Genomic DNA, 57,305 nt, shown 5'->3' on the forward strand with positions numbered 1-57,305 from the left:
TTCGGTGGAGCGGTAGTTCAGTCGGTTAGAATACCTGCCTGTCACGCAGGGGGTCGCGGGTTCGAGTCCCGTCCGTTCCGCCACTTATTAAGACATTAAGCCTGCCTACCCGGCAGGCTTAATGGCAAAAGACTTTAGGGGCGTAGCTCAGTTGGTAGAGCACCGGTCTCCAAAACCGGGTGTCGCGAGTTCGAGTCTCTCCGCCCCTGCCATATATAATCCTTTGCTTCGGCAAAGGATTTTTTTTTGCCTGAAAGACGCCGAGTCCCCTCATCAGACGTTGCAGCCAGCATTTCTGCTGGCGCATGCATCAATCCATAATGTTGATTTTTAGAAGATCTTTTATCTGCGATTGCTTATCGCTGTTCTGGAGCCAGATGGCATACAGCGGTCTGGAAAGCGTGGTGGAGTCCACAACGGTATGCAACCCGGGTTTCGTGTCTGCCCAGCGAACAGGTAACCAGGTGCACCCCTTCAGCAAGGAGAGCTGCTGACAGGCGATCTCCGCAGAGCTGGTTGTTAACTGTGGCACATCATCCGGAGCAATCAATCCCGCCTCGTGTTGCTGGAAATCTGGCCCCCACTCCAGACGCAGATAGGTCAGGTCGGCTTTCATCATTGAAGGCTCGGAGGCATAAAGCGCAAGGCCAAACTGGCCAACAATCTGGCTGCTAAATTCGTCCATTTTGGGGGCTTCGGTCGTGATCAGAAGATCCAGCTGGCGCTCGTGCAGTTGCTTAACGAGCGACTGACGTTGCGCAATCCGCGCTTCAAATTGCAAATGGTTGTGGGAAGGGTAGAGCCGGGTCAGCCACTGACTGAGCATACATTCCCACAACGATGCGCTGGCCCCAATGGAGAACTCGTTATGCCTCGAGGTGTGCGCAACCTCTTTACGTGCCGCCTGCCAGGTGTTCATCAGGGTCTCTGCATACGGCAGAAGTTTTTCACCGGCTGGCGTGAGGCGTATGTTGTTGCGGTGGCGGGTAAAAAGGTTCACACCCAGTTGATTTTCCAGCTGTCGAATACGAAAACTGACCGCTGACTGCGTCAGGTAAAGGGCTTCCGCTGCTCGCCCAAAGTGGCGCGTCCTGCTCACTTCCAGGAAAGTTTTTAGCAATTCCGTATCCACATCTTTCTCCGCAAAATAATTTGTCGTTATGATTTAAATGTTTTGTTTTACACTCTGTCAAGCGTAACTAATACTCCGCGCCATAAATAGCTCGGCCAAAGAATTAGGAGCGTGTAGGATGGCGGAAAGCTTTACGACGACTAATCGTTTTTTCGACAATAAAAATTATCCACGCGGGTTCTCTCGTCACGGCGATTTCACCATCAAAGAGGCGCAGATGCTTGAGCGTCATGGTTATGCCTTTAACGAGCTGGATCTGGGTAAACGTGAGCCTGCAACTGAAGACGAAAAACAGTTTGTCGCAGTCTGCCGTGGCGAGCGTGAGCCACAGTCTGAAGCAGAACGTGTATGGATCAAGTATATGGCACGCATTAAGCGTCCAAAGCGTTTCCATACGCTGTCTGGCGGTAAGCCGCAGATGGAAGGTGCTGAAGACTACACTGAGTCTGACGACTAACAAGAAAAGGGGCTGTGGCCCCTTTTTTTATGCCAGTAACTTTTGCAGGTGCAGGAGCAAGCGATCGATCGCACGATAGCTTAACGCTTCCTGCAGATGCCGCCTCTCAATGTCAGGGCACTTTTCCACATCGGCGATGGTGCGGGCGACTTTTATAAGACGCTGCCATGCGCGAATGGAAAGCCCAAAGCGCGTCAATGTATCCTCCAGCCAGCATGAATCTTCAGTCTTAAGAGGACAAAACTGCCGAATCTCAGCGTTATCCAGACGGGCATTCAGCTTATGTTGACGCATATACTGCCGGGCCTGCGCGGCGATAACCCGCTCGCGAACCTCCACCGTACTCTCTCCTCTGGCGCTGCTCTGGCTGAGCAGGCCGGGAGGCGGCAAGGGGATTTCCAGCGACAAATCGAAACGATCCAGGAAAGGACCAGATAACTTCCCCAGGTAGCGCAGCGTCTGTTCAGGCGTGGAGCGATTGTGGTTGCCCTGATAATGGCCCGATGGGCTGGGGTTCATTGCCGCTACCAGCTGGAACCGCGCGGGATAGCTTATTTTGGCGCGTGTACGGGAGATGTGGATCTCACCCGATTCGATGGGCTCCCTCAGCGCATCCAGAACGCGGCGTTCAAATTCAGGCAGTTCATCCAGAAACAGGATGCCGTTGTGCGCCAGAGAGATCTCTCCCGGCCCTGGTATGGAGCCACCGCCGACCATGGCCGCCAGTGAGGCACTGTGGTGCGGAGAGCGAAACGGGCGACGTCGCCACTGTTTTTGCAATGACGCTGAACTCACCAGACTAAATATCGCCGCGCTTTCCAGCGCTTCATGGTTATTAAGTGGAGGCAGTAAACCATTCAACCTGCTCGCCAGCATCGTTTTTCCTGTACCCGGTGGGCCAATCAACAACAGGTTATGTCCGCCGGCAGCGGTGATCTCCAGCGCCCGCTTCCCCTGCTCCTGGCCGTAAATATCGCTCAGATCGTCCGGGCTTTCTGCCAGGGGATCGCCTGATTCTTCCGGCTCTGACAGCACATGTTGCCCCTCAAGATACGCGCACACTTCCTGTAAATGCCCGGCTAGCAGACATCCTCTCTCGGCTATCAGGCTCACTTCTGCACCATTTTCATTGGCAACAATGATTTGTCGACCTGCGCGAATGGCCTCCAGCGCACCCGAGATGGCACCAGGAACGCCCCTCAGCGCGCCTGTGAGCGCCAGTTCACCGATGAACTCATATGCGCCTAGTCTGCTGCTGTTAAGCTGCTCAGAGGCGGCGAGGAGCGCTATAGCGATAGGTAAATCATATCGCCCTCCCTCTTTAGGCAAGTCTGCAGGCGCAAGGTTGATGGTGATTTTCTTTGCCGGAAAGGTATAACCGCTATTAATAATCGCACTGCGCACCCGATCTCTGGCTTCCTTTACCGTGGTCTCCGGCAATCCAACCAGCGTCAGCCCGGGCAGCCCGTTGCTGAGATGAACTTCTACCGAAATAAGCGGTGCTTTTACTCCAATGGCCGCTCGGGTATAAACAACTGACAGTGACATAAGCACCTCCTCAGGAGATGACTATGCCCGTGACCGATATGCATGTTTAGCAACATTTAGCGGATTTACGCATCCTCTTCCGAGGTTTTAACGTCAAGATGTAACCTTTTCTTTTCTGTGGAACCCTGCTCGCAAAAAATGAACAGGCGACTTACCGTTCTGTCCGTGCTGAAAAAATGAAAAATATTCACTATCTAATTTATTTATATAAAACAATACGTTAAGAAAATATGATTCGCAGGCTAACGAAGCCAGCCATAAATAAATCTTGTGTTTGATTTAAAAACTGTGATACCTCTTTAGGTATTCCTTCGAACAAGATGCAAAAAGAACTGAAAATGACAGCCCTTCTACGAGTGATTAGCCTGGTCGTGATTAGCGTGGTGGTGATTATTATCCCACCGTGCGGGGCTGCACTTGGACGAGGAAAGGCTTAGAAATCAAGCCTTAACGAACTAAGACCCCCGCACCGAAAGGTCCGGGGGTTTTTTTATGACTAAAAAACTTACACGAGGAGCAGAGAATGACTAATAGCACAAAATTCTGTTTCTCCCGATTTATGACGGGGAACTAACTATGAATGGTGCACAGTGGGTAGTACATGCGTTGCGCGCACAGGGAGTCGACACTGTCTTCGGTTATCCGGGGGGCGCAATAATGCCGATTTACGATGCATTGTATGACGGCGGCGTGGAACACCTCTTGTGCCGACACGAGCAGGGCGCTGCGATGGCCGCCATTGGCTATGCACGTGCCACCGGTAAAACCGGTGTCTGCATGGCAACCTCAGGGCCGGGCGCCACAAACCTGATCACCGGCCTGGCGGATGCACTGCTTGATTCCGTTCCCGTTGTCGCCATCACCGGTCAGGTGGCCTCACCCCTCATTGGTACTGATGCCTTCCAGGAAGTGGACGTGCTCGGCTTGTCACTGGCCTGCACTAAACACAGCTTCCTCGTTCAGTCTCTGGAAGAGCTGCCGCGTGTGATGGCAGAGGCGTTTGAGGTGGCAAACTCTGGTCGTCCTGGACCGGTTCTGGTTGATATCCCGAAAGATATCCAGGTTGCTCTCGGCGATCTGGAACCGCACTTCTCCACCGTTGAAAGCGACGATGCATTCCCGCACGCCGCGGTGGAAGAGGCGCGGCAGATGATTGCCCACGCTAAACAACCGATGTTGTACGTAGGGGGTGGGGTTGGTATGGCACAGGCCGTTCCCGCCCTGCGCGAATTCATCGCGGTTACGCAAATGCCCGCCACCTGTACGTTGAAAGGTCTTGGCGCGGTAGATGCTGACTATCCTTACTATCTGGGCATGCTGGGGATGCACGGTACCAAAGCGGCGAACCTGGCCGTGCAGGCGTGTGACTTGCTGATCGCCGTAGGTGCCCGTTTTGATGATCGTGTCACCGGCAAGCTAAATACCTTCGCGCCGAATGCCAACGTGATCCACATGGATATCGACCCGGCGGAGATGAACAAACTGCGTCAGGCGCATGTGGCCCTGCAGGGCAATCTCAACGCGTTATTACCGGCTTTACAGCAGCCTCTGAAAATCGACGCATGGCGTCAGCACACCGCCGAAATGCGCGTTGAACATACCTGGCGTTACGACCATCCTGGTGACGCCATCTATGCGCCACTGCTGTTAAAGCAATTGTCCGACCGTAAACCGGCAGACTGTGTGGTCACGACGGATGTAGGCCAACACCAGATGTGGTCAGCACAGCACATGACTTACTCGCGCCCGGAAAACTTCATTACCTCCAGCGGCTTAGGGACGATGGGCTTCGGTCTCCCTGCCGCGGTAGGGGCGCAGGTTGCCCGCCCGAACGATACGGTTATCTGTATCTCCGGTGACGGCTCTTTCATGATGAACGTTCAGGAGCTGGGCACCGTTAAGCGCAAGCAGTTACCGTTGAAAATCGTCTTGCTCGATAACCAGCGTTTAGGAATGGTTCGTCAGTGGCAACAGCTGTTTTTCCAGGAACGCTACAGTGAGACTACCCTGACGGATAACCCTGATTTCCTCATTCTGGCCAGCGCCTTTGGTATCCCTGGCCAGCACATCACCCGTAAAGACCAGGTTGAAGCGGCACTCGACACCATGCTGTCAAGCGAAGGGCCGTACCTGCTTCATGTCTCAATCGACGAGCTTGAGAATGTCTGGCCGTTGGTACCGCCAGGTGCCAGTAACTCACAAATGCTGGAGAAATTATCATGATGCAACATCAGGTCGCCGTGCAGGCTCGCTTCAATCCAGAGACATTAGAACGCGTTTTGCGTGTGGTGCGTCACCGTGGCTTTCAGATTTGCTCTATGAATATGGAGACGGCCACTGATGCTCAAAATATCAGTATCGAATTAACCGTTGCCAGCCCGCGGTCGGTCGACTTACTGTTTAGTCAGTTAACAAAACTGGTAGACGTTGCACATGTTGCCATCTGCCAGAGTACAACCACATCACAACAGATCCGTGCTTAAGCGCGACAGGAAGAGAAAATGACGACAAAAAAAGCTGATTACATTTGGTTCAATGGTGAGATGGTTCGCTGGGAGGACGCGAAAGTCCACGTTATGTCCCACGCGCTGCATTACGGTACCTCTGTCTTCGAAGGCATCCGTTGCTACGACTCACACAAAGGGCCAGTGGTGTTCCGTCATCGCGAACACATGCAGCGTCTGCATGACTCAGCCAAAATTTATCGTTTCCCGGTTTCTCAGAGCGTGGATGAGCTGATGGAAGCCTGCCGCGACGTGATTCGTAAGAACAACCTCACCAGTGCCTATATTCGTCCGCTGGTGTTTGTAGGTGATGTGGGCATGGGCGTGAACCCGCCAGCCGGTTATACCACCGATGTGATCATTGCTGCGTTCCCATGGGGTGCTTATCTGGGGGCTGAAGCCCTGGAGCAGGGGATCGACGCAATGGTTTCTTCCTGGAACCGCGTGGCACCAAACACGATCCCGACGGCGGCAAAAGCGGGCGGTAACTACCTCTCCTCACTGCTGGTCGGAAGCGAAGCGCGCCGTCACGGTTATCAGGAAGGTATCGCGCTGGACGTGAATGGCTATATCTCTGAAGGTGCAGGTGAAAACCTGTTCGAAGTGAAAGACGGCATCCTGTTTACGCCGCCATTTACCTCTTCCGCTCTGCCGGGCATTACCCGTGACGCCATCATCAAGCTGGCAAAAGATTTGGGTATCGAAGTCCGTGAGCAGGTCCTGTCCCGCGAATCCCTGTACCTGGCCGATGAAGTGTTCATGTCCGGTACCGCGGCGGAAATTACGCCGGTTCGTAGCGTAGACGGTATTCAGGTTGGTGCTGGCCGCTGTGGTCCGGTCACCAAACGTATTCAGCAAGCCTTCTTTGGCCTCTTCACCGGTGAAACGGAAGATAAATACGGCTGGCTGGATCAGGTTAATCAATAAGCATAAATATGGGACGGCACGCACCGTCCCATTCAATAGTCAGACGGGAGTAAATAAAGCATGCCTAAGTATCGTTCCGCCACCACCACTCATGGCCGTAACATGGCGGGTGCCCGCGCACTGTGGCGCGCCACCGGGATGACCGACGCCGATTTCGGTAAGCCTATTATCGCCGTGGTGAACTCCTTCACCCAGTTTGTGCCGGGCCACGTGCACCTGCGCGATCTCGGCAAACTCGTTGCCGAGCAAATCGAAGCCTCCGGCGGTGTGGCGAAAGAGTTCAACACCATTGCGGTGGATGACGGTATCGCGATGGGTCACGGGGGTATGCTCTATTCACTGCCGTCGCGTGAGCTGATCGCCGACTCGGTGGAGTATATGGTGAACGCCCATTGCGCGGATGCCATGGTTTGTATCTCCAACTGCGACAAAATTACCCCAGGGATGCTGATGGCTTCCCTGCGTCTGAACATTCCGGTGATCTTCGTCTCCGGCGGTCCAATGGAAGCGGGTAAAACCAAGCTTTCCGATAAAATCATCAAGCTCGACCTGGTCGATGCGATGATTCAGGGCGCGGATCCAAAAGTTTCTGATGAGCAAAGCGATCAGGTTGAACGTTCTGCGTGCCCAACCTGTGGCTCCTGCTCAGGTATGTTCACCGCGAACTCCATGAACTGTCTGACCGAAGCGCTGGGTCTGTCTCAGCCGGGCAACGGCTCGCTGCTGGCGACCCACGCCGACCGTAAACAGCTGTTCCTCAATGCCGGTAAACGCATCGTTGAGCTGACCAAACGCTACTATGAGCAAGATGATGAAAGCGCGCTGCCGCGTAATATCGCCAGCAAAGCCGCGTTTGAAAATGCCATGACGCTGGATATCGCCATGGGCGGTTCCACCAACACCGTTCTCCACCTGCTGGCCGCTGCGCAGGAAGCTGAAATCGACTTCACCATGAGCGATATCGACAAGCTGTCCCGCAAAGTACCGCAGCTCTGTAAAGTTGCGCCGAGTACCCAGAAATACCACATGGAAGATGTCCACCGTGCGGGTGGCGTACTGGGTATTCTCGGTGAACTGGATCGCGCCGGGCTGCTGAACCGCAACGTCAAAAACGTGCTCGGCCTGACGCTGCCGGAGTCGCTGGACAAATACGACGTCATGCTCACGAAAGACGATGCGGTGAAAAAGATGTTCCGCGCTGGCCCGGCAGGTATTCGTACCACCCAGGCCTTCTCACAGGATTGCCGCTGGGACACGCTGGATGACGATCGTGCAGAAGGCTGTATTCGCTCACTGGAACATGCCTACAGCAAGGACGGCGGTCTGGCCGTGCTCTACGGTAACTTTGCAGAAAACGGCTGTATTGTAAAAACCGCAGGCGTGGATGACAGTATTCTCAAATTCACCGGCCCGGCAAAAGTGTACGAAAGCCAGGACGACGCGGTAGAGGCTATTCTCGGTGGCAAAGTGGTGGAAGGCGACGTGGTTGTCATTCGCTACGAAGGGCCGAAAGGCGGGCCGGGTATGCAGGAGATGCTCTATCCCACCACCTTCCTGAAATCCATGGGCCTCGGTAAAGCCTGTGCGCTGATCACCGACGGACGTTTTTCTGGCGGTACGTCTGGTCTCTCCATTGGCCACGTGTCACCGGAAGCGGCAAGCGGCGGCAACATCGCGATTATTGAGGATGGCGATCTGATCGAAATTGATATCCCGAATCGCGGTATTCAGTTGAAACTGAGCGACCAGGAGATTGCGGCGCGTCGTGAAGCCCAGGAAGCTCGCGGTGACAAAGCCTGGACGCCAAAAGATCGCCAGCGCGACGTCTCCTTCGCCCTGCGCGCCTATGCGAGCCTTGCCACCAGTGCAGATAAAGGCGCGGTGCGCGACAAATCGAAACTTGGGGGCTAATGATGGCCGAGTCGCAACCGTTATCCGCCGCCCCTGAGGGGGCGGAATACCTCAGGGCGGTGCTACGTGCACCGGTCTATGAAGCCGTACAGGTCACGCCGCTGCAGAAGATGGAAAAACTCTCCTCGCGCCTCGACAACGTGATTCTGGTGAAACGCGAAGACCGCCAGCCGGTACACAGCTTCAAGCTGCGTGGCGCCTACGCGATGATGGCCGGGTTGACCGACGAGCAAAAAGCGCGGGGGGTGATTACCGCCTCTGCGGGCAACCACGCGCAGGGCGTCGCGTTCTCCTCTGCGCGCCTGGGGCTGAAAGCGCTGATTGTTATGCCGGTTGCTACTGCCGATATCAAAGTGGATGCCGTACGCGGTTTCGGCGGTGAAGTGTTGCTCCACGGCGCAAACTTTGACGAAGCCAAAGCCAAAGCGATAGAGCTGGCGCAGCAACAGGGGTTTACCTGGGTGCCGCCGTTCGATCATCCGATGGTCATTGCCGGACAGGGGACGCTGGCGCTTGAGCTGCTGCAGCAGGATGCGCATCTCGACCGCGTCTTCGTGCCGGTTGGCGGTGGTGGCCTCGCGGCGGGGGTAGCGGTGCTGATCAAACAGCTGATGCCGCAAATCAAAGTGATTGCCGTTGAGGCGGAAGACTCGGCCTGTCTGAAAGCGGCGCTGGATGCCGGTCATCCGGTGGACTTACCACGCGTCGGGCTGTTTGCTGAAGGCGTGGCGGTGAAACGCATTGGCGATGAAACCTTCCGTCTTTGCCAGGAGTATCTCGACGATATTATCACCGTCGACAGCGACGCCATCTGCGCCGCAATGAAAGATCTGTTCGAAGATGTGCGTGCGGTAGCGGAACCTTCCGGCGCGCTGGCGCTGGCGGGGATGAAGAAATATATCGCGCAGCACAACATCCGCGGCGAGCGTCTGGCGCATGTCCTTTCTGGTGCCAACGTGAACTTCCACGGTCTGCGCTATGTTTCCGAACGCTGCGAGCTGGGTGAGCAACGCGAAGCGCTGCTGGCGGTTACCATCCCGGAAGAGAAGGGCAGCTTCCTGAAGTTTTGTCAGCTGCTGGGCGGCCGTTCAGTCACGGAGTTTAACTACCGTTTTGCCGACGCCCGAGATGCCTGCATTTTTGTCGGCGTACGGTTAAGCCGTGGTCTGGAAGAGCGTAAAGAGATCCTCCACCTGCTCCACGAAGGTGGCTACAGCGTCGTGGATCTCTCCGACGATGAGATGGCGAAACTGCACGTGCGTTATATGGTGGGCGGGCGTCCGTCGAAGCCGCTGCAGGAACGTCTCTACAGCTTCGAGTTCCCGGAGTCACCGGGCGCGTTGCTCAAGTTCCTGCATACGCTGGGCACGCACTGGAACATCTCTCTGTTCCACTACCGCAGCCACGGTACCGATTATGGACGCGTGCTGGCCGCCTTCGAACTGGGCGAGCACGAGCCTGATTTCGAAACGCGGCTGAACGAGCTGGGCTATGAGTGTCACGATGAAACCCATAACCCGGCGTTCAGGTTCTTCCTGGCGGGCTAGTGGTTAGGCAGTATCTGCCAGAAGGCATCAATAAGCGGCTCCTGCAGCCGCTTTTTTTGTGCGCATACGCCAAGCTCAAACGGCGTTTTTTCGTCGCTGCGCTCCAGAATCATCACGCGATTACGCACCGGTTCCGGGCTGTTCTCCAGGACCACTTCCGGCAGCAGTGCCACGCCGCAGCCCAGCGCCACCATTGACACCATCGCCTCATGCCCGCCAACCGTCGCGTAAATCGACGGGTTGCTGATCTTCTGGCGACGAAACCAGAGCTCAATACGTCGGCGCACCGGCCCCTGATCGGCCATGATAAAAGGCACCGTGGACCAGTCCGGTTTTTCCACCGACACCTGATTACGCACCGGGCAGGGTAACGCGGGGGCAATCAACACGACCGCCAGGTTCTCCAGCATTGAGAACGCGACAGCGCCTGGCAGGGTTTCGGGTTTCCCGGCAATGGCGAGATCCGCCTCGCCTGTCACCACTTTTTCCATTGCGTCGGCGGCATCACCGGTGGTGAGTTTAATTTCCACCGACGGTTGTTCTGCGCGAAAACGGTCAAGAATCGGCGGCAGATGGCTATAGGCCGCGGTCACGGAGCAGAAAATATGCAGCTCGCCGGACAGCGATGGCCCTTTCTGGTCAATGGTGTGTCGCAGCTGTTGATACTGCAGCAGCGTTTGTTGGGCAAAGACCCGTAACTCCTCACCGGCTTCCGTCAGGGTGACGGTGCGGTTGTCGCGTACAAACAGGGGCTGACCGAGGTCTTCCTCAAGGCGCTGGATCTGGCGCGAAAGCGTGGAGGGACTGACGTGCATCGCCCGGGCGCTGCGCCCAAAGTGACGGCTTTCCGCCAGATGCAGGAACATTTTCAGATCGCGTAAATCCACTGATTTCACTCCCCTTTTTACATTGCAAATATTGCAACGTGACGTTGTGAATATATCAATTTCCGCAATAAATTTCCTGTCATATAGTAAGTTCATTCTCGCAAAAGCGAACCGAACAATAAGCACAACAACACAACATCACGGAGTCCATTATGGCTAACTACTTTAATACACTGAATTTGCGCCAGCAGCTGGCGCAGCTGGGCAAATGCCGCTTTATGGCGCGCGACGAATTTGCCGATGGCGCGAGCTACCTTCAGGGTAAAAAAGTGGTCATCGTCGGCTGCGGCGCCCAGGGTCTCAACCAGGGCCTGAACATGCGTGACTCCGGTCTGGATATCTCCTACGCCCTGCGTAAAGAAGCGATTGCTGAGAAGCGTGCGTCCTGGCGCAAAGCGACCGAAAACGGTTTTAAAGTTGGTACCTACGAAGAACTTATCCCTCAGGCAGACCTGGTGGTTAACCTGACGCCAGACAAACAGCACTCTGACGTTGTGCGTTCCGTGCAGCCGCTGATGAAAGACGGGGCGGCGTTGGGTTACTCCCACGGCTTTAACATCGTTGAAGTCGGCGAGCAGATCCGTAAAGACATCACCGTTGTGATGGTGGCACCGAAGTGCCCGGGTACAGAAGTACGTGAAGAGTACAAACGTGGCTTCGGCGTGCCAACGCTTATCGCCGTTCACCCGGAAAACGATCCGAAAGGTGAAGGTATGGCGATCGCCAAAGCATGGGCTGCAGCAACGGGTGGCCACCGTGCGGGCGTTCTGGAATCGTCTTTCGTCGCGGAAGTTAAATCTGACCTGATGGGTGAGCAAACCATCCTGTGCGGTATGCTGCAGGCGGGCTCTCTGCTGTGCTTCGACAAGCTGGTGGAGGAGGGTACAGACCCGGCATACGCAGAAAAACTGATTCAGTTCGGCTGGGAAACGATCACCGAAGCGCTAAAGCAGGGCGGTATCACGCTGATGATGGACCGTCTGTCCAACCCGGCGAAACTGCGTGCTTACGCGCTGTCTGAACAGCTGAAAACGATCATGGCACCGCTGTTCCAGAAACATATGGACGACATTATCTCCGGCGAGTTCTCTTCCGGCATGATGGCGGACTGGGCTAACGACGATAAGAAACTGCTGACCTGGCGTGAAGAGACCGGTAAAACCGCTTTTGAAACCGCCCCACAGTTTGAAGGTAAAATCGGCGAGCAGGAGTACTTCGATAAAGGCGTTCTGATGATTGCGATGGTGAAAGCTGGCGTTGAGCTGGCGTTCGAAACCATGGTGGATTCCGGCATCATCGAAGAGTCTGCCTACTATGAATCACTGCACGAGCTGCCGCTGATAGCGAACACCATCGCCCGTAAGCGTCTGTACGAAATGAACGTGGTTATCTCTGATACCGCCGAGTACGGTAACTACCTGTTCTCTTACGCTTGCGTACCGCTGCTGAAAGAGTTCATGACGACCCTGCAGCCGGGCGATCTGGGCAAAGCGATTGCGGAAGGTGCAGTGGATAACGCGCAGCTGCGTGATGTAAACGAAGCCATTCGCGGCCATGAAATCGAGAAAGTGGGCCAGAAACTGCGTGGCTACATGACCGATATGAAACGTATCGCGGTAGCAGGTTAATACCCGGGCGGGCTGATGCCCTGACCTGACGAAACGTACAAGGCCTTCTCTCAGAGAAGGCCTTGCTGTTATTTGCGGTACAGAACCTTAATAACATGGTAGCCAAACTGCGTGTGCAGTGGGCCTGTGGGTTCCAGCACCGGGCAGGAAAAGACCACTTTATCGAACGCCGGAACCATTTGACCCTGACGGAATTCACCTAAATCACCGCCGCGTTTACCTGACGGACAAATAGAGTGTTTCTTCGCCAGCTTGCCGAAGTCGGCGCCGTTTTTGATCTGCTCGAGAAGATCCAGAGCCAGTTTTTCTTCTTTTACAAGGATATGCAGTGCTGCCGCGGTTTTTGCCATGATCGTGCCTTGAGTGGTATGGATTAGGCTCGCTATACTACCACGCTGTTATTCTCCCCTCCTGACTTTCATTGAGTGATCATTTATGCGTTTAAACCCCGGACAACAACAAGCCGTCGAATTTGTCACTGGACCCTGTCTGGTGCTGGCGGGCGCGGGATCCGGCAAAACGCGCGTCATCACCAATAAGATTGCCCACCTGATCCGCGGCTGCGGGTATCAGGCTCGCCACATCGCGGCGGTGACGTTTACTAACAAAGCAGCGCGCGAGATGAAAGAGCGTGTCGGCCAGACGCTGGGGCGTAAAGAGGCGCGCGGTCTGATGATTTCCACCTTCCATACGCTGGGGCTGGATATCATCAAACGTGAATACGCCGCGCTGGGGATGAAATCCAACTTCTCACTGTTCGACGATACCGACCAGGTGGCCCTGCTCAAGGAGCTCACCGAGGGGCTGATCGAAGATGATAAGGTTCTGCTGCAACAGCTGATCTCAACGATCTCCAACTGGAAAAACGATCTGATGACCCCGGCCCAGGCCGCGGCGATCGCCAAAGGCGAGCGGGATCGGATCTTCGCCCACTGCTACGGTCTGTACGATGCGCATATGAAAGCCTGTAACGTGCTGGATTTCGACGACCTGATCCTGCTTCCCACGCTACTGCTGCAGCGTAATGAAGAGGTGCGTGAGCGCTGGCAGAATAAAATCCGCTACCTGCTGGTGGATGAGTATCAGGACACCAATACCAGCCAGTATGAACTGGTGAAGCTGCTGGTGGGACAGCGCGCGCGTTTCACGGTGGTCGGTGATGACGATCAGTCCATTTACTCCTGGCGCGGTGCGCGTCCGCAAAACCTGGTCCTGCTGAGTAAAGATTTCCCGGCGCTGCAGGTGATCAAACTGGAGCAGAACTACCGTTCCTCCGGGCGTATCCTTAAAGCCGCGAATATCCTGATCGCCAACAACCCGCACGTGTTCGAAAAACGCCTGTTCTCCGAACTGGGTTACGGTACAGAGCTAAAAGTGCTCAGCGCCAACAATGAAGAGCACGAAGCGGAGCGGGTCACAGGCGAACTCATCGCCCACCACTTCGTCAATAAAACCGAATACAAAGATTACGCGATCCTCTATCGCGGCAACCACCAGTCACGCGTCTTTGAAAAGATGCTGATGCAAAACCGCATCCCGTACAAAATTTCAGGCGGAACCTCCTTCTTCTCGCGGCCCGAAATCAAAGATCTTCTGGCCTACCTGCGTGTGCTCACTAACCCGGATGATGACAGCGCGTTTCTGCGTATCGTGAATACCCCGAAACGAGAAATTGGCCCGGCGACGCTACAAAAGCTTGGCGAGTGGGCGATGACGCGTAATAAGAGTCTCTTTACCGCCAGCTTCGATATGGGGCTGAGTCAGACGCTCACCGGACGCGGCTACGATTCATTAACCCGCTTTACACACTGGCTTGGTGAAGTGCAGCGGCTGGCAGAGCGCGAACCTATCGCCGCCGTGCGCGACCTTATCCACGGTATCGACTACGAGTCCTGGCTGTATGAAACCTCCGCCAGTCCGAAAGCGGCCGAGATGCGCATGAAAAACGTTAACCAGCTGTTCAGCTGGATGACTGAAATGCTGGAAGGTTCGGAGATTGATGAACCGATGACCCTGACGCAGGTGGTTACCCGCTTTACCCTGCGCGATATGATGGAGCGCGGCGAGAGCGAAGAAGAGGCCGATCAGGTTCAACTGATGACGCTGCATGCGTCAAAAGGTCTGGAATTCCCGTATGTCTATCTGGTTGGCATGGAAGAGGGGTTACTGCCGCACCAGAGCAGCATTGATGAAGATAACGTCGATGAGGAGCGCCGTCTGGCCTATGTTGGCATCACGCGCGCTCAGAAAGAGCTGACCTTCACGCTGTGCAAAGAGCGTAGACAATATGGTGAACTGGTGCGCCCGGAGCCGAGCCGTTTCCTGCTGGAACTTCCGCAGGACGACCTCATCTGGGAGCAGGAGCGTAAAGTGATTACGGCTGAAGAGCGGATGCATAAGGGGCAGGCGAACGTCGCTAACATCCGCGCCATGCTGGCGAAAGCCAAAGAGAAGGGGTAGGTTGTTACACGCCCGGCAAGCGTAGCGTTACCGGGCATGTCCGCCCTGTTATTTCACCTCAAGCACCCAGTGTACGTAGCTCTGCCACTGACACTCCTGCTCGACCATCTCCGCCCCAAGCGGATGATTATCCAGCCAGTTTTCCGGCAACGTCAGCGACAGTTTTTCGTCATCCGCCACCAGATTGAGTGCCGGCAGAAAATCATCGCGGCGGCGGCTGGCAAACAGAATAGCCAGACGCAGCAGGCGGCACATATGCTCGGCTACGCGCGGCGGTACGGCATTTTGCTGATGCAAAGAGGAGAGGTCAACGGCATTGGTCTGGTTCAGCAGCAGCGTTGCCAGCAACTTTTTCTGCGCAGGGGTATAGCCAGGTAAATCGAGGTTACGTACCAGATAAGCGGCATGAGCCGGGGCCTGTTTAAAATCAATGCTCAGCCCGATTTCATGTAGTGCACAGGCACTTAGCAGCAGATCACGACTCAAAGGGTCCAGATCCCAGGCGTTAGCCACATGATCGGCGAAGCGTGACGCCAGCTGTGCCACGCGACCTGCCTGATCGATATCAACCAGGAAACGACGCTGCACGTTTCGCAGGGTACGGCTGCGAATGTCCTGATCGACCGACAGGTGCAACATCCCGTAGACCAGACCTTCACGCAGCGCGCCACCCGCCAGCGTCATACATTTGATGTTCAGCTCGGTGAAAATGGCGATCAGGATCGCGAGCCCGCTCGGGAATACCAGCGCGCGTTCAAGCGTCAGGCCTTCAATTTCCAGCTCTTCCAGACGCCCGCACTGAATGGCCCGCTGTTTAAGCTGCTGAAGCTTGGCAAGCGTGATCCGCTCATCCATGCCCTGCGCCATCATAATTTCCTGCAATGCCTGCACGGTACCGGAGGCCCCCACGCAGACTTTCCAGCCGTGGTAGCGCAGTTCGTCCATCACCGGGCGTAACACCTCGCGTGCGGCAGTTTCCGCCTCGTCGAAGTTCTCCTGACCCAGATTGCGGTCAGTAAAGTAGCGCTCAAGCCAGGTTACGCAACCCATCGACAGGCTGAATAGCGACGTTGCCTGCGCACCGGTGCCGGTCACGAGTTCGGTACTGGCGCCCCCGATATCCACAACCAGACGACGATCGTCGCCTCCCGTGGTGTGCGCAACGCCCTGATAAATCAGGCGCGCTTCTTCTTCACCGCTGATAACCTGCACCGGACAACCGAGAATTTCCTGCGCTTTGGCAATAAAATCCACGGCGTTAACCGCCAGGCGGAGTGTTGCAGTGGCGACGACGGTGATTTGGGAATGCGGGATATCCTGCAGACGCTCTGCAAAGAGTCGCAGGCACTGCCAGCCACGTTCCATGGCTTCAGGAGAGAGGTGATTATCGCTGCTCAGGCCCGCCGCGAGGCGGACCTTGCGCTTAATGCGCGTCAGCGTTTGTATGCTTCCCGCCACCTCGCGCACAACCAGCATATGAAAACTATTCGAACCGAGATCAATTGCCGCATAAAGCGAGGTGGAGCTGAGCATAATTTTTTAACCTGAGCGACGACGATTACGCGGCGCGCCAGATCGACGCGGGCCATTGCCGGAGCGGGCGCGGGTAAGGCGCTTAGCCGGCGGCAGTTCGCTTAATAGCGCATCCGGGTTGTACTTACTCACCGGAATAGAATGGCCGATGTACGTCTCAATCGCCGGCAGGTTCAGCGCATACTCTTCACACGCGAGGCTGATAGAGTGGCCGCTTGCACCCGCACGACCGGTACGACCGATACGGTGTACATAGTCTTCGCAGTCATCCGGCAGGTCATAGTTAAAGACGTGCGTAACGGCTGGAATGTGCAGGCCGCGCGCTGCGACGTCGGTGGCGACCAGAATATCGAGATCGCCACGGGTGAATTCTTCAAGAATACGCAGGCGTTTTTTCTGCGCAACATCGCCCGTCAGCAGGCCAACACGGTGACCGTCTGCCGCCAGATGGCCCCAGATATCTTCACAGCGGTGCTTGGTGTTCGCGAAGATAATGGCGCGGTCTGGCCACTCTTCTTCGATCAGCGTTTGCAGCAAACGCATTTTCTCTTCATTGGAAGGATAGAAGAGTTCTTCTTTGATACGGTGGCCGGTTTTCTGCTCGGGTTCCACTTCCACATATTCGGCGTTGTTCATCTGCTCGAATGCCAGTTCGCGTACGCGATACGACAGGGTCGCAGAGAACAGCATGTTGAGGCGCTGATTCGCGGGTGGCATGCGGCGGAACAGCCAGCGGATATCTTTAATGAAGCCCAGATCGTACATACGATCAGCTTCATCCAGCACCACAACCTGGATGGCACCAAGGTTAATGTGGTTCTGTTTTGCGTAGTCGATAAGACGGCCGGTGGTACCGATCAGGATATCCACACCGCTTTCCAGCACTTTCAGCTGCTTATCGTAACCATCGCCGCCATAAGCCAGGCCGATTTTCAGGCCCGTAGCCTGCATCAGGGGTTCAGCGTCTGCGTGGATCTGTACCGCCAGTTCTCGCGTCGGGGCCATAATTAGCGCGCGCGGCTGGTTAACTTTGCGGTCTGCAATCGCTGGATGAGAAAGTAAATAATGAAACGTTGACGTTAAAAACGCCATCGTTTTGCCAGTACCGGTTTGCGCCTGTCCTGCTACGTCACGTCCCGCCAGCGTCAGCGGCAGGGCGAGAGCCTGAATGGGCGTGCAGTTATGAAACCCTTTATTTTCAAGGGCTTCGATCACTTTTGGGTGCAGGGCGAAGTCGGAAAACTTCTGTTCTGTTAAATGTGTTTTGCTCATAGTGTGGTAGAATATCAGCTTACTATTGCTTTACGAAAGCGTATCCGGTGAAATAAAGTCAACCTTTAGTTGGTTAATGCGACATCAACACGTCGTTGATGAGGGCGAAACCAACGCACCAGGCTTATTCCTGTGGAGTTATATATGAGCGATAAAATTATTCACCTGACTGACGACAGTTTTGACACGGACGTACTTAAGGCTGACGGGCTGACACTCGTCGATTTCTGGGCTGAATGGTGTGGTCCTTGCAAAATGATCGCCCCGATTCTGGATGAGATCGCTGACGAATATCAGGGCAAACTGACCGTTGCCAAGCTGAACATCGACCAGAACCCGGGCACCGCACCAAAATACGGTATCCGTGGCATTCCGACCCTGCTGCTGTTCAAAAACGGCGAAGTGGCAGCGACCAAAGTGGGCGCACTGTCCAAAGGTCAACTGAAAGAGTTCCTCGACGCTAACCTGGCGTAAGGTTTCTTTGCTGCGCGTCCAGAGCGCCTAAATTATGTGGAACTCTGGACGCCCGGCTGAAGTCGTGCTAAGTTAGCTATGACTTCGTTTTAAACATATCTTGTTGTTTGAATCTTGTTTTACCCGATACTTCCCGTTGTTGACACAAACAGTGCGTGAAGTTGCTAAATTCCGGGCTTGTCACTCAATCCGTCTTGTCGTTTCAGTTCTGCGTTTTTTCCCTGTGACCAGACAGCGAACAGACATGAGTTGATGGCCGCTAAACAGGCATGGATGACCCTGCCATACCATTCACAACATTAAGTTCGAGTATCACCCCGAGTTTAAGAACCCACACCATTATGAATCTTACCGAATTAAAGAATACGCCGGTTTCTGAGCTGATCACTCTCGGCGAAAATATGGGGCTGGAAAACCAGGCTCGTATGCGCAAGCAGGACATCATTTTCGCCATCCTGAAGCAGCACGCTAAGAGTGGCGAAGATATCTTTGGCGACGGTGTGCTGGAGATATTGCAAGACGGATTTGGTTTCCTCCGCTCTGCAGACAGCTCCTACCTCGCCGGCCCTGACGACATCTACGTATCCCCTAGCCAAATCCGCCGTTTCAACCTCCGCACTGGTGACACCATTTCAGGTAAGATTCGTCCTCCAAAAGAGGGTGAACGCTACTTTGCGCTGTTGAAAGTGAATGAAGTTAACTTCGACAAACCGGAAAACTCCCGTAATAAGATCCTGTTTGAGAACTTAACGCCGCTGCACGCGAACTCTCGCCTGCGCATGGAGCGTGGTAACGGCTCAACTGAAGATTTAACCGCTCGCGTCCTGGATCTGGCATCGCCAATCGGTCGTGGACAGCGTGGTCTGATCGTCGCACCGCCAAAAGCGGGTAAAACCATGCTGCTGCAGAATATCGCGCAGAGCATCGCTTATAACCATCCAGACTGCGTACTGATGGTACTGCTGATTGACGAACGTCCGGAAGAAGTGACCGAGATGCAGCGTCTGGTTAAAGGTGAAGTGGTTGCTTCTACCTTTGACGAACCCGCATCTCGCCACGTTCAGGTTGCGGAAATGGTTATCGAGAAGGCGAAACGCCTGGTTGAACACAAGAAAGACGTTATCATCCTGCTCGACTCCATCACCCGTCTGGCGCGTGCCTACAACACCGTCGTTCCAGCTTCCGGTAAAGTGCTGACGGGGGGTGTGGACGCTAACGCCCTGCATCGTCCAAAACGCTTCTTCGGTGCGGCACGTAACGTGGAAGAGGGCGGCAGCCTGACCATCATCGCTACGGCGCTGATCGATACGGGTTCCAAAATGGACGAAGTTATTTACGAAGAGTTTAAAGGTACAGGTAACATGGAACTGCACCTCTCTCGTAAAATTGCTGAGAAACGCGTCTTCCCGGCTATCGACTACAACCGTTCCGGTACCCGTAAAGAAGAGCTGCTCACCACCCAGGAAGAGCTGCAGAAAATGTGGATCCTGCGCAAAATCATCCATCCAATGGGTGAAATCGACGCAATGGAGTTCCTCATTAACAAACTGGCGATGACCAAAACTAACGACGATTTCTTCGATATGATGAAACGCTCGTAACGCAAATAAAGCCAGCAAGCGCCACGTTTTTACGTGGCGTTTTTCTTTTATGGCTTATACGCTATTAATGCAGACTCCCATTTCAGACCAGTCAGTGCGACAATAAGACTGTTTGTGCAGTTAACGAAATAATTGATTGAAAAATATACAAAGGGAGTTGTAAGAAGCCTTCTTTATTACTTCTGAGGCAGGGGCTTCATGGTTATACTTCCGGGACTAACTTTTGTTGAGAGCAATCCATTGTGAATCTACTCACCGCCGTTACTGAGCTAATCAGTATTTTTTTATTCACAACCTGTTTTTTGTTCATCGCGCGTAAGGTGGCCAAAAGAATAGGGTTGGTGGATAAGCCTAATTTTCGTAAACGTCATCAGGGACTTATTCCTCTGGTTGGAGGGATTTCTGTTTACGCTGGTATCTGTTTCACGTTTGGTATTGCGGATTATTATATTCCACACGCCGCCCTCTACCTTGCCTGCGCCGGTGTCCTGGTGTTAGTCGGGGCGCTGGATGATCGGTTCGATATCGCGGTAAAAATTCGCGCCACCGTCCAGGCCGCCATTGGCGTTATCATGATGGTCGTTGGTGGGCTATATCTGAGAAGCCTCGGTTATGTGTTCGGACCCTGGGAGTTAGTACTGGGGCCCTTTGGCTTCTTCCTGACACTGTTTGCCGTCTGGGCGGCGATAAATGCTTTCAACATGGTGGATGGTATTGACGGCCTGCTCGGTGGATTGTCGTCGGTTTCGTTTGCCGCAATCGGCATCATTTTATGGTTCGATGGTCAGTACAGCCTGTCGATGTGGTGTTTTGCCATGATTGCCGCCATTCTGCCTTATATCCTCTTAAATCTCGGTGCGCTCGGTCGTCGCTATAAAGTGTTTATGGGTGATGCGGGCAGTACGCTGATCGGCTTTACCGTTATCTGGATTTTGCTGGAGACTACTCAGGGTAAAACCCACCCGATTAGCCCGGTAACAGCGCTGTGGATTATTGCCATTCCGCTAATGGATATGGTGGCGATTATGTATCGTCGTCTGCGTAAAGGAATGAGTCCTTTCTCTCCCGATCGCCAGCATATTCACCATCTCATCATGCGTGCCGGTTTTACTTCACGTCAGGCGTTTGTGCTGATTACCCTGGCTGCCGCTATTCTGGCCGCAATTGGGGTGGCTGCGGAATATGCTCATTTCATCCCTGAATGGGTCATGTTGGTATTATTCTTGCTAGCGTTTTTCCTGTACGGCTACTGCATTAAGCGCGCATGGAAAGTGGCGCGGTTTATTAAACGTCTTAAACGCAGGATGCGTCGCAACAGTGGCAACAATACAACATTAACTAAGTAAAACCGGGACTATGATGACTCAACCGTTGGCGGGAGCGAAATCAGTGGTAACTGAGAATGAGCTGGATATTCGGGGTTTGTTTCGCGTGTTGTGGGCAGGCAAACTTTGGATTGCGGGGATCGCGCTGGGGTTTGCATTGTTAGCGCTGGCCTACACCTTCTTTGCAAAACAAGAGTGGAGCGCTACGGCAATCACAGATAAACCAACGGTTAATATGCTCGGGGGGTTCTATTCCCAGCAGCAGTTCCTGCGTAACCTGGACATCAAAGCCAATCTGGCCACCCCTGATCAGGCTTCCGTCATGGATGAGGCCTATAAAGAGTTTGTGATGCAGCTGGCTTCCTGGGATACGCGCCGTGATTTCTGGAGCCAGACGGATTATTACAAGCAACGGATGGTGGGCAACAGTAAAGCCGATGCCGCGCTGCTGGATGACATGATTAACAACATTCAGTTTATGCCGGGAGATGCGCTGCGTAACGTCAACGACAGCGTCAAGCTGATTGCCGAAACCGCGCCGGATGCCAATAACCTGTTGCGCCAGTACGTTGCCTTTGCCAGCCAGCGTGCGGCAAGCCACCTGAATGAAGAGCTGAAAGGTGCCTGGGCTGCCCGTACTATCCAGATGAAAGCGCAGGTTAAACGTCAGGAAGAGGTGGCTAGAGCCATCTTCGCCCGCCGTGTACACAATATTGAGCAGGCGCTAAAAATTGCCGAACAGCACAATATTTCCCGCACTGAGACGGACGTGCCGGCAGATGAACTGCCTGATTCAGAAATGTTCCTTCTCGGGCGCCCAATGCTGCAGGCTCGACTGGAAAACCTCCAGGCCGTTGGCCCTGATTTTGACCTCGACTACGATCAAAACCGCGCGATGCTGAACACCCTGAATGTCGGTCCAACAATGGACCCGCGTTTTCAGACCTATCGTTATTTGCGAACGCCTGAAGAACCTGTAAAACGCGATAGTCCGCGCCGCGCATTCCTGATGATCATGTGGGGGATTGTGGGTGCACTGACTGGCGCAGGCGTGGCGTTAACGCGTCGTCGCACTAACTAAGAACGCCGTCTACGATGAAGGCTGCAGCCTTCATCGTTTAATCGAAGAGAATCGATGTGAAAGTACTTACCGTATTTGGCACCAGGCCGGAGGCCATTAAGATGGCACCTCTGGTTCATGCGCTGGCCAGTGATCCTGATATTGAAGCGAAAGTGTGCGTCACTGCCCAACACCGTGAGATGCTCGATCAGGTCTTAACTCTCTTTTCTATCGTCCCGGATTACGATCTCAATATTATGAAACCGGGGCAGGGGTTAACGGAGATAACCTGCCGTATTCTGCAAGAGCTCAAGCCGATTCTGGAGTCCTTCAAACCTGACGTGGTTCTGGTGCATGGCGATACCACCACCACGGTGGCAACCAGCCTGGCTGCGTTTTACCAGCGAATTCCTGTCGGCCACGTTGAGGCGGGTCTGCGTACCGGCAACCTTTATTCGCCGTGGCCCGAAGAGGCCAACCGCACGCTCACCGGCCATCTGGCGATGTACCATTTTGCGCCCACCGAAAATTCACGACAGAACCTGTTGCGTGAAAATATTGCCGACAACAAAATCTTTGTCACCGGGAATACGGTGATTGATGCCCTGATTTGGGTTCGTGACCGCGTGCTGTCAAACAACGATCTTCAGAAAGAACTCGCCGCACGCTACCCCTTCCTGAACAATGGCAAAAAAACCATTCTGGTCACCGGCCACCGTCGCGAGAGCTTTGGACGCGGCTTTGAGCAAATCTGTCATGCCCTGGCGGAAATCGCCGCGCAGAATCAGGATGTGCAGATTGTCTACCCGGTGCACCTTAATCCTAACGTCAGCGAGCCGGTCAACCGTATCCTTGGGCATATAGAAAACGTCCTGCTGATTGAACCGCAGGACTATTTGCCGTTTGTCTGGCTGATGAACCACGCCTGGCTGATCCTGACCGATTCCGGTGGTATTCAGGAAGAGGCGCCGTCTCTCGGCAAGCCTGTGCTGGTCATGCGTGAAACGACTGAACGCCCAGAAGCGGTGAAAGCGGGCACGGTACGTCTGGTCGGCACCAATGCACAGCTGATCGTCGAAGAGGTGACGCGCCTGCTGCACGACGACGAAGAGTATCAGGCGATGAGCCGGGCCCATAACCCGTATGGCGATGGGCAGGCTTGTGGCCGTATTTTGCATGCACTTAAACACAATCAGGTATCGCTATGAGTTTTACTACCATCTCTGTCATTGGTCTCGGCTACATTGGCTTGCCCACAGCGGCAGCGTTTGCCTCCCGCCAAAAACAGGTTGTGGGCGTGGATATCAACGTGCATGCGGTGGAAACCATTAACCGTGGCGAAATTCATATCGTGGAGCCCGATCTCGGTCGCGTGGTGAAAGAGGCGGTTGATGGCGGTTTCCTGCGTGCCAGCACGACGCCGGTCGAGGCGGATGCATATCTTATTGCGGTGCCAACCCCCTTTAAAGGCGACCATGAGCCCGACATGGCTTACGTCGAAGCGGCGGCAAAATCGATTGCACCGGTCCTGAAAAAAGGGGCTCTGATGATCCTGGAGTCCACTTCGCCCGTCGGTGCTACCGAACAGATGGCGCAGTGGCTGGCGCAAGCCCGACCTGACTTACGCTTCCCGCAGCAGGCGGGCGAGGAGGCTGATATCAATATTGCTTACTGCCCTGAGCGCGTGCTGCCAGGTCAGGTGATGGTAGAGCTGATTAAAAACGATCGCGTGATCGGCGGCATGACGCCAGTCTGTTCTGCACGCGCCAGCGCGCTTTACAAGATTTTCCTTGAAGGCGAGTGCGTGGTGACCAACTCCCGCACCGCCGAAATGTGCAAGCTCACGGAAAACAGTTTCCGGGACGTGAATATCGCCTTCGCGAATGAACTGTCGCTGATTTGCGCCGATCAGGGGATTAACGTCTGGGAGTTGATTAGCCTGGCGAATCGCCATCCGCGCGTGAATATCCTCCAGCCTGGCCCGGGCGTGGGCGGTCACTGTATCGCTGTCGACCCGTGGTTTATTGTGGCGCAAAACCCGGCGCAGGCCCGCCTGATCCGCACCGCGCGTGAAGTGAATGACAGCAAGCCACACTGGGTGCTCAGTCAGGTGAAAGCCACCGTAGCGGACTGTCTGGCTGAGAGCGGCAAACGCGCCAGTGAGCTGAAAATTGCCTGCTTTGGTCTGGCATTCAAACCGAATATTGACGACTTACGCGAAAGCCCGGCGATGGAGATTGCAGAGATGATCGCTGGCTGGCACACCGGCGAAACGCTGGTGGTTGAACCTAATATTCATGAACTGCCGGCAAAACTGGCGGGCCACTGTACGTTGACCGCGCTGGATGAGGCGCTGGCGACGGCGGATGTGCTGGTGCTGCTGGTGGATCATAAAGAATTTAAAGCGACGTCCGGTGATGCCGTACGCCAACAGTACGTGGTTGATACGAAAGGTGTCTGGCGTTGAGCCACCTGAAGGGGGTTCTCGAGTCCCTTGAGTGGGAGAGTGCCTTTTTTGGTCTGCCATCAGCCATCGTGCGCCTGCGCGACGATGCGCCGGTTCTGACTGACGCCGACTTCACCGCCTGGCCGCGGGTGCAGGCCCGGATCCCCGCAGACCGTGCCGACCTGCTCGATGCGCTCCAGCAACAAGGTTTTCAGCTGGTTGAAGGCGAGGTTGATCTGTCCCTTACGCTCGCCCGCCATGATTCGCCCGGTGCGGAAGTGGCAACGGAGCAGGATATCCCTGCGCTGCGTCAGATGGCGGCGCAGGCGTTTGCCCGGAGCCGTTTTCGCGCACCGTGGTATGCACCGGACGACAGTGGGCGTTTCTACGCCCAGTGGGTTGAGAACGCGGTAAAAGGCACCTTTGACCATGTGTGCCTGGTGTTTCGCACTGCAGACGGCCAGATTGAGGGATTTGTCTCGCTTCGTAAGCTCAACGCGAACGAGGGGCGTATTGGTTTATTAGCCGGGCGCGGCATGGGCGAAAAACTCATGCAGGCGGCGCTTCACTGGGCGCAGCAGCAACAGCTTTTGACTCTGCGGGTGGCAACCCAGATGGGCAACACCGCCGCGCTTAAACGTTATATCGCGAGTGGTGCCAACATCGACGCCACCGCTTACTGGTTATACAGGTGACAAGATGATTCCATTTAACGCACCACCCGTCGTGGGCACCGAACTCGACTATATGCAGTCTGCTATGGGCAGCGGCAAACTCTGTGGTGACGGTGGTTTTACCCGTCGCTGCCAGCAGTGGATGGAGCAGCGGTTTCACAGCGCTAAAGTCCTGCTGACCCCGTCCTGTACCGCATCGCTGGAAATGGCGGCGTTGCTGCTGGATATCCAGCCGGGCGATGAAGTGATCATGCCGAGCTATACCTTCGTTTCTACGGCGAATGCCTTTGTCCTGCGTGGTGCGAAAATCGTCTTTGTGGATATTCGCCCGGATACCATGAACATTGATGAGACGCTGATTGAAGCGGCAATCACGGACAAAACGCGCGCGATTGTGCCGGTTCACTACGCGGGTGTGGCGTGTGAGATGGACACCATCATGGCGATCGCCAAAAAACATGACCTGTTCGTGGTTGAAGATGCCGCTCAGGGCGTGATGTCGACCTATAAAGGGCGAGCGCTGGGAACGATCGGCCATATCGGCTGCTTTAGCTTCCACGAAACCAAAAACTATACCGCCGGTGGCGAAGGTGGTGCGACGCTGATTAACGACCGTGCGCTGGTCGAGCGCGCGGAAGTGATCCGTGAAAAAGGCACCAACCGCAGCCAGTTCTTCCGGGGGCAGGTAGACAAATATACCTGGCGCGATATTGGCTCAAGCTATCTGATGGCCGATCTGCAGGCGGCATACCTGTGGGCGCAGCTGGAGGCAGCGGACCGCATTAATCTTCAGCGCTTGTCCCTGTGGCAAACTTATTACGACGCGCTGCAACCGCTGGCCCAAGCCGGGCGAATTGAGCTGCCGACCCTTCCGGCTGATTGCGTCCATAATGCCCATATGTTCTATATCAAACTGCGCGATAACGACGATCGCAGCAAGTTGATTGCCTGGCTAAAAGAAGCCGAAATTCTGGCGGTGTTCCACTATATCCCGCTGCATTCCAGCCCGGCAGGAGAGGCATTTGGGGTATTCGCGGGTGAAGATCGCTACACCACGAAAGAAAGTGAGCGTTTGCTTCGTTTGCCACTGTTCTACAACCTCGCGCCTGTTAACCAGCGTACGGTGATTAACACCCTTCTGAGTTATTTCGGCTGATATGTCTCTGGCAAAAGCATCGGTGTGGACCGCCGCGTCCACACTTGTCAAAATTGGCGCCGGGCTACTGGTCGTCAAGCTGCTGGCCGTCTCATTCGGCCCTTCAGGCGTCGGGCTGGCAGGCAATTTCCGTCAGCTTGTGACCGTCCTTGGGGTACTGGCCGGCGCAGGGATTTTCAACGGCGTCACGAAATACGTTGCGCAGTACCATGATGATGCGGCCCAGCTTCGCCGTGTTGTCGGTACATCCTCGGCGATGGTCACCGGCTTTTCGACCCTGATGGCGGTTATTTTCCTGCTGGCAGCGGCACCCATAAGCCAGGGGTTATTTGGTCACACCCATTATCAGGGGCTGGTTCGTCTGGTCGCGCTGGTTCAGCTGGGCATTGCCTGGGCTAATCTGCTGCTGGCGCTGATGAAAGGCTTTCGTGATGCGGCCGGGAACGCACTGGCGTTAATCCTCGGCAGCATCATCGGCGTGATTGCCTACTATTTTTGTTATCGGCTGGGCGGCTATGAAGGCGCGTTGCTGGGGCTGGCGCTGGTACCGGCATTAGTGGTCGTTCCGGCGGCGTTCATGCTAATGCGTCGGGGCACCATTCCGTTGAGTTACCTGAAACCTCAATGGGACAAGGTGCTGGCAAGCCAGCTGGGAAAATTTACCCTGATGGCGCTCATCACCTCCGTCACGCTCCCCGTCGCCTATGTGATGATGCGAAACCTGCTGGCGGCGCATTACAGCTGGGACGAAGTTGGGATTTGGCAAGGGGTGAGCAGTATTTCCGATGCCTACCTCCAATTTATAACGGCTTCCTTTAGCGTCTATTTGCTGCCAACCTTATCGCGCCTGACCTCCAGGCAGGATATCACGCGCGAAATTTCCCGCTCACTGCGGTTTGTCCTTCCCGCCGTTGCGGCAGCCAGTTTAACCGTATGGCTATTGCGCGATGTCGCCATCTGGCTGCTCTTCTCCGCGAAGTTTACCGCCATGCGCGATCTGTTTGCCTGGCAACTGGTGGGCGATGTACTGAAAGTGGGGGCTTACGTTTTTGGTTATCTGGTGATTGCGAAAGCCTCGCTACGGTTGTATATCCTGGCGGAAATCAGCCAGTTTGCATTACTGACCGCATTCTCACACTGGTTGATCCCGGCACACGGTGCGCTGGGGGCAGCTCAGGCCTATATGGCAACCTATATCGTTTATTTCGCTGCCTGTTGCGGCGTATTTTTACTTTGGCGTAAACGCGCATGACTGCACTGATTCACATACTGGGATCGGATATCCCACACCATAACCAGACCGTGTTACGGTTCTTCAATGATGAACTGGCATCGGGGGATCCCGACGCTCGTGAGTTTATGGTTGCCGGTCAGGATAATGGCCTGAGCGTGGCGTGTCCGGCGCTGACTCTCTCTTTCTGGCCGGACAAGGCTGCGCTGGCGAAGGCGGTTGTTGCCAAAGCCAAAGCGGATCGTGAGCAACGTTTCTTTTTCCATGGGCAGTTTAATACCGGCCTGTGGCTGGCGCTCCTGAGCGGGGGGATCAAACCTTCGCAGTGCAGCTGGCATATCTGGGGAGCCGATCTCTACGAAGTCTCCAGCGGCTGGAAATTCCGTCTTTTCTACCCGTTGCGGCGCATGGCGCAGGGGCGTGTGGGATGCGTTTTCGCGACCCGTGGCGATCTCAATTATTTTGCTAAACGCCACCCTGACGTACGCGGTGAGCTACTCTATTTCCCGACCCGAATGAACCCGGCGCTGAACAACATGGCGAATGATACGCCGCGCGAGGGTAAACTGACGATTCTGGTGGGTAATTCAGGCGATCGCAGCAATGAACATCTTGCCGCGCTCAGGGCGGTACATCAGCAGTTTGGCGACACCGTCAATGTGATTGTGCCGATGGGGTATCCGGCCAATAACGATGCCTATATCAATGAGGTCCGCCAGCAGGCACTCGCGTTATTTAGCGCCGCGAATGTGCACATTCTCCACGATAAGCTGGGATTTGATGAGTATCTTGCGCTGCTGCGTCGGTGCGATCTGGGCTATTTCATCTTTGCGCGTCAGCAAGGAATTGGCACGCTGTGTCTGCTGATTCAGGCGGGTGTGCCCTGCGTACTCAATCGCGAAAACCCGTTCTGGCAGGACATGGCGGAGCAGCATCTGCCGGTGCTGTTTACTTCCGATGTGCTTAACGAAGAGGTGGTCCGCGAAGCGCAGAGACAACTGGCGCTGGTGGACAAAAGTGCCATCGACTTCTTTAGCCCGAACTACCTCACGCCGTGGCACCGCGCGCTGCGTATCGCTGCAGGAGACAAATCATGAGCCAGTTGCAATTCAGCGGCTTACTGATCGTTTGGCTTCTGAGCACTTTATTCATCGCCACGCTCACCTGGTTCGAGTTTCGCCGGGTGCGTTTTAACTTTAACGTCTTCTTCTCGTTACTGTTTCTTCTGACCTTCTTTTTCGGATTCCCGCTGACCAGCATTCTGGTCTTCCGGTTTGACGTGAGCGTTGCCCCACCCGAGATCCTGCTCCAGGCGATCCTGGCAGCGACCTGCTTCTACGCCGTCTATTACGCCACCTATAAAACGCGCCTGCGTTCAGCGCAATCCACCGCGCCGCGCCGGGCGCTCTTCACCATGAACCGGGTGGAGACGCACCTGACGTGGGTGATGCTGATGACGATCGCGCTGGTAAGCGTGGGTATCTTCTTCATGCACAATGGTTTTCTACTGTTCAAGCTCCAGTCCTACAGCCAGATTTTTTCTGCCGAAGTGTCGGGCGTGGCGCTTAAGCGCTTCTTCTACTTCTTCATTCCGGCGATGCTGGTGATCTTTTTCCTGCGTCAGGACAGCAAAGCCTGGCTGTTTTTCCTGGTGAGTACCGTCGCCTTCGGTTTCCTGACCTACATGATTGTGGGAGGGACGCGTGCAAACATCATCATCGCTTTCGCAATCTTCCTGTTTATCGGCATCATCCGCGGGTGGATCTCTTTATGGATGCTGGTGGCTGCTGGGGTGTTTGGCATTGTTGGTATGTTCTGGCTTGCCCTGAAGCGCTACGGGCTCAACGTAGCCGGTGACGAGGCGTTTTACACATTCCTCTATCTCACGCGCGACACCTTCTCGCCGTGGGAAAACCTGGCGTTGTTGCTGCAAAACTACGACAAAATCGATTTCCAGGGCCTTGCGCCTATTGTGCGCGACTTTTATGTCTTTATCCCAACCTGGCTGTGGCCAGACCGCCCCGGCGTCGTACTCAACACGGCAAACTATTTTACCTGGGAAGTGCTGAACAACCACTCAGGCCTTGCGATCTCACCTACGTTGATTGGCTCGCTGGTGGTGATGGGGGGAAGCTGGTTTATCCTGCCGGGGGCGGTGGTGGTGGGGCTGATCATCAAGTGGTTTGACTGGCTCTACGTGCGCGGCAATGAAGAAACAAACCGCTATAAGGCGGCTATTTTGCACAGTTTCTGCTTTGGTGCCATTTTCAATATGATCGTTCTGGCGCGTGAAGGGCTGGATTCATTCGTGTCGCGCGTAGTTTTCTTCATGGTCGTTTTTGGCATCTGCCTGTTACTGGCCAAACTGTTGTACTGGCTGTTTGACAGTGCAGGGCTTGTGCATAAGCGCGAGCCGCAGGGCAGCACAACGCTGTCGCAAGTGTGAGTAGGGAAAGTCATGACGGATAAAACTTCTGCACCGCGCTATACGCTGCGCGGTCTGCAGCTTATTGGCTGGCGCGATATGCAACACGCGCTGGATTTTCTGTTCGCTGGTGGTCAGATGAAATCCGGTACGCTGGTCGCCATCAATGCGGAAAAGATGCTGGCGGTGGAAGACAACGTCGAAGTGAGAAGCCTGATAGAAGCGGCTGAATTTAAATATGCCGACGGTATCAGCGTGGTGCGTTCAATCCGCAAAAAGTATCCTGGCGCTAATGTATCTCGCGTGGCAGGGGCCGATCTCTGGGAGCAACTGATGGCACGCGCAGGGGCGGAAGGCACGCCGGTATTCCTGATTGGCGGTAAGCCGGAGGTACTGGCGCAGACCGAAGCGAAATTGCGCAGTCAATGGAATGTTAACATCGTGGGCAGCCAGGATGGCTACTTCAAACCAGAGGCCCGGCAGGCGCTGTTTGAACGCGTTCGCGACAGTGGAGCGAAAATCATCACCGTGGCGATGGGCTCCCCACGCCAGGAGATCCTGATGCGTGACTGCCGTCAGGTGTGTCCGGATGCCCTTTATATGGGCGTTGGCGGAACGTATGACGTCTTTACCGGCCATGTTAAGCGTGCGCCCAAAGTCTGGCAAAACCTGGGGCTGGAGTGGCTGTACCGCCTGCTATCTCAGCCGACGCGGATTACACGACAGATCCGTCTGCTTCGCTACCTTACCTGGCACTACACCGGGAAAATGTAATCAAAATGTAGCGCGATATGCTGTTCGCGCTGCAACTCCCCTGCAAAACTGCTGCGAATCTGTGCAATGCATTCATTTTTTTTATGCATCGTTTGCCATTTGCCGCATTTTAAGAAACCATTCGCCCCGTATTTTAGTACCCCTAAAAAACAATACCCGGCCTTAAGTCGGGAAACAGCAAACACAATCGAGGATCTATGGCAGAGAAAAAACCGGAGCTACAGCGTGGGCTGGAGGCTCGTCATATTGAACTGATAGCGCTGGGCGGCACTATCGGCGTGGGCCTGTTTATGGGCTCCGCAAGCACGCTCAAATGGGCAGGACCTTCGGTCTTGCTGGCTTATATCATTGCGGGATTGTTCGTTTTCTTCATCATGCGTTCGATGGGCGAAATGCTCTTCATGGAGCCCGTCACGGGTTCCTTCGCCGTTTACGCGCACCGATATATGAGCCCGTTCTTTGGCTACCTGACGGCCTGGTCATACTGGTTTATGTGGATGGCGGTTGGCATCTCTGAAATCACGGCGATAGGGGTCTATGTACAGTTCTGGTTCCCGGACATGGTCCAGTGGATACCGGCGCTGATTGCCGTGGGGCTGGTGGCACTGGCAAACCTTGCTGCCGTTCGTCTTTATGGTGAAATCGAATTCTGGTTTGCGATGATCAAAGTCACCACCATCATCGTGATGATTGTGGTCGGGCTGGGCGTTATCTTCTTCGGCTTTGGCAACGGCGGGCACGCCATTGGCTTTGGTAACCTGACCGAAAACGGCGGCTTCTTTGCGGGCGGCTGGAAGGGCTTCCTGACGGCACTGTGTATCGTTGTGGCCTCTTATCAGGGGGTCGAGCTTATCGGTATTACCGCGGGTGAAGCGAAAAACCCGCAGGTTACGCTGCGAAGCGCCGTAGGCAAGGTGCTGTGGCGTATCCTGATTTTCTATGTGGGGGCGATCTTCGTTATCGTAACCATCTTCCCGTGGAATGAAATTGGCACGACCGGTAGCCCGTTTGTCTTGACCTTCGCGAAGATTGGCATCACGGCGGCAGCAGGCATCATTAACTTTGTGGTTCTGACGGCGGCGTTGTCAGGTTGCAACAGCGGGATGTACAGCTGCGGACGTATGCTCTACGCGCTGTCCAGAAACAATCAGCTGCCAGCGGCAATGGCGAAAGTTTCGCGTGCGGGCGTACCGGTTGCGGGTGTGGCGGTGTCGATTGTGATCCTGCTGATTGGCTCCTGCCTGAACTACATCATCCCGAATCCGCAGCGCGTGTTCGTTTATGTCTACAGCGCCAGCGTGCTGCCAGGCATGGTGCCCTGGTTTGTTATCCTGATTAGCCAGCTGCGTTTCCGTCAGGCACATAAAAAGGCCATCGCCAGCCATCCGTTCCGTTCCATTCTGTTCCCGTACGCCAACTATTTGACGATGGCGTTCCTGGTTTGCGTATTAATTGGAATGTACTTTAATGAAGATACGCGCATGTCGCTGTTTGTCGGGATGATCTTCCTGGCGGCGGTGACCGCGGCGTATAAGCTTTTTGGTCTGGGCCGCCGCGCTACCTCGCAGAAAGTGGAGGAATAAGCGGCAAAATGTGCAAACCATAACCAAACGCGCATTTTTTTCAAAAAAGCACTAGACAGCGGGGTCGGAGGTACGTAATATCCAGCCCCGCAACGGCGCTAAGCGCCCGTAGCTCAGCTGGATAGAGCGCTGCCCTCCGGAGGCAGAGGTCTCAGGTTCGAATCCTGTCGGGCGCGCCATTTTAGTCCCGGCGCTAGAGCTGCGGTGGTCTGAGAAGTAGTCAGTACCGCGTGAAAGAATACAGTGGTGGCTATAGCTCAGTTGGTAGAGCCCTGGATTGTGATTCCAGTTGTCGTGGGTTCGAATCCCATTAGCCACCCCATTATTGAAAGAGTTGTGAATTGCGAAGGTGGCGGAATTGGTAGACGCGCTAGCTTCAGGTGTTAGTGTTCTTACGGACGTGGGGGTTCAAGTCCCCCCCCTCGCACCACGACTTTTTAATGAATTGAACTAAAAATTCAAAAAGCAGTACATCGGCGAGTAGCGCAGCTTGGTAGCGCAACTGGTTTGGGACCAGTGGGTCGGAGGTTCGAATCCTCTCTCGCCGACCAATTTTGAACCCCGCTTCGGCGGGGTTTTTTGTTTTCTGCGCCTTTCTTTCCTCTGTAGTGATTCCACGACAACAGCCGGCTTCCTTGTCGCGATTCAGCGACACATAACACATTGAAAGTAAAAGATATAATAATTTGGCGGCTTTCGTGTCTCCTCCAGACGACATTTCGTCGTGTTTATCAGCAGGTTGTAGGGTCTAAGATACCGCTCAACAACATAATTTCCTTTTATCTTAAAATGTTGCGCGATGTAAAAGTTCTGCGTGTCAAGTTGGCACGTTACGTGCAATAATATACGTGTAGATGCTCATTCCATCTCTTATGTTCGCCTTAGTGCCTCATAAACTCAGGAATGACGCAGAGCCATTTACGGTGCTTATCGTCCACTGACAGATGTCGCTTCGGCCTCATCAGACACCATGGGCATAACGTTGAGTGAAGCACCAAATATGTTGTCTTACAGACCTGTTTTAACGCCTGCGTTTATAGCAGGCGTTTTTTTATGCCTTATTCCCGGTAAACGTACATGATCAGGGCGACCAGAATCAGAGCGGCTGACGAAACGCTGTAAAGCGCCTGTATGGAGCCAAACCCTGCCGCCGCCATCGCGGCAATACCGGTGAAAAGCGAGGCACTGAGCGTTTGCCAGCGCCAGGCTTTACTGCTGGCCGAAGCCATGTGCGTGGTTTGAAAACTGCTGAGTACGGCAAATGTGCCAGCCGCAAAGAGAACATTTGAGGCCAGGTGTGCGACAAAAATCATCCCCAGCGCGCATGCCATCCACCCTGACAACAGCGGGAGCATCCCATACGCAGCAAGGAAGATGCCGAGACACAGTAAAATCCGTGGCGTGCGTGCTGCAAAACGCGTCAGGCTGTCTCTTTTTAGCAGCAGGGGACCGCAAAGTTGTCCCATGCTTCTTGCAAAAAGCAGTGGCAAAGCAAGGCTGGCTGCATCCTGAGGATGGATCTGCTGTGCCATTGCCGGAAGAAGCGCCATGGCCGGTGAACCGACGGCGGCCAGCGCAGGCAAAATCAGCAAACTGCGTTTCTGCCGGATGGTCAACATCTGCCAGCGTAAAGCCGCAGGCGCTTTCTCTTCAGTGGGGACTGCCAGTGTGGGCGCTAAAAATACACGACCTGCCAGCCAGAGCATGAACAGCGATCCGAGAAAGCTGGTGGCATCAATGGCCAGCAAGGCGAGGATGGCGATCTTCTGGAAAAGTACCATCCCCAGTCCGGTGCCTAACAAAACCTGAGCGGCAAAAATCACATTCTCGAGGCAGGTTGCGGCAGGCAGTTCTGCTTCTCTGAGTCCGCGTTTAAAGAGCAGCGTCAGCGCAGGCCAGCTCATCCCGTTGAGCAGTGCTTCGGTGGACTGCACGGCCAGTAACGCAGGGATACTGTGATAGTGCACGCCGAGCAGGGGAAAGAGCAGGGCCAGTAAGCCAAGCCCCTCGGTGAGTATCAACAGGGGTATCGGAGAATAGCGTACACACAGCTTTTCACTGATGAGGCTGCCGATAAAGCCAGGTAGCGTGGCGAAAAGAAAGGCGAGGGTAAGCAGCGCGGGCGGGGCGGACCATGCTAACAGTAAGCCGAAGACCACCACCTGGGTTACGCCATTTCCCAGTGATGTAAAGATAAAGGCACAGGCCAGCAGGCGCAGCCAGCGGTGGCAGCGCAGCGCTTCAATAAGCGCGTACAAAAGGGTGTTCATGACGATTTCCTTTCAAAAACGATTCAGTCCACGCGGCACTCGTCGCGTGTATGGAAAAAAGTTAATGAAAAGACGTCGTTACATTGGCGGGTTCGTTTTAGATGATGTGGTAAAGAATGTAGCAGGCGAAGGGGAATAAAAAAAGGAGGCCGTCTGGCCTCCTTGTTATTTATTGCTGGCTGCCATTATTTTGCAGCGTTAATAACAGCCCATCGCGGCGCATGGCGGCAGCCTCTTCCGGCTTGTGCTGCTTATCCAGCGAATCGGCAAGCCACGCGTAGTCAAACGCGTCCGGACGCTGTTTCAGCGCTGCACGGAAGGCGAGACTCGCTTCCTGCCATTCACCGTGCTTCATCAGCGACTGGCCCAGCGTACTCCACAGCAGTGGACGGTCGCCGACGGCTTTAATCTGCTGACGCAGCATTTTTTCAATTTGCTCAGGGTTATTGGTTTTCAGACGCGGGATCACCATAACCAGGCGATCGTCATACTGTCGCTTCAGTCCGTCGAGGAGGATCTCCTGCGCCGTGTCATGATCGTCACATTCAATCAGATGTTCTGCCATCGCAACCTGCAACGGAACCTGCTGACGCGTTTTCCGGCTCTGATTCTTCCACCAGGTTTTCAGGCCATCGCTGCCGAGATCGGCACGCGCCTGATCCATCAGGCCAATCCATGCCAGACGCTGAAGTTCATCACGATGTTCATCATCACCGACGTCGGCTTTGGCCATCGACGGAATGATATCCAGCAGTGAACCCCAGGCACCGGTGCGAATATAGGCCTGCTCGGCAAGACGCAGCACTTCCGGGTGGCGTGGCGAGACTTCCAGCAGACGGTCGATACCGTGACGTGCGGCGTGGTTTTCGTTGCGGGCCAGCTGCAGTCGAACGCGGGTGATCTCAACGGGAATCGGGTCTTTCGGAGATAGTTCTGACGCGCGTTCCAGATGCTGGTTGGCGCGGGCTTCGTCACCCCGCTGTTGCGCTGCCTCGGCGGCCAGCAGATAGTTCACCACCGGCTGTTCGGCATGGTCAGCATTTTTCGACATCAGCTTTTCAACCTGCTGATAGTCACCCTCGGCCAGCTTAAGCAGTGCCTGCTCAGTCTGCTTACGGGCGCGGCGGCGTTTACGGCCAACGAACCAGCCACGCGTATGCGCACCGGTACGGAAAATTCGGCGCAGGATCCACTCAACCGCAAGGAGCACCACCACACCGAGGATCAGGATGATCACCAGACCCGTTACGCTGGTTTCAATGTTGTAGTTATCGGTCTGGATCAGGACGTAACCCTGATGACCAGCAAGCATCGGCCCCAGGACGATCCCGGCGATCAGCAGGATGAAGAGTAAGAGTACTTTAAGCATCATTACTCTCCTTGTGGCGCGCTTTCAGGCGCTGGCGCGGCGGCAGGGGCCTGGGCGTGAGGTTCTGCCGGAACGCCCGGCTGCGCCAGCAGGTTGCGCACGCGCGTCTGCATCAGTTTCTCCAGAATCGGCTGGCTTTCCAGCTTGTCCGGCACGTTCATGGTGATGTTCTGCTGGCTCAGTTTATCAATGTCATCGAGGAAAGCCGTGGTCGTGGCATCATCGGTATTGTAGTAAGCACGTACCCATGTCGAGACGTTATCAAGCGCCTGTTTGTAGGTTTCTTCCTGATGACGCGGTACGGCTTGGGCCGCCACCAGCAGGCGGGAGCGAATGTTTTCGCGCAGATAAATGTCCTGATTCGGCGCTAACAGCGGAACGGCGGTTTCGTCACGGCGGCGGATAGTAATGAAGCTATCCATAAAGTTCTGCCAGCTTTTTTGCAGGTTCACGCGCCATTCGCTCAGGGAGCTGGAAAGCTCGGTGCCGTCAGAATCCATCGGGGAGTCATCGTCGTTGTTATCCGCCAGCTGCAGGTTATCAATCTGGTTTGAAAGCTGATTGACCTTCAGGATGATGCCATCGTAGTCCACCTGCGAAACGGCAGAGAGGCTGGCGATATCTTCGGTAATGGCACGACGCGCGGTAATGAGGCTCGGATCGTTCATGTCTGCCAGGCTCGCATCAGCGCTTTTCAGCAGCGCGGCGGCGGTGGTGACGTCCTGATCGCTCCAGAGCTTACGTCCGGCCAGCTTCACCAGGAAATCGGCCTGCGAGAGCAGCCAGGTTTTGGCATCGGTACCGGAAATCGTGGCGACTTTCTGCTGCACGTCGTCCAGCTGTTTGGTCAGCTCTTCCTGTTTGCTGTTCGCCTCAGCGAGCGCCGCGGACTGCTGTTTAATCACCGTTTCCAGTTCAGTTTTCTGCGTCTCCTGCGCTTTTTGCAGGGCGGTAAGCTGATTGACCAGCGTGTCGTTGGTCGCCGTCTGGCTGGAACCTTGCTGTTTCACCAGGCCATAGAGGCCAACGCCTGCGGCCAGCGCAATGGCGATGGCTATCGCGCTCAGCGCGAGGCTGGTTTTATTGCTGCCGTTCTTCTTCTCAACGGTTTTCTCAGTCGTTTCTGACTGCGGCGTGATGTCCACAGTCTCCCTGGTCTCTTCAACCACGGCGGAGGATTTATCGTGTTCCGTCATTATGGCTTCCCATTATGAGAGTTATTGTAATGCGCGCAGCAGCGCATCGTTGTCAGCGTTATCAGCGATCCGAATATCTTGCCAGCCCAGTTCCCGGGCCTGGTTCGCCAGACGCTCACTGACGACCAGAAGCCGGCAGTGGAGTAACCAGTTTTCACGATACCAAAGGGGCACCAGCGACCAGAGCTGCTGCAGCATTTCACCGCTGGTCACCACCAGGGTCGTAATGCCGCGCATATGCCAGCGCATCGCCTCTTCCGCACCATCGTAATGTTTTGCACAACGCTGATAGCATTCGCAGAACGTGACCTCAGCCCCGCGTTCCCGCAGCGTTTCACCCAACAGTTCGCGCCCGCCGTTACCGCGTAAAATGAGTGCACGCTTTCCGGCAATAGTTTGTAATTCAGGTAATTGTAGCAAGACTTCGCTGATTTCCCGATCTAACGGGTAACGAACGTCTGTTCCGCTTACGGTATGCAACGCCAGTGCCGTTGTACGACCAATCGCAAAATAGTGAGGGGCGGTTGGCCAGTTAAGCCCCTGCTGTTGTAGCTGCGCCTGGGCAAATTCCACCGCATGTTGCGACAGCGCAAACAGCAAGTCGCCCTGCTGGAGGGTATTCATATGGTCGGCAAGCGCGGACAGCTCCCGACCGGGGGAGAATTCAATGAGCGGAAAACTCCAGGCCACCTGCCCCAGTGCGCGCAGACGGCTCACTAATTGCTCTCCTGCGGGAGAAGGGCGGGTGACAAGAATACTCATGCAGGGGGTTCTCCATTATAAACTTCAGCCAGGATCTCACGGGCGCCGTTATCCAGCAGCTCTTCTGCCAGCGACACGCCAAGCTGTTCGGCATCTTGCGCTTTACCGCGACGTTCGCCGCGGACCATCTGTGAACCGTCCGGTGCGCCAACCAGCGCTCGCAGCCACAGTTCACCGTTAATTAATTCAGCATAGCTGCCAATCGGCACCTGACACCCTCCTTCGAGGCGGGTGTTCATGGCGCGCTCGGCGTTAACGCGGATAGCGGTCTCATCATGGTTCAGCGGGGCAAGCAGCGCGCGGGTACGCTCATCATCCAGACGGCATTCAATGCCGACGGCACCCTGACCCACGGCCGGCAGCGACAGCTCAGGCGGCAACGCGACGCGAATGCGCGACGTCAGCCCCAGGCGCTTCAGACCCGCAACCGCGAGGATAATGGCATCGTAATCGCCGTTATCCAGCTTGCTCAGACGCGTACCAACGTTACCGCGCAGCGAACGAATGATCAGGTCCGGACGACGTTCTGCCAGCTGACACTGACGACGTAAACTGGACGTGCCAACCACGCTGCCTTCTGGCAACGCATCGAGCGAATCATAGTGATTGGAGACAAACGCATCGCGCGGATCTTCACGCTCGCAAATGGTCACCAGCCCCAGCCCTTCCGGGAACTCGACGGGCACATCTTTCATCGAATGTACGGCGATATCGGCGCGGTTCTCAAGCAATGCCAGTTCCAGTTCTTTGACAAACAGGCCCTTGCCGCCCACTTTAGCCAGTGGCGTATCAAGGATCACGTCACCGCGCGTGACCATCGGCACCAGCTCTACGCACAATCCACTGTGGCAGGCTTCAAGGCGCTGCTTAACATAATGTGCCTGCCAGAGCGCAAGAGGGCTTTGGCGTGTGGCAATTCTCAAAACATTGTCTAACATGCTTGTTACCGTCATTATCAATCGCTAACCATCCTAACATTGTTGACTGTGGGATGGCAGTTTTACGGTGATGAAGAAGAGAGGGACAGGGCGGGGTTCTCGTCAGCCACAGCCGTATTAAGGAATTTACACGTACAGAACGGTGCTACACTGTATGTAGCGCATCTTTCTTTACGGTCAACCGGCAAGGTGTTAAATTGATCACGTTTTAGACCATTTTTTCGTCGGTACCACCATAATGATAAGGGCGAAAAAAGGTAACGGTTCTCTTTTTGTAATACTGCGGGTCCGCTGTTATTTCTGTTTTGAATAGCGTGCGACACCCGGAAACATCAGGCGATACGTCTTGTACCTCTATATTGAGACTCTGAAACAGAGACTGGATGCCATAAACCAACTGCGTGTCGATCGCGCGCTTGCTGCTATGGGCCCTGCTTTCCAGCAGGTATACAGTCTTCTGCCGACATTATTGCACTATCACCATCCGCTGATGCCTGGCTACCTTGACGGTAACGTTCCCAGAGGCATCTGTCTTTTCACGCCTGATGAAACCCAACAACACTACCTGACCGAACTTGAACTCTACCGTGGCATGCCGCCGCAGGAATCACCGAAAGGTGAACTGCCGATTACTGGCGTTTACACCATGGGCAGCACCTCCTCGGTTGGGCAAAGCTGTTCTTCGGACCTGGACATCTGGGTCTGTCATCAGTCCTGGCTCGATAACGACGAGCGTCAGCTGCTGCAGCGAAAGTGCAGCCTGCTGGAAAGCTGGGCCGCGTCGCTTGGCGTAGAAGTCAGTTTCTTCCTGATTGATGAAAACCGTTTCCGTCATAACGAAAGTGGCAGTCTGGGTGGTGAAGACTGCGGCTCAACCCAGCACATCTTACTGCTGGACGAGTTTTACCGTACTGCCGTTCGCCTGGCCGGTAAGCGTATTCTTTGGAATATGGTGCCGTGCGACGAAGAAGAGCATTACGACGATTACGTAATGTCGTTGTACTCCCAGGGAGTGCTGACACCAAATGAATGGCTGGATCTGGGTGGCCTCAGTTCGCTTTCCGCCGAAGAGTACTTTGGCGCGAGCCTCTGGCAGCTCTATAAAAGCATTGATTCGCCGTATAAGGCCGTGCTGAAAACCCTGCTGCTGGAAGCCTATTCCTGGGAATACCCCACGCCGCGTTTGCTGGCGAAAGATATCAAACAGCGTCTGCACGACGGAGAAATTGTCTCCTACGGGCTGGATGCTTACTGCATGATGCTTGAACGCGTCACCGAATACCTGAAAGCCATTGATGACACCACGCGTCTCGATCTGGTGCGTCGATGTTTCTATCTCAAAGTCTGTGAAAAACTCAGCCGCGAACGCGCATGTGTAGGCTGGCGTCGTGAAGTGGTCAGTCAGTTGGTTAAAGAGTGGGGATGGGACGAAGAACGTCTGTCGATGCTTGATAACCGCGCCAACTGGAAAATCGATCAGGTACGTGAAGCGCACAACGAACTGCTCGATGCCATGATGCAAAGCTACCGCAACCTTATCCGCTTTGCGCGTCGTAACAATCTCAGCGTTTCCGCCAGCCCGCAGGACATCGGGGTGTTGACGCGTAAACTGTATGCGGCGTTTGAAGCATTGCCGGGTAAAGTCACGCTGGTTAACCCGCAGATTTCACCGGACCTGTCAGAACCGAACCTGACCTTTATCTATGTGCCGCCGGGCCGCGCAAACCGCACCGGGTGGTACCTGTACAACCGTGCGCCAAGCATGGACTCGATCATCAGCCATCAGCCGCTGGAATATAACCGCTACCTGAACAAGCTGGTAGCCTGGGCCTGGTTCAACGGCCTGCTGACCTCGCGTACCCGGCTGTTTATCAAAGGCAACGAGGTTGTCGATTTAGCCAAACTGCAGGAGATGGTGGCGGATGTCTCCCACCACTTCCCGCTGCGTCTGCCGGCGCCGACGCCAAAAGCGCTCTACAGCCCGTGTGAAATTCGCCATCTGGCGATCATCGTCAACCTGGAATATGACCCGACGGCGGCCTTCCGCAATCAGGTGGTCCATTTTGATTTCCGCAAGCTGGATGTCTTTAGCTTTGGCGAGCAGCAAAACTGCCTGGTGGGCAGCGTAGACCTGCTGTACCGCAACTCGTGGAACGAAGTGCGTACTCTGCACTTCAACGGCGAGCAGGCGATGATCGAAGCGCTGAAAACGATTCTCGGCAAGATGCACCAGGACGCTGCGCCGCCGGACAGCGTTGAGGTGTTCTGCTATAGCCAGCATCTGCGCGGTCTGATCCGTACCCGCGTGCAGCAGCTGGTTTCAGAGTGCATCGAACTGCGCCTCTCCAGTACCCGTCAGGAAACCGGTCGCTTTAAAGCGCTGCGCGTCTCCGGACAGACCTGGGGCCTGTTCTTCGAGCGCCTGAATGTTTCAGTACAGAAGCTGGAAAACGCCATCGAGTTCTACGGCGCCATTTCGCACAACAAGCTGCATGGCCTGTCAGTGCAGGTGGAAACCAACCACGTGAAACTGCCACAGGTCGTGGATGGCTTTGCGAGCGAAGGGATTATTCAGTTCTTCTTTGAAGAGTCGGGTGACGACGCCGGTTTCAACATCTACATCCTGGATGAGACGAACCGTGCTGAGGTTTATCACCACTGTGAAGGCAGTAAAGAGGAACTGGTGCGCGACGTCAGCCGCTTCTATTCGTCCTCACATGACCGCTTTACCTACGGCTCCAGCTTCATCAACTTTAACCTGCCACAGTTCTACCAGATTGTGAATGTAGACGGACGTTCGCAGGTGATTCCGTTCCGTACGCAGGCCGTTACGCCAGCGGTTCCCGCCAGCCAGGACACTACCCCTCTGTTGCAGCAGTATTTCTCCTGACAGTTTTTGCCCGGTATGCAGCGCACCACCGGGCAAAACAGACTCAACGAAAACGCACGTCTTCGCCTGCCTGCGCGGTCGCCGCCTGTTCCAGCAGGTCCCAGAACGTTTCGCCGCTACGGTCACACACCCATTCGCCCTCTTTCAGATCGAAATGGTAGCCACCCTGTTTGGCGGCCAGCCAGACCTGGTGAAGCGGCTCCTGGCGGTTAATAATAATTTTGCTGCCGTTTTCGAAGCTCAGGGTCAGAATGCCGCTGTTGATCTCACAATCGATATCGCTGTCGCCGTCCCAGTCGTCAAGCCGCTCTTCGATGGTCATCCATAAGGTGTCTGCAAGGCGATGGAATTCACTGTCGTTCATGGTTTTGTTCCTGTTTTTCGTGATGCCGGCAGTATAACGCTAAATAATTCCCGTTGCAGGAAAGCGGCAAACTCTTGCTTTTGTGTCTTCTCCTGCGATGATAGAAACAGATTTGAACTTACGGGCAACTTTATAATGAAAAACGTTTTCCGAACGCTTGCCGTTCTCATCACGCTGTTTAGTCTGACGGGCTGTGGACTGAAGGGACCGCTTTACTTCCCGCCAGCGGATAAAACGGCGCCGCCGCCGACGAAACCTGTGCAAAGCGGTATTGAGTCTTCCACGCCAGACACGAACGATCGTGGCAATAATGGTGGTCCGACTCAGGTTAATCTCTGACGATTACGTTCTGTACCCGCGCAATGGAGCGAATGATGCAGTTCTCTAAGATGCATGGCCTTGGCAACGATTTTATGGTCGTCGACGCGGTAACGCAGAATGTCTTTTTCTCCCCGGAACTGATCCGCCGCCTGGCGGATCGGCATCTGGGCGTGGGGTTCGATCAGCTGCTGGTGGTTGAGCCGCCGTACGATCCTGACCTCGATTTCCACTACCGTATTTTTAACGCTGACGGCAGTGAAGTCTCCCAGTGCGGCAACGGTGCGCGCTGTTTTGCCCGCTTTGTCCGCCTGAAAGGGCTGACGAACAAGCGCGATATCCGCGTCAGTACCGCGAATGGTCGCATGGTGCTCAGCGTCACCGATGACGATCTGGTTCGCGTGAATATGGGCGAGCCGAACTTTGAACCTTCCGCCGTGCCGTTTCGCGCAAACAAAGCGGAAAAGACCTATATTATGCGTGCGGCAGAGCAGACAGTATTGTGTGGCGTCGTCTCGATGGGAAACCCGCACTGCGTGATTCAGGTTGATGATGTGGAGACCGCCGCCGTTGAAACCCTCGGCCCGGTGCTGGAAAGCCATGAACGCTTCCCGGAACGCGCGAACATTGGTTTTATGCAGGTGGTGAAGCGTGAACACATCCGTCTGCGGGTGTATGAACGCGGCGCGGGCGAAACCCAGGCCTGCGGAAGCGGTGCCTGCGCGGCAGTGGCCGTCGGCATCGCTCAGGGGTTACTGGCAGAAGAGGTTCGCGTGGAGTTACCAGGCGGTCGTCTTGATATCGCCTGGAAAGGACCGGGTCATCCGCTGTTTATGACTGGCCCGGCGGTACATGTCTATGACGGGTTTATCCATCTATGAAGCAACCAGGGGAAGAACTGCAGGAAACGGTGACGGAACTGGACGACAGTGCTGTTGTTGATTATCTGCTGAACAATCCCGCGTTTTTTATTCGCAATGCACGTCTTGTCGAACAGATGCGGGTGCCGCATCCGGTGCGCGGGACCGTGTCGCTGGTCGAATGGCATATGGCTCGCGCGCGCAACCACATCAATCAGCTTGAAGAGAACATGACGCTGCTCATGGAACAGGCGAACAATAACGAAAGCCTGTTCTATCGACTGCTGCATCTGCAGGCGCGTCTGGCCTCGGCCCACAGCCTTGACGAGTTTCTCAGCCGTTTCCACCGCTGGGCGCGAGAACTGGGGCTTGCAGGCGCAACCCTTCGTCTCTTCCCCGACCGCTGGCGCATTGGTGCACCGTCTGGTTTCACCCATCTGGCACTGAGCCGTCAGGCGTTTGAGCCGCTACGTATTCAGCGCCTGGGTCATCAACATCATTATCTGGGGCCGCTGAACGGACCAGAATTGCTGGTGGTATTGCCAGAAGCCAAAGCGATTGGCTCGGTGGCCATGTCACTGATGGGGCGCGATGGCGACTTAGGCGTGATGTTATTTACCAGTCGCGACGCGCATCACTATGAGCAGGGGCAAGGTACGCACCTGTTGCAGGAGATCGCCCTGATGCTGCCTGAGCTGCTGGAGCGCTGGATTGAGCGCGTATGACGGACGGACTTCTTGCCACTGACGTCACGCGATTTCTGCGCTACCTGGGGGTTGAACGTCAGCTTAGCCCCATAACGCTGCTGAACTATCAGCGTCAGCTTGATGCCATCATGCAGATTGCCGATGAAATCGGCCTGAAAAGCTGGCAACAATGTGACGCTGCGACGGTTCGTGGCGTCGTCGTGCGTAGCCGCAGGAAAGGGTTAGGCCCGGCGAGTCTGGCGCTCAGGCTCTCTGCCCTGCGCAGTTTCTTCGACTGGCTGGTGAGCCAGGGCAGCCTTAAAGCCAATCCGGCGAAAGGCATTGCCACGCCAAAAGCACCGCGTCATCTGCCTAAAAATATCGACGTCGATGATGTCAATCGCCTGCTGGATATCGATCTTAACGATCCGCTGGCGGTGCGTGACCGCGCGATGCTGGAGGTGATGTACGGTGCCGGACTGCGTCTGTCAGAACTGGTCAATCTCGATATAAAACATCTCGATCTGGACACCGGCGAAGTGTGGGTGATGGGCAAGGGCAGCAAAGAGCGCCGCCTGCCGATTGGTCGCAACGCTGTCGCCTGGATTGAGCACTGGCTTGACCTGCGCGGGCTGTTTGGCGCGGAAGAAGAGGCGCTGTTCCTGTCGAAACTCGGCAAGCGGATCTCGGCGCGTAACGTGCAGAAGCGTTTTGCGGAGTGGGGCATTAAACAGGGGCTGAACAGCCATGTTCACCCGCACAAGCTGCGCCACTCTTTTGCGACCCACATGCTTGAATCAAGCGGCGATCTGCGCGGCGTGCAGGAACTGCTCGGCCACGCGAATTTGTCCACCACCCAAATTTATACCCACTTAGACTTCCAGCACCTTGCCTCGGTGTATGACGCGGCGCATCCACGCGCCAAACGGGGGAAATAATGCGTTTTTACCGCCCACTGGGTCAGATATCAGCCCTTACCTTTGACCTTGATGACACCCTTTATGATAACCGCCAGGTGATCCTGCGTACCGAGCAGGAGTCGCTGGCGTTTGTGCAGAATTATCACCCGGCGCTGAAGACGATGCAGAACAAGGACTTCCAGCAGCTGCGTCAGTCCCTGCGGGAGACCGAGCCGGACATTTACCATGACGTGACCGAATGGCGTCGACGTGCGGTTGAACAGGCGATGCTGAATGTTGGCATGAGCGCGCGTGATGCGGCGATAGGGGCTGAAGCGTCCATGGAAAACTTCGCCAAATGGCGTAGCCGTATTGATGTGCCACAGGAAACCCACGATACACTGGCCGCGCTGGCAGAGAAGTGGCCGCTGGTGGCGATTACCAATGGCAATGCCCAGCCTGAGCTGTTTGGTCTTGGCGATTATTTTGAGTTTGTGCTGCGCGCGGGCCCGCACGGGCGCTCGAAACCGTTTAACGATATGTATCACCTGGCGGCGGAAAAACTGAACCTGCCGCTCGGCGAAATGTTGCATGTGGGTGATGACCTGACCACGGACGTGGCCGGGGCGATCCGCTGCGGCATGCAGGCCTGCTGGATCAAGCCGGAAAACGCTGACCTGATGACAACGCCGGACAGTCGTCTTCTGCCGCACGTGGAAATTTCACGGTTGGCATCCCTCACGACGCTGATATAATCATCAATTGTTCTGTATAAATTAACAGGGTTTTGGCGAAGGAATCACATTCGCCTGCCTGACATTACGTGACGGTGCCAATGGACGTTTCTTACCTGCTCGACAGCCTTAATGACAAACAGCGTGACGCGGTTGCCGCTTCGCGCACCAACATGCTGGTGCTGGCTGGGGCGGGCAGTGGTAAGACGCGCGTGCTGGTACACCGTATTGCGTGGCTGCAGAGCGTGGAAAACTGCTCGCCGTACTCCATTATGGCGGTGACGTTTACCAACAAGGCGGCGGCAGAGATGCGCCACCGAATCGCACAGCTGATGGGCACCAGCCAGGGCGGCATGTGGGTGGGTACTTTCCACGGTCTGGCGCATCGCCTGCTGCGGGCGCACCATATGGACGCTAACCTGCCGCAGGATTTCCAGATCCTCGACAGCGAAGATCAGCTGCGTCTGCTGAAGCGTCTTATCAAGGCGATGAATCTCGACGAGAAGCAGTGGCCGCCGCGTCAGGCAATGTGGTACATCAACGGCCAGAAAGACGAAGGGCTGCGTCCGCACCATATTCAGAGCTTCGGCAACCCGGTCGAGCAAACCTGGCAGAACGTTTATAAAGCCTACCAGGAGGCGTGCGATCGCGCAGGTCTGGTGGACTTTGCTGAGCTGCTGCTGCGTGCGCACGAGCTGTGGCTCAACAAACCGCATATCCTGCAGCACTATCGTGAACGCTTCACCAATATTCTGGTGGACGAATTCCAGGATACCAACAACATCCAGTATGCATGGATCCGCCTGCTGGCCGGTGATACCGGCAAGGTGATGATCGTCGGTGATGACGATCAGTCCATCTATGGCTGGCGTGGGGCGCAGGTGGAAAACATTCAGCGCTTCCTCAATGATTTCCCCGGTGCTCAGACCATCCGTCTGGAGCAGAACTACCGTTCGACCAGCAACATTCTGAGCGCCGCCAACGCCCTGATTGAGAACAACAACGGGCGTCTCGGTAAAAAGCTGTGGACCGATGGCGTTGACGGTGAACCGATCTCTATCTACTGCGCATTCAACGAACTTGATGAAGCGCGCTTTGTGGTGAACCGTATTAAAACCTGGCAGGACAACGGCGGCGCGCTGGAGCAGTGTGCCATTCTCTATCGCAGCAACGCCCAGTCGCGCGTGCTGGAAGAGGCGTTGCTGCAGGTGAGTATGCCGTACCGCATTTACGGCGGCATGCGCTTCTTTGAACGTCAGGAGATCAAAGACGCGCTCTCGTATCTGCGTCTGATCGCAAACCGTAATGACGATGCGGCGTTTGAGCGCGTGGTGAACACCCCAACTCGCGGCATCGGTGACCGTACACTGGACGTGGTGCGTCAGGCCTCCCGCGATCGCCAGCTGACACTCTGGCAGGCGTGCCGCGAGCTGTTGCAGGAGAAAGCGCTCGCCGGACGTGCAGCCAGCGCCTTACAACGCTTCCTGGAGCTGATTGATGCCCTGGCACAGGAAACGGCCGATATGCCTCTGCACGTACAGACCGACCGGGTGATTAAAGACTCCGGCCTGCGCACCATGTATGAGCAGGAGAAAGGCGAAAAGGGCCAGACCCGTATTGAGAACTTAGAGGAACTGGTGACGGCGACGCGCCAGTTCAGCTACAACGAAGAAGACGAAGATTTGATGCCGCTGCAGGCGTTCCTCTCCCACGCGGCGCTGGAAGCGGGCGAAGGGCAGGCAGACACCTGGCAGGATGCGGTTCAACTTATGACCCTGCACTCCGCCAAAGGTCTGGAGTTCCCGCAGGTGTTTATCGTCGGGATGGAAGAGGGGATGTTCCCGAGCCAGATGTCGCTGGATGAAGGTGGGCGTCTGGAGGAGGAGCGTCGTCTGGCCTATGTTGGCGTGACGCGCGCGATGCAAAAGCTGACGCTGACCTATGCCGAAACCCGACGCCTGTACGGTAAAGAGGTATATCACCGTCCGTCGCGCTTTATCGGCGAACTGCCGGAAGAGTGTGTGGAAGAGGTGCGCCTGCGCGCCAGTATCAGCCGCCCGGTCAGCCATCAGCGTATGGGCTCGCCGATTGCTGAAACGGACACCGGCTACAAGCTGGGTCAGCGCGTGCGTCATGCTAAGTTTGGTGAAGGCACCATCGTCAATCTGGAAGGTAGCGGCGAGCACAGCCGCCTGCAGGTGGCGTTCCAGGGGCAAGGTATCAAATGGCTGGTGGCAGCCTACGCCAGGCTGGAAACTGTGTAACTTTCAGAAAAATATCATTATTTTGTAATAATCTGCTAGCCTTATACGTTGAAGGTCAATTAATGCCCTTCAGCGTTCCGTTGCGTGTTGACGCCACTATTACTGCTGGCGTAACATGCGCGCACGATTACGCTAAGAGGACATTCGCCTTGGACACACCCAGTAGATACTGGCTCAATTCCCTGTCATCCAGGAACAACTCCTAAGGCTATCTCCTCTTGCTGATGGCCTTAGTGGTTGTCAGCGACCTGCATTATTCCCGTCGCGCTGAGTCAGGCTGTTTAATGGTCTGAAACCCAATTTGTTTCTGTGTGCCCACCGAACTGTCCGATATTTTTTGCATTGGGAGTCCCGGTCATGTTGAGCGCATTTCAACTCGAAAATAACCGACTGACTCGGCTTGAAGCCGAAGAGTCACAGCCCCTCATTGATGCCGTATGGGTGGATCTGGTCGAGCCGGACGACGATGAGCGCCTTCGCGTACAATCTGAGCTGGGGCAAAGCCTGGCAACCCGCCCGGAACTGGAAGACATCGAAGCATCTGCTCGTTTTTTTGAAGATGAAGACGGTCTGCATATTCACTCCTTCTTCTTCTTTGAAGACGCCGACGATCACGCGGGTAACTCCACCGTGGCGTTTACCATTCGTGACGGTCGCCTGTTTACCCTGCGCGAGCGTGAGCTGCCCGCGTTTCGTCTCTACCGCATGCGCGCCCGTAGCCAGGCGATGGTCGACGGTAATGCCTACGAACTGCTGCTGGACCTGTTTGAAACCAAAATCGAACAGCTGGCGGATGAAATTGAAAACATCTACAGCGACCTGGAAAAGCTGAGCCGCGTCATCATGGAAGGGCATCAGGGCGATGAATACGACGAAGCGCTCTCGACGCTGGCAGAGCTGGAAGATATCGGCTGGAAGGTGCGTTTGTGTCTGATGGATACCCAGCGCGCGCTGAACTTCCTGGTGCGTAAGGCGCGTCTGCCGGGCGGTCAGCTGGAGCAGGCACGTGAGATCCTGCGCGATATCGAATCCCTGCTGCCGCACAATGAATCGTTGTTCCAGAAGGTCAACTTCCTGATGCAGGCGGCGATGGGCTTTATCAATATCGAGCAGAACCGCATCATCAAGATCTTCTCGGTGGTCTCGGTGGTCTTCCTGCCACCAACGCTGGTGGCCTCGAGCTACGGGATGAACTTTGAGTTTATGCCGGAACTTAAGTGGAGCTTTGGCTACCCTGGTGCGATTATCTTTATGATCCTCGCCGGGCTGGCGCCGTACCTCTACTTCAAGCGCCGTAACTGGCTGTAAACTTCAGGCGGGTGGCGTTGTGCCAGCCCGCCTCATCACCGCTTACAATCCTTTGCGCGTTCTGCGCTGGGTATAAAGGGCGTCTGCAACAAAAATCGCCAGCGCCACCCAGATAAAGGCAAACGTCACCATCTTATCTGCGCCCGGTACTTCGCCGTAAAACACTACTGCCAGCAGGAACATCAGCGTCGGACCGATGTACTGAAAGAAGCCCAGCGTGGAGAGACGCAGGCGCGTTGCGGCACCGGTGAAGCACAGCAGAGGAATGGTGGTTACCACACCGGCCGCCATCAGCATCAGATTCAACGACAACGGGTTACTGCCCATATGGCTGGTTGCGCTGTCGGCAATACCAAACAGGTAAATCGCCGCGACCGGCAATAGCCACAGGGTTTCAAACAGCATCCCGGTCTGCGCTTCCACGGCTATTTTCTTCCGGACCAGCCCGTAAAACGCAAAGCTGAACGCCAGGCCCAGAGCGATCACGGGCAGCGAACCGAAGGTCCACAGTTGGACCAGCACGCCGCAAAAAGCGAGGATGACCGCCAGCCACTGCATACGACGGAAACGCTCGCCCAGGAAAATCATGCCCAGAACAATGTTGACCAGGGGATTAATAAAATAGCCCAGGCTCGCTTCGAGCATGTGATGGTTATTGACTGCCCAGATAAAGAGCAGCCAGTTGCCGCCTATCAGCACGGCTGAGAGGGCCAGCAGGAACACCTTTTTCGGCGTTTTCAGCAGCGTTTTGACGCCAGACCACTGACGGCTAACGCTCATCAGCGCGATCATAAAGAAAAACGACCAAATCACACGGTGTGTGAGGATCTCGTCAGCGGGTACGTAAGCGATAAACTTGAAGTACGCCGGTGCGATACCCCAAATAAAATAAGCGGCAAGGGCGAGTAGTACGCCCTGCCGCGTTTGTTTAGCATCCATCGGGATAATCCGTTACAAAAAAGTGAATTAATTTTACCCGATTTTAGGGTTTCAACCCACCATATAAGTGGCAGTTGCGCTGGCGATATAGACCTGCTCTTCGTTATGCAATTCAACGCGGGCGACGGCGACCTTATTCCCCGCGCGCAACAGGCTGCTGGTGGCGGTAAAACGGTTTCCGCGCCCGGGACGCAGGTAATCGACGCGTAAATCGATGGTGCCCATACGCGACAAACGCTGGCGCAACTCGTCTTCATTGATGGTGTCATGGCGCGTCAGCGTACTGCCCACACAGACCAGGCCCGCCGCCACATCCAGCGCTGAGGCAATCACCCCGCCGTGCAAAATACTCTGCGCCCAGTTGCCTACCATCATCGGCTGGTTGTTGAAGCTGAGCTGGGCAAACGCTTTCTCGTAGCGCTCGAGCTCCAGACCCAGTGCACGGTTAAACGGCATATGGTAAACAAAAATCTCGCCCACGAGTTTTAACGCTTCTTCGGCGGTAAGCATGGCTGACATGAGGCATCACATCCTTATTGTTAATAAAATGTTGATTTTATGCTTCAGCAATAAGGAATTCCACTTTCAGAAACGAGGATGCAGCAGTTGTCGCAGAAGTATGTAGAATATCCGCCACATAACAATTCAACTAATTAACTCTTTGCAGGAGAACACCACCGATGCGGACGTATCTGGCCTGGTTACTGGCGGCGGTTGCGCTGCCCCTCACAGCATATGCCCAGGAAGCGACGATTAAAGAAGTTCACGATCAACCTGCCGTGCAGGGCAGCATTATCGCGAACCTTCTTCAGGAACATGATAATCCGTTCACGCTGTATCCGTATGACACCAACTACGTGATATACACGCAGACCAGCGATCTCAACAAAGAGGCGATAAGCTCCTATAACTGGTCCGATAATGCGCGTAAAGACGAAGTGAAGTTCCAGTTAAGTCTCGCGTTCCCGTTCTGGCGCGGCATTCTGGGACCGAATTCGGTGCTCGGCGCCTCTTACACGCAGAAATCCTGGTGGCAGCTTTCCAACAGTGGCGAATCTTCACCGTTCCGTGAAACCAACTATGAGCCGCAGCTGTTCCTCGGTTTTGCGACCGATTATGAATTCGCGGGCTGGACGCTGCGTGACATCGAGGTGGGCTTTAACCACGATTCAAACGGTCGCTCCGACCCTACCTCGCGCAGCTGGAACCGTGCCTATACGCGACTGATGGCGCAAAACGGCAACTGGATGGCGGAAGTGAAGCCGTGGTTTGTGGTGGGCGATACCGACGACAACCCGGATATCACCAAATATATGGGTTACTATCAGCTCAAAATCGGCTATCAGTTGGGTGACGCGGTGCTGAGCGCCAAAGGCCAGTACAACTGGAACACCGGTTACGGTGGCGCGGAACTGGGCCTCAGTTATCCGGTGAGCAAGCACGTTCGCCTCTATACTCAGGTTTACAGCGGCTACGGCGAGTCGCTTATCGATTACAACTTCAACCAGACCCGTGTAGGTGTGGGCGTGATGCTGAACGATATTTTCTAGGCAGCTCGAATGTTTTTTCGTTAAACGTTGAAGTTTCTCTCTCAGGCGCTGAAAATAGCGCCTGTTTTATTTCTGGCAAATGGGGTTAACGTGGCGCAGGCGGAAGTATTGAATCAGGAATCGCTGGCTAAACAGGTTTTGCATGAAACCTTTGGCTACCAGCAGTTCCGCCCTGGCCAGGAAACCATCATTGAAACCGTGCTGGAAGGCCGCGATTGTCTGGTGGTCATGCCTACCGGCGGCGGTAAATCCCTCTGCTATCAGGTGCCCGCGCTGGTGCTCAACGGCCTGACGGTCGTGGTATCGCCTCTTATTTCCCTGATGAAAGATCAGGTCGATCAGCTCCTTGCCAACGGCGTGGCGGCGGCCTGTCTTAACTCCAGCCAGACCCGCGAGCAGCAGCAAGAGGTCATGGCCGGTTGCCGTACCGGGCAGGTTCGCCTGCTGTATATCGCGCCGGAACGTCTGATGCTGGATAACTTCCTCGATCATCTGTCGCACTGGAATCCGGTCCTGCTGGCGGTGGATGAAGCCCACTGTATCTCCCAGTGGGGACATGATTTCCGCCCGGAATATGCGGCGCTCGGCCAGCTCCGTCAGCGTTTTCCCGAACTGCCGTTTATGGCACTCACCGCGACGGCAGATGACACCACGCGTCAGGATATCGTCCGGCTGCTGGGGCTGAACGATCCGCTGATTCAGGTCAGCAGCTTCGACCGCCCGAACATCCGCTACATGCTGATGGAAAAATTCAAGCCGCTGGATCAGCTTCTGCGCTACGTGCAGGAGCAGCGCGGGAAGTCCGGCATCATCTACTGCAACAGCCGCGCGAAGGTGGAAGACACGGCCGCGCGCCTGCAGAACCGTGGTTTTAGCGCCGCCGCTTACCATGCCGGGCTGGAAAACGCGGTTCGCGCCGATGTGCAGGAGAAATTCCAGCGCGATGACCTGCAGATTGTGGTGGCGACGGTGGCGTTCGGAATGGGGATCAACAAGCCGAACGTGCGCTTCGTCGTACACTTCGACATTCCGCGCAATATCGAATCGTACTACCAGGAAACCGGCCGCGCCGGGCGTGATGGACTGCCTGCAGAAGCCATGCTGTTTTACGATCCGGCCGACATGGCGTGGCTGCGCCGTTGTCTGGAAGAGAAACCGCAGGGCCAACTGCAGGATATCGAACGCCACAAGCTCAACGCGATGGGCGCGTTTGCCGAAGCGCAAACCTGCCGCCGTCTGGTGCTGCTCAACTACTTTGGCGAGGGGCGTCAGGAGCCGTGCGGCAACTGCGATATCTGTCTTGACCCACCAAAGCAATACGATGGCCTGATGGATGCGCGCAAAGCGCTCTCGACCATCTATCGTGTGAACCAGCGCTTCGGCATGGGCTACGTGGTGGAAGTGTTGCGTGGGGCGAATAACCAGCGTATCCGCGATATGGGACACGATAAGCTGCCCGTCTACGGTATCGGCAAAGACCAGAGTCACGAGCACTGGGTGAGCATCATCCGTCAGCTGATTCACCTGGGCTTTGCCACGCAAAACATTGCCCAACACTCCGCGCTTCAGCTTACCGAAGCGGCACGTCCGGTGCTGCGCGGGGATATCGAACTGAAGCTCGCGGTTCCGCGCGTTGTCGCCCTGAAGCCGCGGGTGATGCAAAAATCGTACGGCGGCAATTACGACCGCAAGCTGTTTGCCAAACTGCGCAAGCTGCGTAAAGCCATTGCTGATGAAGAGAACATTCCGCCCTACGTGGTCTTCAACGATGCGACGCTTATCGAGATGGCAGAGCAGACGCCGCTCAGCGCCAGCGAAATGCTCAGCGTCAACGGTGTTGGTACGCGCAAGCTGGAGCGCTTTGGCAAAGAGTTTATGGCGCTTATCCGCGCTCATGTCGACGGTGACGATGAGGAGTAGTCAGCCAGCCTAAAAAATGTCAGGATGGTGACTCACTTAATTATTTCCCTGCGAGTTAATTATGTTAATGCTATTTCTTACCGTGGCGTTAGTGCACATCGTTGCGCTCATGAGCCCGGGCCCTGACTTTTTCTTCGTGTCACAAACCGCCGTCAGCCGCTCCCGCAAAGAAGCGATGATGGGGGTACTGGGTATCACCATGGGCGTTATGGTCTGGGCGGCCGTGGCGCTGCTTGGTCTGAACCTGATTCTGGCGAAGATGGCCTGGTTGCACAACATCATCATGGTTGGCGGGGGGCTTTACCTTTGCTGGATGGGCTACCAGATGCTGCGCGGGGCGTTGAAGAAAGAAGAGAAAAAGCCGGAAGAGCCGAAAGTTGAGCTGGCAACGGGCGGCCGGAGTTTTATTAAAGGGCTGCTCACCAACCTGGCGAACCCAAAAGCGATTATCTATTTCGGCTCCGTGTTCTCCCTGTTTGTGGGTGACAACGTGGGTGCGGGTGCGCGTTGGGGCATCTTCCTGCTGATCGTGGTGGAAACTTTTGCGTGGTTTACCGTGGTTGCCAGCCTGTTTGCCTTACCGGCGATGCGCCGCGGTTACCAGCGTATTGCGAAGTGGATTGACGGCTTCGCCGGCGCGTTGTTCGCCGGCTTTGGCATTCATCTCATCATTTCTCGCTAAGCATGACGCGCTGACGCAAGCAGCGCGCCTACCAGCATAAACAGCGAACCAAAGATTTTGTTCAGGGCCTTCATCTGCTTAGGCCCTTTAATCCACACCGCAATCCGCTGCGCCAGCGTCGCGTAACCAATCATCACGATGATATCGACAACAATGGTGGTCGCACCCAGCACCACGTACTGCATGACCTGTGGCTGATGCGGGACGATAAACTGCGGGAACAGCGCGGCGAGGAAAACAATACTTTTCGGGTTGGTCAGGTTCACAAACACCGCGCGTTTAAACAGGCGTCCGCGTGTTTGCGTCTGGGCGAGCGTATTAAGATCAATTGAGCCTGCTGCACGCCACTGCTGAATACCGAGCCAAATCAGGTACGCGGCACCGGCCCATTTCAGCACATCAAAGGCCAGTACCGAGCGGGAGAACAGCGTACCCAGACCAATGCCCACCAGCACGATATGAATGCCCAGACCGGTCTGCAAACCGGCAATGGACGCCGCGGCACCGCGATAGCCGTGGTTGATGGAGGTGGTCATGGTGTTAATGGCGCCTGAACCTGGGGAAAGGCTAAGGATGATGGATGTCAGCAGATAAGCGAACCACCACTCGAAGGTCATTTGAAACTCCCGAATTGTCTGTTTTTATGCCACAATACGCTATTGTTACGTCATTTTGTGACCGGTGACGAAAAAACGATATTCCTTGGCTTACGGGGGTGGAAACCCGATGTTTCAGCAGAAAAAGGACTGGGAAACACGAGAAAACGCATTTGCTGCTTTCTCTATGGGGCCGCTGACCGATTTCTGGCGTCAGCGTGAGGAAGATGAGTTTACGGGTGTTGGCGATGTCCCGGTACGCTTTGTGCGTTTCCATGATGAGAAAAACGATCGGGTGATCGTGGTTTGTCCGGGACGTATCGAGAGCTACATCAAATACGCTGAACTGGCCTATGACCTGTTCCATCTGGGCTTCGATGTGTTGATTATCGACCATCGCGGGCAGGGGCTTTCTGGCCGCTTATTGTCGGACACGCATCGCGGTCATGTGGATAACTTCAGCGATTACGTCGACGATCTTGCCGCCTTCTGGCAGCAGGAGGTTCAGCCGGGCCCGTGGCGTAAGCGCTATATTCTGGCGCACTCTATGGGTGGGGCGATTTCGACGCTGTTTTTACAGCGCTATGACCACCAGTGTGATGCCATTGCGCTTACCGCGCCAATGTATGGCATCGTCATGCGTTTTCCGGACTGGATGGTGCGCCATATTCTCGACTGGGCTGAGGGCCATCAGCGCATTCGTGAAGGGTATGCCATCGGGACAGGGCGCTGGCGCGCGCTGCCGTTTGCCCTCAACGTATTGACCCATAGCCGGCAGCGTTATCGCCGTAACCTGCGTTTTTATGCCGATGAACCGCGCCTGCGCGTCGGTGGCCCGACATATCACTGGGTGCGGGAAGGGATCCTTGCCGGTGAACAGGTGCTTGCTGGTGTTGGTAAAGATGATACGCCGACACTTCTGATTCAGGCTGAAGAAGAGCGTGTGGTGGATAACCGCATGCATGACCGCTTTTGTGAACTCCGCGCTGCCGCCGGTCACCCTTGCGAAGGGGGTAAACCGCTGGTCATCAACGGCGCGTACCATGAGATCCTTTTTGAAAAGGACGCTATGCGCTCAGTCGCGCTCAACGCCATTGTTGAATTTTTCGACAGGCATAATTGATTGTTGTTTTACCACCAGAGGTTGAAATCCCTATGTACCAGGTTGTTGCATCTGATTTAGATGGCACGCTGCTTTCGCCCGATCATACCCTGTCGCCTTACGCGAAAGAGACCTTAAAGCTTCTGACCGCCCGCGGAGTGAACTTCGTGTTTGCCACCGGCCGCCACCACGTGGACGTGGGGCAGATCCGCGATAATCTTGAGATCAAATCGTACATGATCACCTCCAACGGTGCGCGCGTGCACGATACCGATGGCAACCTGATCTTTACGCATAACCTGGATCGCGACATTACCGCCGATCTGTTCGGCGTAGTGCATAACAACCCGGACATTATCACTAACGTTTATCGCGATGACGACTGGTTCATGAATCGCCATCGCCCGGATGAAATGCGTTTCTTCAAGGAAGCGGTATTTAACTATTCCCTGTACGAGCCAGGCCTGCTGGAGCCGGAAGGGATCAGCAAGGTGTTCTTTACCTGCGAAAGCCACGAAGCGTTGTTGCCGCTGGAACAGGCGATTAATGCGCGTTGGGGTGACCGCGTCAACGTGAGTTTCTCGACCCTGACCTGTCTGGAAGTTATGGCGGGGGGTGTTTCCAAAGGGCACGCGCTGGAAGCCGTAGCAAAACGTCTGGGCTTCGAACTGAAAGACTGTATCGCCTTCGGTGATGGCATGAACGACGCCGAGATGCTCTCTATGGCGGGCAAAGGCTGCATTATGCAGAATGCACACCAGCGTCTGAAAGACCTGCACCCGGAACTGGAAGTGATTGGGTCTAACGCTGACAACGCGGTACCAAAATACCTGCGCAAACTGTTCCTTGAATAATCTTCATTTGATTGTTTATTGCTCAGTTGTCAACTAAAGAGTTCGCTACAATGCCTGTCCTTCTTTCTGAGAGACAAGCATTGTGGCGCTACTCATTATTACCACTATCCTGTGGGCCTTCTCTTTTAGCCTGATTGGCGAGTACCTCGCCGGGCACGTCGACAGCTACTTCTCGGTGCTGATGCGCGTGGGGCTGGCGGCGCTGGTATTCCTGCCCTTCCTGCGTACACGCGGGCAATCGCTGAAGAC

The 57,305-nt window shown here is 55.2% G+C and carries 53 protein-coding genes and 6 tRNA genes (1 of these 59 running past the window's edge); 44 read left to right on the forward strand and 15 right to left on the reverse strand.

The annotated features are described in order from the left end of the window. The first annotated feature begins 6 nt into the window (after positions 1–6). Together AC2FAP_RS23040 and AC2FAP_RS23045 are read left to right on the forward strand one after the other, a co-directional pair. Positions 7–83, forward strand: a tRNA-Asp gene (locus AC2FAP_RS23040). Between the two features lie 53 nt (positions 84–136). After that, a tRNA-Trp gene (locus tag AC2FAP_RS23045) sits at positions 137–212 on the forward strand. Between the two features lie 98 nt (positions 213–310). Here the strand turns inward: AC2FAP_RS23045 and hdfR are convergent. Next, positions 311–1,132: an HTH-type transcriptional regulator HdfR gene (gene hdfR / locus AC2FAP_RS23050; RefSeq protein ID WP_014172169.1), complete on the reverse strand. Its 822-nt coding sequence runs from the start codon at positions 1,130–1,132 to the stop codon at positions 311–313. 118 nt (positions 1,133–1,250) lie between these two features. On the opposite strand from hdfR, the gene AC2FAP_RS23055 reads away from it, so the two are divergent. Then, positions 1,251–1,589 (forward strand): MaoP family protein, encoded by a 339-nt coding sequence (locus AC2FAP_RS23055; protein WP_014172168.1) that lies wholly within the window; start codon positions 1,251–1,253, stop codon positions 1,587–1,589. Between the two features lie 27 nt (positions 1,590–1,616). Here AC2FAP_RS23055 and AC2FAP_RS23060 read toward each other — a convergent pair whose 3' ends face one another. Next, on the reverse strand, positions 1,617–3,137 hold the full coding sequence (locus tag AC2FAP_RS23060; protein ID WP_449541878.1) for a YifB family Mg chelatase-like AAA ATPase: 1,521 nt from the start codon (positions 3,135–3,137) through the stop codon (positions 1,617–1,619). Between the two features lie 338 nt (positions 3,138–3,475). On the opposite strand from AC2FAP_RS23060, the gene ilvL reads away from it, so the two are divergent. The 7 genes from ilvL to ilvA all read left to right on the forward strand — a co-directional run bounded on the left by ilvL (position 3,476) and on the right by ilvA (position 10,026). Then, positions 3,476–3,574, forward strand: coding sequence for an ilv operon leader peptide (ilvL, locus tag AC2FAP_RS23065; RefSeq protein WP_001311244.1), 99 nt, complete (start codon positions 3,476–3,478; stop codon positions 3,572–3,574). Positions 3,575–3,660: 86 nt separating this feature from the next. Continuing rightward, entirely contained in the window at positions 3,661–3,711 is a 51-nt protein-coding gene (ilvX, locus tag AC2FAP_RS23070; RefSeq protein WP_102046757.1) for a peptide IlvX, read from the forward strand. Positions 3,712–3,713: 2 nt separating this feature from the next. After that, on the forward strand, positions 3,714–5,360 hold the full coding sequence (ilvG, locus tag AC2FAP_RS23075) for an acetolactate synthase 2 catalytic subunit (RefSeq protein ID WP_032679230.1): 1,647 nt from the start codon (positions 3,714–3,716) through the stop codon (positions 5,358–5,360). Further along, positions 5,357–5,620 carry an acetolactate synthase 2 small subunit gene (gene ilvM, locus AC2FAP_RS23080; protein ID WP_014172166.1) on the forward strand — a complete coding sequence of 88 codons (264 nt, stop codon included), beginning with the start codon at positions 5,357–5,359 and terminating at the stop codon, positions 5,618–5,620. Before ilvG ends, ilvM begins: the two co-directional genes overlap by 4 nt. 18 nt (positions 5,621–5,638) lie before the next feature. Next, positions 5,639–6,568 (forward strand): branched-chain-amino-acid transaminase, encoded by a 930-nt coding sequence (gene ilvE, locus AC2FAP_RS23085; RefSeq protein ID WP_025202772.1) that lies wholly within the window; start codon positions 5,639–5,641, stop codon positions 6,566–6,568. Positions 6,569–6,628: 60 nt separating this feature from the next. Beyond that, positions 6,629–8,479: a dihydroxy-acid dehydratase gene (ilvD, locus tag AC2FAP_RS23090; RefSeq protein WP_020882897.1), complete on the forward strand. Its 1,851-nt coding sequence runs from the start codon at positions 6,629–6,631 to the stop codon at positions 8,477–8,479. Between the two features lie 2 nt (positions 8,480–8,481). Beyond that, a complete protein-coding gene (gene ilvA / locus AC2FAP_RS23095; protein WP_025202773.1) occupies positions 8,482–10,026 on the forward strand; it encodes a threonine ammonia-lyase, biosynthetic in 1,545 nt (514 codons plus the stop codon). Here the strand turns inward: ilvA and ilvY are convergent. Continuing rightward, entirely contained in the window at positions 10,023–10,913 is an 891-nt protein-coding gene (gene ilvY, locus AC2FAP_RS23100; protein WP_020882896.1) for an HTH-type transcriptional activator IlvY, read from the reverse strand. The two genes, ilvA and ilvY, sit on opposite strands and share 4 nt — an antisense overlap. A gap of 152 nt (positions 10,914–11,065) precedes the next feature. Here ilvY and ilvC point away from each other — a divergent pair, with 152 nt between their 5' ends. Continuing rightward, positions 11,066–12,541, forward strand: a complete 1,476-nt coding sequence (gene ilvC / locus AC2FAP_RS23105) for a ketol-acid reductoisomerase (protein ID WP_014172161.1) — start codon at positions 11,066–11,068, stop codon at positions 12,539–12,541. Positions 12,542–12,609: 68 nt separating this feature from the next. Here ilvC and ppiC read toward each other — a convergent pair whose 3' ends face one another. Continuing rightward, the gene (ppiC, locus tag AC2FAP_RS23110; protein ID WP_008501570.1) at positions 12,610–12,891 is read right to left on the reverse strand and encodes a peptidylprolyl isomerase PpiC; all 282 of its coding nucleotides are present in this window, start codon (positions 12,889–12,891) and stop codon (positions 12,610–12,612) included. Positions 12,892–12,976: 85 nt separating this feature from the next. Between ppiC and rep the strand changes: the two genes are divergently transcribed. Continuing rightward, a complete protein-coding gene (rep, locus tag AC2FAP_RS23115; protein WP_014172160.1) occupies positions 12,977–15,001 on the forward strand; it encodes a DNA helicase Rep in 2,025 nt (674 codons plus the stop codon). Between the two features lie 48 nt (positions 15,002–15,049). Here rep and gppA read toward each other — a convergent pair whose 3' ends face one another. Beyond that, complete coding sequence (gene gppA / locus AC2FAP_RS23120; RefSeq protein ID WP_252069010.1) at positions 15,050–16,534, reverse strand: guanosine-5'-triphosphate,3'-diphosphate diphosphatase; 1,485 nt, start codon at positions 16,532–16,534, stop codon at positions 15,050–15,052. A gap of 6 nt (positions 16,535–16,540) precedes the next feature. Then, the gene (gene rhlB / locus AC2FAP_RS23125; RefSeq protein WP_014172158.1) at positions 16,541–17,806 is read right to left on the reverse strand and encodes an ATP-dependent RNA helicase RhlB; all 1,266 of its coding nucleotides are present in this window, start codon (positions 17,804–17,806) and stop codon (positions 16,541–16,543) included. Between the two features lie 144 nt (positions 17,807–17,950). Between rhlB and trxA the strand changes: the two genes are divergently transcribed. From trxA to AC2FAP_RS23210, 17 genes are all read left to right on the forward strand, one after another. Next, entirely contained in the window at positions 17,951–18,280 is a 330-nt protein-coding gene (gene trxA / locus AC2FAP_RS23130) for a thioredoxin TrxA (protein ID WP_004386384.1), read from the forward strand. 341 nt (positions 18,281–18,621) lie between these two features. After that, entirely contained in the window at positions 18,622–19,881 is a 1,260-nt protein-coding gene (gene rho, locus AC2FAP_RS23135) for a transcription termination factor Rho (protein WP_008501566.1), read from the forward strand. Positions 19,882–20,123: 242 nt separating this feature from the next. Continuing rightward, complete coding sequence (gene wecA / locus AC2FAP_RS23140; protein ID WP_014172155.1) at positions 20,124–21,227, forward strand: UDP-N-acetylglucosamine--undecaprenyl-phosphate N-acetylglucosaminephosphotransferase; 1,104 nt, start codon at positions 20,124–20,126, stop codon at positions 21,225–21,227. A gap of 13 nt (positions 21,228–21,240) precedes the next feature. Continuing rightward, positions 21,241–22,287, forward strand: a complete 1,047-nt coding sequence (wzzE, locus tag AC2FAP_RS23145; RefSeq protein ID WP_047356045.1) for an ECA polysaccharide chain length modulation protein — start codon at positions 21,241–21,243, stop codon at positions 22,285–22,287. A 56-nt stretch (positions 22,288–22,343) separates the two neighbouring features. Then, the gene (wecB, locus tag AC2FAP_RS23150) at positions 22,344–23,474 is read left to right on the forward strand and encodes a non-hydrolyzing UDP-N-acetylglucosamine 2-epimerase (RefSeq protein WP_449541877.1); all 1,131 of its coding nucleotides are present in this window, start codon (positions 22,344–22,346) and stop codon (positions 23,472–23,474) included. Next, a complete protein-coding gene (gene wecC / locus AC2FAP_RS23155; protein WP_449541876.1) occupies positions 23,471–24,733 on the forward strand; it encodes a UDP-N-acetyl-D-mannosamine dehydrogenase in 1,263 nt (420 codons plus the stop codon). The genes wecB and wecC overlap by 4 nt, the downstream gene beginning before the upstream one ends. Continuing rightward, positions 24,730–25,407 (forward strand): dTDP-4-amino-4,6-dideoxy-D-galactose acyltransferase, encoded by a 678-nt coding sequence (rffC, locus tag AC2FAP_RS23160; protein WP_014172151.1) that lies wholly within the window; start codon positions 24,730–24,732, stop codon positions 25,405–25,407. The genes wecC and rffC overlap by 4 nt, the downstream gene beginning before the upstream one ends. Positions 25,408–25,411: 4 nt before the next feature. Continuing rightward, the gene (gene rffA / locus AC2FAP_RS23165) at positions 25,412–26,542 is read left to right on the forward strand and encodes a dTDP-4-amino-4,6-dideoxygalactose transaminase (RefSeq protein WP_020882890.1); all 1,131 of its coding nucleotides are present in this window, start codon (positions 25,412–25,414) and stop codon (positions 26,540–26,542) included. 1 nt (position 26,543) lies between these two features. Further along, entirely contained in the window at positions 26,544–27,794 is a 1,251-nt protein-coding gene (gene wzxE / locus AC2FAP_RS23170) for a lipid III flippase WzxE (protein WP_449541875.1), read from the forward strand. Next, on the forward strand, positions 27,791–28,870 hold the full coding sequence (locus tag AC2FAP_RS23175; RefSeq protein WP_410389173.1) for a TDP-N-acetylfucosamine:lipid II N-acetylfucosaminyltransferase: 1,080 nt from the start codon (positions 27,791–27,793) through the stop codon (positions 28,868–28,870). Before wzxE ends, AC2FAP_RS23175 begins: the two co-directional genes overlap by 4 nt. Continuing rightward, positions 28,867–30,219, forward strand: coding sequence for an ECA oligosaccharide polymerase (gene wzyE / locus AC2FAP_RS23180; protein WP_020882888.1), 1,353 nt, complete (start codon positions 28,867–28,869; stop codon positions 30,217–30,219). The genes AC2FAP_RS23175 and wzyE overlap by 4 nt, the downstream gene beginning before the upstream one ends. 12 nt (positions 30,220–30,231) lie before the next feature. Next, positions 30,232–30,972 carry a lipopolysaccharide N-acetylmannosaminouronosyltransferase gene (gene wecG, locus AC2FAP_RS23185; protein ID WP_138614747.1) on the forward strand — a complete coding sequence of 247 codons (741 nt, stop codon included), beginning with the start codon at positions 30,232–30,234 and terminating at the stop codon, positions 30,970–30,972. Positions 30,973–31,169: 197 nt separating this feature from the next. After that, positions 31,170–32,555: a bifunctional threonine/serine APC transporter ThrP gene (thrP, locus tag AC2FAP_RS23190; protein WP_014172144.1), complete on the forward strand. Its 1,386-nt coding sequence runs from the start codon at positions 31,170–31,172 to the stop codon at positions 32,553–32,555. Positions 32,556–32,657: 102 nt separating this feature from the next. After that, positions 32,658–32,734, forward strand: a tRNA-Arg gene (locus tag AC2FAP_RS23195). A 67-nt stretch (positions 32,735–32,801) separates the two neighbouring features. Then, positions 32,802–32,877 (forward strand) — tRNA-His (locus AC2FAP_RS23200). 21 nt (positions 32,878–32,898) lie between these two features. Beyond that, positions 32,899–32,985, forward strand: a tRNA-Leu gene (locus AC2FAP_RS23205). 44 nt (positions 32,986–33,029) lie between these two features. Next, positions 33,030–33,106: transfer RNA gene (locus AC2FAP_RS23210), tRNA-Pro, on the forward strand. A gap of 507 nt (positions 33,107–33,613) precedes the next feature. On the opposite strand, the gene AC2FAP_RS23215 is transcribed toward AC2FAP_RS23210, so the two are convergent. From AC2FAP_RS23215 to hemC, 5 genes are all read right to left on the reverse strand, one after another. Beyond that, positions 33,614–34,825, reverse strand: a complete 1,212-nt coding sequence (locus AC2FAP_RS23215) for an MFS transporter (RefSeq protein WP_449541874.1) — start codon at positions 34,823–34,825, stop codon at positions 33,614–33,616. A 169-nt stretch (positions 34,826–34,994) separates the two neighbouring features. Continuing rightward, positions 34,995–36,194, reverse strand: a complete 1,200-nt coding sequence (hemY, locus tag AC2FAP_RS23220) for a protoheme IX biogenesis protein HemY (protein WP_032680089.1) — start codon at positions 36,192–36,194, stop codon at positions 34,995–34,997. 2 nt (positions 36,195–36,196) lie between these two features. Beyond that, entirely contained in the window at positions 36,197–37,390 is a 1,194-nt protein-coding gene (gene hemX, locus AC2FAP_RS23225; RefSeq protein ID WP_014172141.1) for a uroporphyrinogen-III C-methyltransferase, read from the reverse strand. Between the two features lie 21 nt (positions 37,391–37,411). Beyond that, on the reverse strand, positions 37,412–38,152 hold the full coding sequence (gene hemD / locus AC2FAP_RS23230; RefSeq protein ID WP_014172140.1) for a uroporphyrinogen-III synthase: 741 nt from the start codon (positions 38,150–38,152) through the stop codon (positions 37,412–37,414). Continuing rightward, positions 38,149–39,090, reverse strand: coding sequence for a hydroxymethylbilane synthase (gene hemC, locus AC2FAP_RS23235; protein ID WP_032669623.1), 942 nt, complete (start codon positions 39,088–39,090; stop codon positions 38,149–38,151). Before hemC ends, hemD begins: the two co-directional genes overlap by 4 nt. A 346-nt stretch (positions 39,091–39,436) precedes the next feature. Here hemC and cyaA point away from each other — a divergent pair, with 346 nt between their 5' ends. After that, positions 39,437–41,980 (forward strand): class I adenylate cyclase, encoded by a 2,544-nt coding sequence (gene cyaA / locus AC2FAP_RS23240; RefSeq protein WP_014172138.1) that lies wholly within the window; start codon positions 39,437–39,439, stop codon positions 41,978–41,980. Between the two features lie 43 nt (positions 41,981–42,023). Here cyaA and cyaY read toward each other — a convergent pair whose 3' ends face one another. Next, entirely contained in the window at positions 42,024–42,344 is a 321-nt protein-coding gene (cyaY, locus tag AC2FAP_RS23245; RefSeq protein ID WP_449541873.1) for an iron donor protein CyaY, read from the reverse strand. A gap of 135 nt (positions 42,345–42,479) precedes the next feature. Between cyaY and lptM the strand changes: the two genes are divergently transcribed. The 8 genes from lptM (at position 42,480) to corA (ending at position 49,413) form a co-directional block, all read left to right on the forward strand. Further along, positions 42,480–42,683, forward strand: coding sequence for an LPS translocon maturation chaperone LptM (gene lptM / locus AC2FAP_RS23250; RefSeq protein ID WP_025202779.1), 204 nt, complete (start codon positions 42,480–42,482; stop codon positions 42,681–42,683). 35 nt (positions 42,684–42,718) lie between these two features. Then, complete coding sequence (gene dapF / locus AC2FAP_RS23255) at positions 42,719–43,543, forward strand: diaminopimelate epimerase (RefSeq protein ID WP_020882883.1); 825 nt, start codon at positions 42,719–42,721, stop codon at positions 43,541–43,543. Beyond that, positions 43,540–44,247 carry a DUF484 domain-containing protein gene (locus AC2FAP_RS23260; RefSeq protein WP_014172135.1) on the forward strand — a complete coding sequence of 236 codons (708 nt, stop codon included), beginning with the start codon at positions 43,540–43,542 and terminating at the stop codon, positions 44,245–44,247. The genes dapF and AC2FAP_RS23260 overlap by 4 nt, the downstream gene beginning before the upstream one ends. Next, a complete protein-coding gene (xerC, locus tag AC2FAP_RS23265; protein ID WP_063215712.1) occupies positions 44,244–45,146 on the forward strand; it encodes a tyrosine recombinase XerC in 903 nt (300 codons plus the stop codon). The genes AC2FAP_RS23260 and xerC overlap by 4 nt, the downstream gene beginning before the upstream one ends. Then, positions 45,146–45,862, forward strand: a complete 717-nt coding sequence (gene yigB, locus AC2FAP_RS23270) for a 5-amino-6-(5-phospho-D-ribitylamino)uracil phosphatase YigB (protein ID WP_014172133.1) — start codon at positions 45,146–45,148, stop codon at positions 45,860–45,862. Before xerC ends, yigB begins: the two co-directional genes overlap by 1 nt. 80 nt (positions 45,863–45,942) lie before the next feature. Further along, on the forward strand, positions 45,943–48,105 hold the full coding sequence (gene uvrD / locus AC2FAP_RS23275) for a DNA helicase II (protein ID WP_020882882.1): 2,163 nt from the start codon (positions 45,943–45,945) through the stop codon (positions 48,103–48,105). 149 nt (positions 48,106–48,254) lie between these two features. Further along, complete coding sequence (gene ysgD / locus AC2FAP_RS23280) at positions 48,255–48,311, forward strand: YsgD/CorL family protein (RefSeq protein WP_212743980.1); 57 nt, start codon at positions 48,255–48,257, stop codon at positions 48,309–48,311. A 151-nt stretch (positions 48,312–48,462) separates the two neighbouring features. Further along, the gene (gene corA / locus AC2FAP_RS23285) at positions 48,463–49,413 is read left to right on the forward strand and encodes a magnesium/cobalt transporter CorA (RefSeq protein ID WP_020882881.1); all 951 of its coding nucleotides are present in this window, start codon (positions 48,463–48,465) and stop codon (positions 49,411–49,413) included. Positions 49,414–49,455: 42 nt separating this feature from the next. Here corA and rarD read toward each other — a convergent pair whose 3' ends face one another. Next, complete coding sequence (gene rarD, locus AC2FAP_RS23290; protein ID WP_014172130.1) at positions 49,456–50,352, reverse strand: EamA family transporter RarD; 897 nt, start codon at positions 50,350–50,352, stop codon at positions 49,456–49,458. A gap of 51 nt (positions 50,353–50,403) precedes the next feature. After that, positions 50,404–50,871, reverse strand: a complete 468-nt coding sequence (gene yigI / locus AC2FAP_RS23295; RefSeq protein ID WP_014172129.1) for an acyl-CoA thioesterase YigI — start codon at positions 50,869–50,871, stop codon at positions 50,404–50,406. 161 nt (positions 50,872–51,032) lie between these two features. On the opposite strand from yigI, the gene pldA reads away from it, so the two are divergent. From pldA to rhtC, 3 genes are all read left to right on the forward strand, one after another. Continuing rightward, positions 51,033–51,902, forward strand: coding sequence for a phospholipase A (pldA, locus tag AC2FAP_RS23300; protein WP_020882880.1), 870 nt, complete (start codon positions 51,033–51,035; stop codon positions 51,900–51,902). Positions 51,903–51,992: 90 nt separating this feature from the next. Then, positions 51,993–53,822 (forward strand): ATP-dependent DNA helicase RecQ, encoded by a 1,830-nt coding sequence (recQ, locus tag AC2FAP_RS23305; RefSeq protein WP_025202782.1) that lies wholly within the window; start codon positions 51,993–51,995, stop codon positions 53,820–53,822. Between the two features lie 61 nt (positions 53,823–53,883). Next, positions 53,884–54,504 carry a threonine export protein RhtC gene (rhtC, locus tag AC2FAP_RS23310; protein ID WP_014172126.1) on the forward strand — a complete coding sequence of 207 codons (621 nt, stop codon included), beginning with the start codon at positions 53,884–53,886 and terminating at the stop codon, positions 54,502–54,504. Here the strand turns inward: rhtC and rhtB are convergent. Next, on the reverse strand, positions 54,501–55,121 hold the full coding sequence (gene rhtB / locus AC2FAP_RS23315) for a homoserine/homoserine lactone efflux protein (protein WP_014172125.1): 621 nt from the start codon (positions 55,119–55,121) through the stop codon (positions 54,501–54,503). The genes rhtC and rhtB overlap by 4 nt on opposite strands. 109 nt (positions 55,122–55,230) lie before the next feature. Between rhtB and pldB the strand changes: the two genes are divergently transcribed. The 3 genes from pldB to AC2FAP_RS23330 form a co-directional block, all read left to right on the forward strand. Next, the gene (pldB, locus tag AC2FAP_RS23320; RefSeq protein WP_020882879.1) at positions 55,231–56,223 is read left to right on the forward strand and encodes a lysophospholipase L2; all 993 of its coding nucleotides are present in this window, start codon (positions 55,231–55,233) and stop codon (positions 56,221–56,223) included. A 32-nt stretch (positions 56,224–56,255) separates the two neighbouring features. Further along, on the forward strand, positions 56,256–57,056 hold the full coding sequence (gene yigL, locus AC2FAP_RS23325; RefSeq protein ID WP_485453023.1) for a sugar/pyridoxal phosphate phosphatase YigL: 801 nt from the start codon (positions 56,256–56,258) through the stop codon (positions 57,054–57,056). Between the two features lie 82 nt (positions 57,057–57,138). Further along, positions 57,139–57,305: the 5' end (the start) of a carboxylate/amino acid/amine transporter gene (locus AC2FAP_RS23330; protein ID WP_309164467.1), read on the forward strand. It continues 733 nt past the right edge of the window; the window shows 167 of its 900 coding nt (coding positions 1–167); its start codon is at positions 57,139–57,141; the stop codon falls past the right edge of the window.

The sequence above is a fragment of the Enterobacter cloacae complex sp. 394I7 genome (assembly GCF_057320345.1).

Excerpts from the sequence above, each read along its gene's own strand:
- hemC (WP_032669623.1), bottom strand. The coding sequence starts at position 39,090 with ATGTTAGACAATGTTTTGAGAATTGCCACACGCCAAAGCCCTCTTGCG.
- rep (WP_014172160.1), top strand. The coding sequence starts at position 12,977 with ATGCGTTTAAACCCCGGACAACAACAAGCCGTCGAATTTGTCACTGGA.
- yigB (WP_014172133.1), top strand. The coding sequence starts at position 45,146 with ATGCGTTTTTACCGCCCACTGGGTCAGATATCAGCCCTTACCTTTGAC.
- rhlB (WP_014172158.1), bottom strand. The coding sequence starts at position 17,806 with ATGAGCAAAACACATTTAACAGAACAGAAGTTTTCCGACTTCGCCCTG.
- thrP (WP_014172144.1), top strand. The coding sequence starts at position 31,170 with ATGGCAGAGAAAAAACCGGAGCTACAGCGTGGGCTGGAGGCTCGTCAT.
- ilvM (WP_014172166.1), top strand. The coding sequence starts at position 5,357 with ATGATGCAACATCAGGTCGCCGTGCAGGCTCGCTTCAATCCAGAGACA.
- wzzE (WP_047356045.1), top strand. The coding sequence starts at position 21,241 with ATGACTCAACCGTTGGCGGGAGCGAAATCAGTGGTAACTGAGAATGAG.
- AC2FAP_RS23175 (WP_410389173.1), top strand. The coding sequence starts at position 27,791 with ATGACTGCACTGATTCACATACTGGGATCGGATATCCCACACCATAAC.
- cyaY (WP_449541873.1), bottom strand. The coding sequence starts at position 42,344 with ATGAACGACAGTGAATTCCATCGCCTTGCAGACACCTTATGGATGACC.
- yigL (WP_485453023.1), top strand. The coding sequence starts at position 56,256 with ATGTACCAGGTTGTTGCATCTGATTTAGATGGCACGCTGCTTTCGCCC.
- lptM (WP_025202779.1), top strand. The coding sequence starts at position 42,480 with ATGAAAAACGTTTTCCGAACGCTTGCCGTTCTCATCACGCTGTTTAGT.
- wecC (WP_449541876.1), top strand. The coding sequence starts at position 23,471 with ATGAGTTTTACTACCATCTCTGTCATTGGTCTCGGCTACATTGGCTTG.
- hemD (WP_014172140.1), bottom strand. The coding sequence starts at position 38,152 with ATGAGTATTCTTGTCACCCGCCCTTCTCCCGCAGGAGAGCAATTAGTG.
- rhtC (WP_014172126.1), top strand. The coding sequence starts at position 53,884 with ATGTTAATGCTATTTCTTACCGTGGCGTTAGTGCACATCGTTGCGCTC.
- trxA (WP_004386384.1), top strand. The coding sequence starts at position 17,951 with ATGAGCGATAAAATTATTCACCTGACTGACGACAGTTTTGACACGGAC.
- gppA (WP_252069010.1), bottom strand. The coding sequence starts at position 16,534 with ATGCTCAGCTCCACCTCGCTTTATGCGGCAATTGATCTCGGTTCGAAT.
- xerC (WP_063215712.1), top strand. The coding sequence starts at position 44,244 with ATGACGGACGGACTTCTTGCCACTGACGTCACGCGATTTCTGCGCTAC.
- AC2FAP_RS23055 (WP_014172168.1), top strand. The coding sequence starts at position 1,251 with ATGGCGGAAAGCTTTACGACGACTAATCGTTTTTTCGACAATAAAAAT.
- rho (WP_008501566.1), top strand. The coding sequence starts at position 18,622 with ATGAATCTTACCGAATTAAAGAATACGCCGGTTTCTGAGCTGATCACT.
- AC2FAP_RS23260 (WP_014172135.1), top strand. The coding sequence starts at position 43,540 with ATGAAGCAACCAGGGGAAGAACTGCAGGAAACGGTGACGGAACTGGAC.
- ilvD (WP_020882897.1), top strand. The coding sequence starts at position 6,629 with ATGCCTAAGTATCGTTCCGCCACCACCACTCATGGCCGTAACATGGCG.
- ilvA (WP_025202773.1), top strand. The coding sequence starts at position 8,482 with ATGGCCGAGTCGCAACCGTTATCCGCCGCCCCTGAGGGGGCGGAATAC.
- dapF (WP_020882883.1), top strand. The coding sequence starts at position 42,719 with ATGCAGTTCTCTAAGATGCATGGCCTTGGCAACGATTTTATGGTCGTC.
- ilvC (WP_014172161.1), top strand. The coding sequence starts at position 11,066 with ATGGCTAACTACTTTAATACACTGAATTTGCGCCAGCAGCTGGCGCAG.
- ilvE (WP_025202772.1), top strand. The coding sequence starts at position 5,639 with ATGACGACAAAAAAAGCTGATTACATTTGGTTCAATGGTGAGATGGTT.
- AC2FAP_RS23215 (WP_449541874.1), bottom strand. The coding sequence starts at position 34,825 with ATGAACACCCTTTTGTACGCGCTTATTGAAGCGCTGCGCTGCCACCGC.
- pldB (WP_020882879.1), top strand. The coding sequence starts at position 55,231 with ATGTTTCAGCAGAAAAAGGACTGGGAAACACGAGAAAACGCATTTGCT.
- rhtB (WP_014172125.1), bottom strand. The coding sequence starts at position 55,121 with ATGACCTTCGAGTGGTGGTTCGCTTATCTGCTGACATCCATCATCCTT.
- corA (WP_020882881.1), top strand. The coding sequence starts at position 48,463 with ATGTTGAGCGCATTTCAACTCGAAAATAACCGACTGACTCGGCTTGAA.
- ilvG (WP_032679230.1), top strand. The coding sequence starts at position 3,714 with ATGAATGGTGCACAGTGGGTAGTACATGCGTTGCGCGCACAGGGAGTC.
- hemY (WP_032680089.1), bottom strand. The coding sequence starts at position 36,194 with ATGCTTAAAGTACTCTTACTCTTCATCCTGCTGATCGCCGGGATCGTC.
- rarD (WP_014172130.1), bottom strand. The coding sequence starts at position 50,352 with ATGGATGCTAAACAAACGCGGCAGGGCGTACTACTCGCCCTTGCCGCT.
- AC2FAP_RS23060 (WP_449541878.1), bottom strand. The coding sequence starts at position 3,137 with ATGTCACTGTCAGTTGTTTATACCCGAGCGGCCATTGGAGTAAAAGCA.
- pldA (WP_020882880.1), top strand. The coding sequence starts at position 51,033 with ATGCGGACGTATCTGGCCTGGTTACTGGCGGCGGTTGCGCTGCCCCTC.
- rffA (WP_020882890.1), top strand. The coding sequence starts at position 25,412 with ATGATTCCATTTAACGCACCACCCGTCGTGGGCACCGAACTCGACTAT.
- yigI (WP_014172129.1), bottom strand. The coding sequence starts at position 50,871 with ATGTCAGCCATGCTTACCGCCGAAGAAGCGTTAAAACTCGTGGGCGAG.
- wzxE (WP_449541875.1), top strand. The coding sequence starts at position 26,544 with ATGTCTCTGGCAAAAGCATCGGTGTGGACCGCCGCGTCCACACTTGTC.
- wecG (WP_138614747.1), top strand. The coding sequence starts at position 30,232 with ATGACGGATAAAACTTCTGCACCGCGCTATACGCTGCGCGGTCTGCAG.
- uvrD (WP_020882882.1), top strand. The coding sequence starts at position 45,943 with ATGGACGTTTCTTACCTGCTCGACAGCCTTAATGACAAACAGCGTGAC.
- ilvL (WP_001311244.1), top strand. The coding sequence starts at position 3,476 with ATGACAGCCCTTCTACGAGTGATTAGCCTGGTCGTGATTAGCGTGGTG.
- ppiC (WP_008501570.1), bottom strand. The coding sequence starts at position 12,891 with ATGGCAAAAACCGCGGCAGCACTGCATATCCTTGTAAAAGAAGAAAAA.
- hemX (WP_014172141.1), bottom strand. The coding sequence starts at position 37,390 with ATGACGGAACACGATAAATCCTCCGCCGTGGTTGAAGAGACCAGGGAG.
- wzyE (WP_020882888.1), top strand. The coding sequence starts at position 28,867 with ATGAGCCAGTTGCAATTCAGCGGCTTACTGATCGTTTGGCTTCTGAGC.